Here is a 57,671-nt window from a genome sequence, read left to right as displayed (position 1 = left end):
TCCACAAGTACCGTTGCGGAACCAAACTGCAAACTAAAAATTGGATTATGGGCAACAGGATTGGATACGCGATCGCAAATTTCGGGTAGCCAAGCAGCTACTTTGTGATAACAGTCTTGTTGTGCTTCTGATTGAAAGTTCACGCCTGCAACTTACCATTTACTTAAAACCTCTAAGAGTTTACCGCATAATTACAGAGCTTTGCGCTTAAACCCAAACCAAGGAAATTTTTGAAAACGTTGCTTTGCAATGCTTTCAAAAATTTCCTTAAATCCAAGAATTGATGTTGCGGCGCTTCGTGCCGCAACATCAATTCTTAAAGACTTCTCTCTAAAGCTCTTTCCCCACCCCAAGCCTCAACGATCGCATCATCGTATTTATCAGCAGTCTGGAGAACTGAGGATACTGAGGTTTGTAATTCGTCGCGATCGCAGGTGGAGCCAACCAAGGTAGTATGAAAACGAATATCGCCATCGTCATCAATACTAAAAACACCAAATTGCAGCTCAGAATTTTTTTTAAGTAGAAATTTCATCAAATCTTGAGTGATTTCCGCTCCCGTAACTACATAAGACCAAGTAGAAATAATTGCTTCTGTATTTCCCCAAGGCAAGACTTCAACGGTAGCTGTGGCTGAGCCTAGAGGCAACACAAATACGGGCATATCGTAGGGAGGTGAATAAACATTTTCGTACAAATCATTTAACCAAGGTTGAATTTTTTCGTAACAAGCTTGCTGGATGGGTGTCTCAAATTTCATTTCCTACGATCCTATCTCTTACTTCTATCTATCCAATTTAGTGAAGACTGATTGCGCTTGAATTCAAAATTTTGGATTTATTTAATAATTGTGTTACTAAATATTAATTTTTTCCGTATTCTCTGTTACGCGATCTCAACTTGGATAGCTGTCGCTATTCTCCCAAAAGAAGAAGAAAGCGCGAAGCGCTTTCTTCTTCTTTTGGCATAATGAGAATTACAGCGATCAACTTTTTCTAAATTTGGGGTGAATAATTTTTATGAAATCTAATCCAGTTTGGACAATAGTTCTTGAGCCACTAAAAACGTCTTTTAGCAAGAGGTGAATCATCGAGATCGGGAATGATCACAGGAACTAGATTCGGATCTGAAGACTGGGTGAGTTGGAAGGATGGTAGCGAAGTTGTCGTTACAACAGGAGAGGTAATATCCGAGGCTGGGATACTAAGATTAAAGTTGCTAAATTCTCCAGTTACCGTATAAGGCTCAAAAGGAACATCAGCGACATAGTAGGAAGATTCACTGGGGTTGGTAACTCTAGCATTGGCTTGAAATGTGACAAGACGATTGTTGATATTTGCAGTACGTCCATCATTAAGCGCGATCGTGCCATTCACAACAACGCTAATATCTGCTGGGCTATCAACAGGCAAGAAAAGTCTGCATCCACATGAATCAGATTCAGGAACGGATGCAGGAAATGAAAAGGTCAGATTGGTAGTTCCTAGAGGTGTGATGACACTATTAAAGGTAATCACGGGAAATGCAGCTTGATTTTCAGGAATATTGAGAGTAAATGTTCCATTTGTAATCGGAATTACAAATTGTGGTGATGGCAATGCACTAAATGCAGACTGCGGCACATTGATCGAACCACTGCGGAAGTTTGCTGTAATCGTGGTAACTGTGCCAAAAGTTGGTTCGTCAGGGAAAAAAGGTTCATCTCCCCCAGTCACTTTAGCGATCGCTTGCAACTTTGCTGGACTATTGTTAAGTGTGGCATTTCTGCCGTCATTGAGCGAAACACTGCCATTAATGTTATCGATCTCGACACCGATCGGGGTATCAGTTACATCGATCACAATTCCAGGTTGCCAAAAAGGAAGACTAGGAGTGCCAGTTACCGCAATTGTGCCAACTGGAGTTACAAATGTGGGAATGTTACCATCAGTATAATTAGCTTTGAATCCTTCAGTAGTGTCATATCGAACCACAAAGCCACCGCCAGTGACTGGTACTGCTACAATCTGCGCTTCGGCAGAGGGCATTTGCATCACCGCCGCACCCGCCGCAACTGCGACAGCCGATATTTTGAGCATTAATGAGTTAGACATGATTTCCTCCATTAATAAATTAAAATTAGAACGAGAATGTAGTACGCAAAGTACCAACTGTAATCATGTCACTGCTACTGGTATTAACAGGGTTAAACAGAAACAAAACTCCAGGGGTGACACTGATATGATTGGAGACTCGGAAACGATAAAAAAGCTCCACATGAGTCGTACTAGCGGGTTGTGATCCAAATATGCCACCTGTACCTGAAATGGCGCTAGGCAAATTTAAAGCGGGGATACCATTTAAGCTGATGGTGCTACTGGTGATTTTGGGTGGTTGACCTACATAAATTCCCGCCAAATCACCTTCAGAAAGCAGGTTGGGCATATTTAAATATACCATCCAATTTGTGGTGTCAACCTTACCAGACAAGCCCGTACCCAGAACATTTGTCGTCGTGTAACCGCCCCAAGTTCCCAAAATCAAATTGCGACTCGCTCGCCAAGCAAGGTTAGCTCCAAAAGCATTGGTAGATAAGCGGGAGCCAAGGGAGCCAATAATATTATCCCCCACACCAGTCCCCAAAAGTGCATTGGTCGAGTAGGAATTGAGGTAATAAAGTGTAGTATCAAGGCGATCAACAGGAATCATCGCTAACTGTAAGCCGATTGTTGAGGGGCCAGCAAACAAGCCGCCACTGCCTGTAGGATTAGCAGCGCTGTCAAAGCCATTCCCTGCTGAGTAGACTGCTTGTAAGCTAGCGCGATCGCTAATCTGCCAGTCAATGCCAAGCCCCGCTTGCGTATTTCCTAACCCAAGAATGGGGTTACGTTGAGCAAAAGCCGAAATCGCTCCCTGACCAGCACTCTCATAGCGATTGGGGCCACGAAACACCGTAATCGGATTCACACCCTGAGCGCCCACAATCACTGCGAGTTTGTCACTCACCACCAATCGATAGGATAAATCGCTCAAAACGATCCGATTGCCAGTATCAGATTCATAACCTAAGCGAGTAAATGTATCGTTGAGAAAATAAGGAGGATTGCTAAACCCTGCACCCGTATTCAGATTACCTGACTGCAAGCCTGTAATTAAATAGCTGCGATCGCTAAGTTGGGTCAGCAGCGTTAGCTGTAAGTTATAACCATAGGTAAGTGTTGCCGCAGGATCGCGAGTATCTTTAACGCCATCACGAGGATTTAAATCGGCGGTGTTACCCAAGCGTCCCTGTAGACCAAAGATAGCTTGACCAAATAGCTTAGTCGTCGCCGAAAACTGCTGTACTTCAAGTTTTGTTGTCTTTGCATCTAAAGCATCAACGCGACCTCTGAGGGTGGCTAGCTCGGCAGCAAATTCTTCTTGGAGTTTTTTGAGGGCAGCAAGGTCTTCTTGGCTGACTTTATCGGCAAGTCCAGAGGAAATAATTTCATTAATTTTATCGAGACAAGCATTTACACCTGCGGCAAATTCATAACGCGCTATGTTGCGCTGTCCACGAAATGCGCGATCGGGATAGCCTGCAATGCAACCATACCGCTCAACGAGAGATTGCAAAGCGGTAAAAGCCCAATCAGTCGATCGCACATCAGATAGTTGTGAGATCGAGGTGACATTCTGCGCTGTCGTTGCATTGAGTGTTGTATTTTGCAGATCGCGAGAATAATTGAGTTTTTGTTGGTCAAGCTCATTTAGCAGTTGACTTGTTTCAGTTGGTTGAGGTTGTCGTGTAGATTTGGGAGTAGCCGAGGGTGAAGCGATCGGCTCAGCCATGACAGCACTTCCATAAATAATTGGTAAACCAAACAAAAACAAGTATAAAAAAGTTTTCATAAATTCTCCTCACATCAACGAAGCTAACTGCTTTTAAGCAATTGCACAACGCAGCATAGTACTCTCCTTATTCACAAGCGGCAAGGCTTTTTAGAGATTAATTTTTTAAGGAGATTGAAGCTTGGCTACGAACTTATCTTTTTCGATATTGTTCAAAATTATTAGGATCGTAAGTCCCACCATCAAAAAAAGTTTCTATTCCCCGTGAATTGGAGATGGGGATATTCGTATCGGGAACCCCGATCGCTTTAGCTGCATTTTTCCAAAGATCTTCACGATTTACAGCATCAATGATTTCTTTAGTCTCAAAATCAGTAGGCAAATTATTCCATCGACGATATTCAGTGAGAAACCAGAGATCGTGACTTTTATAAGGATAAGAAACGGAGATCCCATCATTTGACCAATATTTGATGGCATGAGGATTATCTATTTTCAGTCTTCTCATTTTTTGTTTAGGACTACTTTTGAAAAGCTGAGCAAACATCTTGATGGGTTGCGATATAAGATTGCGGCTATCCGTAGTAAAACTTAGGGCTAAAATCGTATCTAACTCTTGAGCATTGGCAGGATCATCACACCAGATCTGCGCTTCCATAATTGATTGGATCAGAGCTTGGGTAGCGATCGGATATTTATCGACCCAATCAGCCCGCATAGCCAGAATTTCCCCTGGATAATTTCGCCAGATTTCTCCGATCGCGATCGCAGGATCAACAAGATGTGCTTCAATTAATTTAAGACTGTTCCAACTATCTAAACATAGTAAGTCAGCTTTATTCTGTTTTACTTGTGGAATGATCTGATCAAAAGGAATCTCTAAAATATCAATATTTTTTTGAGGAATCACATCCATTGAGGATAGCCAATATCGGAGCCATAGGTCATAATTACTACCGAGTTCAGCGATCGCACCATGCATTGGCTGACCAAAGAACTTAGCGACATCCTGCCAAGGTGAGAAAGTGGTAGGTTTCAATTGAATGCCAAAGGGCTTAAGTCGTTTGGAAACAACAATATATCCACCATGAGTATGCAAGCGCATCAGCACATACATAGCGGTTTTTCGAGTATGGCGATTAATCAAGCCCTCGTTCAATAGTTCTGGCAAAGGACTATAAAAATGTCCGCCATCAATGCCATTATCGCTTGTGCCGAGTTCTGTTCCTATTTCCGTGCGATCGCAGATATTTTTCCACGATTGAAATGGAACTAGTTCCACATTAGTCATGCCATATTTAGCAAATAGTTTTTTGTTCTTAGCAACTAAAATGGGTGCAACTTCAATCGATGGAATAATACCAAGTCTTACCGATGGCACTTCAGGGCTATCCGACACCTTGGTATCAGTTTTAATCTGGAAGGGTTGGTTTGCTGATGGTTTAGCTGTACAGTTACTCAAAAATATTGTACTTGCTGCTACCCCAAAGGTTGTCAGGAGTTTGCGTCTAGAAATTTGCATAAAATTTGATCGGTTGCACGAATCTCCACCATTTTTACAGCAATTACCAATCTCTTATATAGCGATCCTAAATGAGTTGTAAGGTTTGGAGGGTTGTGAGAGTGCGCCCCGAAGGAGCGCACTCTCACAACCCATTTAGGATTGCTATAGTAGATTGAGAAGAAACTCAAAAAGCTGCGGCGCAGCTTTTTGAGTTTCTTCAGGGCAAATCGCTTAAAAATTCATGAACTATATCTAGGATACGCTGACTGGATTTGCCATCGCCAAAGGGATTAGCAATATTTGCCATTTGTTCATAGGCATGGCGATCACCTAGTAATTTAGAAGCCGCTGCCACAATATCCGCAGTTTTAGTCCCGACTAGTTTGCTTGTACCTGCGGCAACTGCCTCTGGACGCTCAGTGGTAGAGCGCAATACTAAAACAGGTTTACCAAGACTAGGCGCTTCTTCTTGCAAGCCACCTGAGTCACTCATGATCAAATAACAGCGCTGCATAGCCCCAACTAATTGTTCATAGTCCAGAGGCTCAACTAAGAAAATACGCGGATGATTGCCCAATTTTGCGATTAAAGGTTCTCTTACCACAGGATTGAGGTGCATCGGCAGCACCAGAGCCACATCTGGGAAATCTGCCAAGATCTGTAACCATGCTTGAATGATTTGCACCAAGGGTTCTCCCCAATTCTCCCGACGATGAACGGTTGCTAAGATAACGCGATGGGCATTCCAATCTAAGCCTTTAATCTCACAGTTTGGCGATCGCCCCGAAACATATAACAGCGCATCAATTACGGTATTGCCTGTATTGTGAATGCCCGATTTAACACCAGAAACTTTGAGATTCTCCACTGAGGCTGAAGTGGGGGCAAAATGAAGCTGAGCAATTTGCGACACTAAGCGACGATTTGCTTCTTCAGGAAATGGATTAAATAGGTTATCGGTGCGAAGTCCAGCTTCTACATGTCCAACAGGAATTTGCTGATAAAAAGCTGCCAAAGCTGCGGCAAAGGCTGTGGTCGTATCACCTTGGACTAAAACAATATTGGGCTGAATTTCTTTGTATAACTTCTCTAAACCGATCAAACTATTGCAAGTAATCTGGGTAAGCGTTTGCTTCGGTTGCATGATATCCAAATCATAATCTGCTTTGAGTTCAAATAACTGCATTACTTGTTCCACCATTTCCCGATGTTGTCCAGTTAAAATTACTGAAGTTTGAAACTGAGGATTATTTCTAAATAGATGAATGATCGGGGCAAGTTTAATTGCTTCTGGACGAGTTCCTAAAGTAATACAAACATGGAATTGAGTTGACACAATAATCCTTACTAAGCAAGCTTTCTGACTATGATTTTGGCATTTTATATAGATAAGTAAAAGCGGTACGAAGTGCCGCTTTTACTTATCTATTATCAATTGTGGTGAAATAGATGCAGATTTAGGAGCTTTGCTACTACCAAAGACTGCATGAATTCCTCTCAACGTGACGATAATAATCACACATACAACGACATACTGAGCAAGTTGCATCGCAAAAATTGGAGTTCTAATTAAAGCTTGCCAAGAAACTTTATTAGGGGAAAATTGCTCGTCAGAATGGAAATCGCTAATTTCTACAGGGTCAGGAATTACAGGGATATCAGAAAGAAATAGTAACTCTGAATCTTGGGCAGAAGATCTAGTATTATCTAAATCGGAATTGAGATAACTAGTTGGATTGATATTTGGTAAAGATTTAGGAGAACTGGTTTCTCCAAACATTTCATCTAGATCAGGACTAGATGCTACGGGATTTTTCTCGCTATTGCCGCGATCGCTGAAATCATTTTGCTCTGGCATAGATTTGGGCGGAAATACTGGTAAAGGAGGTATTCTAGGACTTTGTTTAGTCTCAGTGATTCCGCCATTTTCACTAATATTGCGATTTTCCTGCTCAACTAAGTAAATTTCCTCTGTCCATGCAGGTTCATCAAATCCTGTTTGTTGCCAAGATACGGTGATCCTAGAAACTGTTTTTACTTCAAGGGTGATAAACCATTTTTTGAGCATTCCCACTAGTACCTGCCGATTAGGAATTCGCACCTCATCGTCTAGTGATCGCAAATCAGACTCAATTAAAATTTCTAAGCGATCACCATCACGCTCAACGTTTGCCAACATTGCTTGAGATTTGAGCAACCGATTCATTAGCGAGGCGATCGCATTAACGTTGCCCTGTTTGGCTTGTTCAACTAGGGGATTTTGAGTCATGGCATCAACCTCAGATGCTGATTCTAAAAAATATTGTTCAGATTAAGCCAAATGTATCAGATTTTTGCAACTATATACTTGGATCCCAAACTCACATTATTTAAGTACTTGTACAAAACAAATTTAAACCCATAAAGTTACGCCCCACAGGAGCACAACTTTATGAGTTTAAATTTGTAATACATTGCGTCCATCTATATTAAATTTGCGATTTTTAGGAATTTTAATTAACAAACCCCGAAAATTGAGGGAGACACATGTGTCTCCCTCAATTTTCGGGGTTCATCTCATTTTTAGATTTTACAGGGGAAAATATTTTTAAATTTTAGGGAACCATAGAAATAGCCTAGTCGTCTTGGTTGAAATCAGTTCTTACATGGAACTACTTCCGAGCTATTTACGTCGAACTGAAGCTTTTGGTGAGCAAAGCCTTAGTTTCAGAGTTACTCAAGCACGCACAACAAATATTCAAGAAGGACAATAAAATGCTAACTCGGATCAAGCAATACACATTTAATTTGGGGGCGATCGCAATCACACTTAGTGCAACAGCGATCGCGGCATCTCCATCACTGGCTCAAACTACATCAGTACCAATTACTGGCGGTAGTTTTACAGTGAACGTGACTAATGCAGCCACAAACAACGTTAATAGCACAGCCGTAACTGTACTAACTCCAGTTGGAACTGCTCAAATTTCTGCACTTTCAGGAACTACTGCTGGAACTACAAATCTGACTGCTGGCAATAACTTTGACATTGTTGGTAAATCCACTGGCTCAGTAAATTTTGATACTGGGACAACAGCCAACTTTACAAATGCTGACACCACCATCAAAGGTAAAGTTGTTACTACAACTGCCCCTGGGAATGTCTCAGCTCTAGCAGCGCCAGCAACAGTAACAGGCTCCATCCAAAAAGACTCTTTTATCCAAGTTCCTACAGCCAACATCTCGGCGTTGCCAGCCAATACTGTCGTTATTCCTATTACTAGTGGGAAGTTTGATGTCACCCGCTTTAATGATGGCACAACAGTTGGTAACAGCATTCCTACGGTGCTTACTCCCTTTGGAACCGCTCAACTCACTCAGTTTACATTTAAGACTCTTGAGAATTTGAATGGATCATCATTATTTGCTGTTGATGATGAAGTGCGTACTACTGGTTTAGCATCTGGTTCTATCCCGACCAAAGTTAGTACATTCTCTAATGCCAAGACTGCCATGGTCGGTACTCTTACAACTGCCACAGACAACAGTAATGGCTCGTTTACTCTGAAAGGCGACATCACTAGTGGCAATCTGATTGTTCCATCTAGCGCAACCACTATACCAAACACTAGCACTGAGACCATTCTCATTCTTGTCAAAAATCCGAAGCTTTTGAAGCTAGTTGGACTGAGCCCAAGTCTCTTGGCTCCTGGTAAAAGCAAATTCCTACTTGTGCTGGTCAACAATCAGGCTTTACTGAGTTATTTGGAGTCCAAAGGCTCTACATTAGAATCTACTGATCCAGTAGTTCTTGGTGATAGTAATGGTGTAGATAAGCTTGTTTTCATCAATTTCCAGAAGAAGAATCTCTACTATTTTAGTGAGGTATCTTATCAAGCTTTGTTGACAGCGATCGCTAATTCTAGCAACACCTCTACCAATACTTCCACTAACACTTCCACTAACACTTCTACCAATACTTCTACCAACACTTCCATCAATACTTCTACCCAAGTTGTGAGAGTGGTTTTTGTTGGGTTACCTAGTCGCCTAATCCCTGGTTTTGGTACAATCGCCAAAATTGAACGCCGTGAACGTGGTGATGATGACTAAATCTCAACACGAGTCTTAGGACAATTCAAACTCTAAAAAAGATAGGCAGCACGGAGTGCTGCCTATCTTTTTTAGAGTTTACATATTTGGCGAGATCGCGAAAGTGCTACTTCTTCGACTTGCCAACCAAAGGCAAAATGACTAATAGAATTAACTGCAGGTATAGCCGCCCGAATGGCTTGCATTTGTACTTCTAAAGATGGACGATTTGTAAATGGGGCATTCCATTGACCAACTAAAATCGGCGCGATCATAGTCCCTCTAGGCGCATAGTTCGCAACCCTCCGAACTTGATCTACAATACAGTCGGGCTTGCCACAAACTGCATATGCCATCGGTTGCCACTCATAGGCACTACTGAACAAGTGCCAAGGCTGCATTCGCGAGTCAAAACCAGCGCCTACGGGTTGATTGCCATCGGAGAAAAAGGCAATGCTGGCGGGAATAGCTTGACGAAAAACAGGCTTGGAGACAACATCAAGGTAGTAGGTCACACCAATAAAAGCATGACCAACCGCCAATCGCCAGAGTTCACTTTGCCAATAGGTGATCGCAGGTTCTTTTTGATCAGATGGTTGGCGACCTTGCCAGAGAGGTTCTGTTTCTTGGGGGTAGAGTTTTTTGACAGCTTGCAGATCTGTGGGGGTGATATAACCCTGTTTGAGAAAGCGATTAATAATTTCTCGACCTTGAAAATTCTCGGCGCGATCACGAAAAGCTTGTAATGAAGCTTGTCCATAAATCCATAGATAGCGAACATTACTCACTACCGACGACGCACCCGCGCCACGTTTATAACGCACATAATCAAATACCACTCCGTCGGGTTTGCGCTTAACGACCTCATTCACTGCTAAATACAAATCACTCTGGGCTTGATAATTGTAGGGATCGATAAATAGCTGATCTTTAGTGGGAACCTCACTCTCAGGATTTTTGCCTAAGTTCTCAACTATGGAAATTGTACTATCACCATTAGCATTGCGAGCGATCGCATTTTGACGGGCTACGGTTAATTTCGATAGTCCATTGCGATCAAAGCCTCTACCATAGCCAGTTCCCACATTCATCGTAAATATCCAAGCATGAACCTTAATTCCCCGTTCTCGACCTTTAGCGATCGCCAGTTTTAATAAATCTGCATTTTTATGCTTCTCAGATTGCACAAGGGAATTCCAAGCCGTCGTATTCTCTGATTGTGGTAATAGAATCTTGCCATCAGAAAGAACTTCTATAAATACTTGGTTATAGCCCTTATTCACTATCCGATCCATCACTTCGTCCAGTTTGCCAGACTGCAAATCACAGGGATATAAACGCAGCCAGATCCCTTGGGTTTTGAGCCAAGATCTTTGACGACAAGTGTTGAGAGATTGACCATGCTCCTTCGTAATCGCTTGATATTCTTTAGTTGCTGCTAAATTTGCACTTTTAGTTGTGTTTTGAAATGCAGCAATACGCAAATTTTCTTTGGTAGCGATCGCCTCACTTGCAAATTGACAATATTCACCAACTTGAGCAAAGCCTGACTGAGAAATAGTCATCCCTAATAAATGAGTGGCTATGGCGATGGTGAAGACTTTAGTTTTGATCGGTGCTGACATAACAGTTTATAAATGATGCTGAAATTGCAGCAATGTTTTGGGGAAATATGGTATTAGATTTTTGACATAGCGCCAAGCACTGTAGCAGAAATTCAAGTACCATAGCTGACTTTAATCGCCATGACCGATGTTATCAATCCATCAACCGTTGAATCACCTGAGACTTATTTACAGTTTGGCGATCGCTATTACCAGTCTGGTAACATTCCTCTTGCACTAAAAAATTATCAACGTGCCTTAGCCATCAATCCAGAATTTGCCCCCTCCCATGAGCGGATTGGAAAAATCTATCAACAGCAAGGGGATTTGATGGATGCGATCGCCAGTTTTAGTCAAGCCGTGCAACTCGATCCGCAATTTTTAGAGGCGCAATTAGGATTAGGTAATGCTTACCAACAAATGGGATGGTCGGAGCTAGCGATTACACATTTTCAACAAGCACTGGAATTGCATCCCGATCGCTTTTTAGCAGAATACCATTGCAAACTGGGGGATAGCCTCAAGGAGAGGGGCAGAATTACAGAAGCATTAGCTAGCTATGAAAGAGCGATCTCCACAAATCCTGATGATGTTAATGGCTATCGAGCGATCGCTCAAACGTATTTTCAACAGAACGAGCCAGAATTAGTCAAAGCTATCTATGAAAGGGCGGAAGACCATAATTCAGAACTTCTACAAGCTAAGGACTACAACGCTCTAGGTGTGGCATATTTACAAAAAATCACGGTGATTGACTCGGATCAGCAATCTCTAAAAGAGGATTTAGAAAGTAACGCGATCGCCTGTTTTGAAAAAGCAATTCAAATCAATCCTACCTATGCTGATGCCCATTGCAATCTTGGTAGTACCTTCATTCGCAAAAATCAGCTTAAAGATGCGATTCTTGCCTATAAAGAAGCGATCGATATTGACCCTAATTTTGCCCAACCCTACTTCAATCTTGGCATTATCTTAAACAATATTGGCAAAACTGACGAAGCGATCGCCTGTTTCCAATCCGCAGTTGATCTTGTTCCCAATTGGGTAGAAGCAAAACAATATCTTGGCACACTGCTAGCGAGAGAAAGCTAATCAAAACGGAACAGGGATTTGCAAATGGATACACTCTTGCGATCGCGGATGGCTGAAAGTCAACTCGCGCGCATGGAGATGTAAGCGATCAGTTGCAGCAAGACAACCATAAAGGCGATCGCCTAAAATTGGTATTCCTAAACCTTGAGGATCAGCAGAGTGAACTCGCAATTGATGAGTTCTCCCTGTTAAAGGAATAAATTCTATACGTGAATAATTTTCGACCTGTCCTAGCAAGCGAAATTCGGTCACGCTGGGCTTCCCCCTTGGCAAATCTACCTGTTGATAGGGGCGATTTTCGGGGTTGCCCCATAGTGGCAAATCAATTATCCCCTGCTCACGCTCAATCTTGCCTGATAGTAATGCTTCATAAATTTTGTGGGTTTCTCGCTTTTGAAACTGTTCACTCAAACTGCGAAGAGATTCTAAATCACGGGCAAATAATAGAATTCCTGAAGTTTGGCGATCGAGGCGATGTACTGGATAAATGTGAACGTCTGCACCGAAAGATTGACGTAATCGGCTTAGCACACTGTCTTGAGTGTCTAGATAACGTCCAGGGATAGAGAGAAGTTCTGGAGGTTTAGCGATCGCAATTAGATGTTCGTCCTCATAAATAATTGGAAGAGATCCCCCTAAATCCCCCTTAAAAAGGGAGACTTGATTATCTTCTTTCCTAAAAAAAAGAAATAGTTCTTCTCCCCCCTTTTTAAGGGGGGCTGGGGGGGATCTTCTTCCCGACAATAGAAAGCCCATCAAAGGCTGACACCTTTCTACACAAGCTCCATAAAACTCACCCTGAATTTTATAACCATCGAGCGAAGGATTTCCCCACCAAAACTCTGCCATTGCTATAGGTGTCAAGTTATGGGTTGCGGCATAGTGCAGTAACTTCGGAGCGCAACAATCACCCATTCCCGTAGGCATCGCTCCTTCCGTAATTAACTCCCGCAGCGATCGCGTTTCTCCTGCGAAATTAGTTAACACATAAGTATTATGCAATTGCGCTTGCAAAGTGCGCGATAACTCTCGCCGTTGTTGTTTGAGAATTTGCATTTTGCTGTCAGCCAGCGTAATTATTTCTTTTAAGGGCAACAGAACCTGATCGCGATCGCATTTAAAATCACGTCTTACTATCTTTTCTTGTTGACTTTCCCTATCCAATTTTTTGAGTGCGATTTCCAACTCTTTTCCTGTTAAGGATGCTAATAATTGAGATCGCTTAGCATGTCTTTCTTGTTTAGAAACTTGATGGCGATCGCTTAAAGCTTGAAACTGAGATTCATATTCTTGAGATAGACTCTTATATTGCAGCCGCTCAGGAATCTCGCTTAACTCGATTAATTCCTGTTTAATGGTCGCTAATTTGCTTAATGTAATTGATTCCTCAATCGCCACTTTCTCTCGACCTGCAATTGGGGAAACCCATCCTTCGAGATCACTTTTACCATTTAATAATCCAGAAAAGGCTTTGAGAACTAATCTTTCTCCCGTTGATGATTCTGCAAGCAACACCCCGTACATTTTTCCTTCTGCATTATCAGGATAACTACGTTTAATTTCCTGCATCAGATTTTGAGCGATCGCCTCTACTTGCAAAGTTCGTGGCAACCTTAATAATTCACCACTGTAGGGACAAATCCCCTCATAAACATAGGTTACGACTTCTGAACCAAGTATCATGGCAGAAGCATCTAATATTTTGCCGCCTATTTCTTCGATATGAGTCACCCTAGCAACCCTTTCCTTAATCTCAACTACGAACCCGCGATCGAATCTCTAGCAGACTATCACGATGTCGTTACTGCTGCCGAATTTCCAATGCACAAGTTGCGGTGGCGTAATGATGATATTTTGCCCGTCCTTGGACTCAACCCATCACAGGTCAGCGACGATGACTTTATTGAAGCCTTTGGACATTTTCAAGCCGTGCACCCATTCCTAGCATTACGCTATCACGGCTATCAATTTGGCGAATATAACCCCCAACTCGGCGATGGACGAGGCTTTATTTATGGGCAAGTGCGTGGTATCGATGGTGAACTCTATGATTTCGGAACCAAAGGATCTGGTCGTACTCCCTATTCCCGCAGTGCGGATGGTCGGCTCACCCTCAAAGGTGGTGTGCGTGAAATCATTGCTTCAGAAGCATTGCATCGTATGGGGGTAAAAACTTCCCGTTGTCTCAGTCTTGTCGAAACAGGCGAAGACCTATGGCGTGGTGATGAACCATCGCCAACACGCTCATCGGTAATGGTGCGCTTTTCGCGATCTCATATTCGTTTTGGTAATTTCGAGCGTCTACGCTGGATTAGACGCGCTGATCTTACCCGCCAATTATTAGACCATGTTCTCCAAATTTACTATCCGCAATTCTGGGGGAAAGAGAATCAAGATGGCATTTTTTATTTGGAACTCGTACAAAGAGTAGCCACTCTCTGCGCTCAATGGATGGCAGCAGGCTTTTGTCATGCAGTTCTCAATACTGACAACATGTCAATTACTGGTGAAAGCTTTGATTACGGACCTTTTGCCTTTATTCCTAACTATGATCCTAGATTTACGGCGGCTTACTTCGATCATGCAGGACGCTATAGCTATGCCAATCAACCTGCCGCTTGCTATTGGAACTTAGAAAAGCTGCAAGATCCTCTGAGCATGGTGATGGACAAGGACGATATGCAAGCGTCATTGCTGAAGTTTAAAGACTTCTATCGGGTTGCCTATTGTGAAATGATGCTGAAGCGTTTGGGCTTTGCTACGCTTTCCGAGCCTGAAACTGAGGATTTAATCGGTGCAACTTTGGAATTATTGTCAGGTGTACAAGCGATCGGATATAACCAATTTTTCGTCAAGCTACGTCAATCTTTCCAAACTAATTGGCGCGAAGATGCGAGTAATATTTTTGCTAAGCACGATTGGGAAATCACCGATGAGCAATTACCCCTATTAGAAAAATGGCGCGTTGTTTATCATCAGTTACTGATCCGTCAACCGATCGCTGAATTAGAAAATATTGCTCAACAACTCCAGCAATCCAATCCCACGATCATTTTCTTGCGTCCCAAAATCGAAGAAATTTGGGAACGGATTACCGTTGATGATGATTGGCAACCTCTCTATGATGCGATCGCAAAATTAAAAGAATAAGCCCTCACCACTAGCCCCTCTCCCAGTGGGAGAGGGGAACAAGAATTAATAAGACAATCTCTGCTTGAGACTTTCCGCGATCTTTGTCCCCAAATATTCAGGGATCAAATTTTCGTTTGGGCCCAACAAATACAAAATCAACCTTGTACGCCCGCGCCAAACTAATAAATTGGCATTCACCACCAGCAAATCCTCCTGCCAAATCGCATTCATCACTTTATAAAATAATCCTGGTTGGCTATCTGCCTCAACTAACAACGCAGGCAAATGAAATACGCGATCAACATAAAAATTTGTCTCTACTTTCTTAAGTCCACTATCAAGGTTAAACTCCAACGCCAACATTTCCTCCACCTCAAAGCGCCCCAAGAGAGTCTCTTTGATCGCCTTTCGCACATTTTCCGCCGTTTTTTGAGGCAAAGATTTGCCACCCCGCGAAATCACCAGCTTAATGAACACCAACATCGGCGTATGGATCTGTCCATACAAACTGAGACTATGAATCGTTAAGCCATAGGCTGCTAATACCCCGAAAATATCATTTAGCAAGAAAGACTGATTGCGATAGGCAAAATACAGCACACTCTTGCTACTTTCAGACCTTAACTCAATTACCGCTTCCTTAGTTTGATAAAGCTGATAAGCCAAACGCAAATTTTGCAGTTGAATGTCACTACTCACAAACTGCTCGTAAAACTGAGGAAAGCTCATGTTAAAGCGTTTCAGTAATTCGATCGTTGAGGTTTTTAGCCCAAACGTCATTGCCAACCTCCCGATCGCTTACAATTGCATTTCATTGTCCAAGATATCGCCCTAAATTTAGCTCTAAATATTACAGTAGGTATTACAGTAGGTGCGATTACCAATGTTGAATACCTCGCTAATATTGGTGGCTTAGTTGAAGGCAGCAATGATGGCATAATTCTACCAATATAGAGTCAAGACTGGATAAAAGCATCTAGCATTTAAATAACAGCATTTTAGTATTTGCGATCGCTTGATTTCAACAAAAGCAGATACAATACAAAGGCGTTTAGAATATCTGTAACAAACAGGGCGATCGCTGCTATATACAAACTAGGCAAATGGGGTTCTGGAAAAGCTTATTTGGTTCTGACACCCTCGAACCGACAAAAAAAACAAAACTTCGCCAAGTGCCAAACCAAAGCGGACAGATTTTCTTTAGCACCGAAAAAGATCTTGATCTCTACGAACTAGAAGAATTATGTGACTCTGTGGGGTGGGCGAGGCGACCGATTCGTAAAGTTCGTATTGCTTTACAGCACAGTTTTGTCGTCCTCTCGATGTGGGAGCATCGCGGAGGCTTTAGGCGTTTAATTGGGTTTGCTCGCGCCACATCAGACTATGCCTTTAACGCGACATTGTGGGATGTGGTAATTCACCCTGATTTTCAGGGCAGGGGTTTAGGTAAAGCGATGATGGAAGAAATGATCCGCGAGTTACGCAAATCCGACATTAGCAATATCAGTCTCTTCGCCGATGCCCATGTGGTCGAGTTTTACAGTCAATTAGGCTTCAACGCCGATCCCGAAGGCATCAAAGGTATGTTTTGGTATCCATAAGAAACAAGATATAGAGCAAAGCTCTATATCTTGTTTTAGATTGCCTAATTCTGTGCTAGTCTAGAAAAGCTTAATTTTTGATTTTTTATAGCTAAGACTATGCCTAAAGCTGGAATTCACCCGAAGTGGTATCCCGAAGCAAAAGTAATTTGCAACGGTGAAGTGGTAGCAACTATTGGTTCTACCCATCCTGAGATTAATGTTGATGTATGGTCGGGCAATCACCCCTTCTACACAGGCACACAAAAGATTATCGATACCGAAGGTCGCGTAGAACGCTTCTTGCGTAAGTACGGCATGTTTGACGAAAATGCTGCTGTGGAAAATCAGGTATAGCCAACCTTGGATTAATTCAAGATTCAAGGTTTCTTTCTGGCTTACTAACTTTTCACTTTCTTTTGCGGTAACTCAAATTCCATGCCTGCTGCTTACTTAATCAAAAAGCTCGAATCTGTTGAACAAACCTTCAATGAACTGACTCGTCGGATGGGTGATCCTGACGTGGCGACCGATCACGGCGAGTTTCAGCGCATTGCTAAGGTACGTGCTTCGTTGGAAGAGACAGTTCTGACCTACGAAACTTTTCGGAAGGCGGAGCAAGATTATAAAGAGTCGCAAGAAATCCTGAAAGAGTCTAACGACCCTGAACTTAAGGAAATGGCGGCTCTAGAGGTCGAAGAATTATCGACAAAGCTTGAGGAGCTTGAAAAGAAGTTACAGGTTCTACTACTGCCCCAAGATCCTAATGATGATAAGAACATCATGTTGGAAATCCGTGCGGGTACGGGTGGCGATGAGGCTGGAATCTGGGCAGGAGACTTGGTGCGGCTATATACGCGCTATGCTGAGCGTCAAGGCTGGCGGGTGAAGATGGTCAGTGAGACTTTGGCGGAAATGGGTGGCTTTAAAGAAGCGATCATTGAAGTCCAAGGCGATCGCGTTTATAGCAAACTCAAATTTGAGTCGGGCGTGCATCGCGTACAGCGTGTGCCTGCTACCGAATCACAGGGACGAGTGCATACCTCAACGGCGACGGTGGCAATTATGCCTGAGGTCGATGAAGTAGAAATTCACATCGATCCCAAAGATATTGAAATGTCCACAGCAAGATCGGGTGGTGCTGGTGGTCAAAACGTCAACAAGGTAGAAACTGCCGCCGATTTGTTTCACAAACCGACGGGGATTAGAATTTTTTGTACTGAGGAGCGATCGCAGTTACAAAACAAAGAACGCGCGATGCAGATTTTGCGGGCAAAGCTCTATGAAATCAAGTTGCGTGAACAACAAGCCGAGATTACCTCAATGCGGCGATCGCAGGTCGGTACTGGTTCACGCTCTGAAAAAATCCGTACTTACAACTATAAAGATAGCCGTTTAACTGAGCATCGTTTGGGGCAGAACTTTACTTTGCCACCGATTTTGGAAGGGGATCTAGAGGAAGTGATCCAAAGCTGTATTTCTAAGGATCAACAAGAACGTTTACAGGAATTAGCGATCGCTACTGGTGACGATTTAGTTTCTTAAATTAAAGGGTCGCCTTGCGGCTCTTTTAATTTAAGAAACTCTTTTATTGTGGCTGAACGGCGTTGTATGGATAAAATATAATCATGCAAGTTCGTCAGAGTGTCACCTATAGCAGCATCGATTCTAAATCTCTGCACGATTGGATTGTTAAAGCGATCGCTCAAGCGCAGATCACAGGGTCACCGATTTTATTTAGTTACTCTCAAAATTGGGAGTGCATTAATCCTTTATTGTTGTTGGCAAGTAAGTCCGAAGCTCAGCAACAAAAATTTTATTGGGAACAGCCGAATGCCGATTTAGTATTAGCGGCGGCGGGTTCAGTTGCCGAGGTGTCAGTTCCCAACCATGACTTAAGCGATCGCTTTGATTGCGCCAAAAAATTTATCAAAAATCATTTAACTAATGCAATCATTGCCAAGATTGCTGATCTCGAATCGTCAGAATTTCAAATTCCTATACATTTTTTTGGGGCATTTTCGTTTTATCGCAATGGGAGTGATGCGAGTGACTATCTGGATTTAGCAGAACCTAACGATTATCAACCAGTGATCGAATTTCCGACTTTACTCTTTTTTATTCCCCGTTGGATGGTACGACTCAAAGGTAAAAGTTGTACCTTAACCCTAAATCATTACATCCAGCCTTGGGATAAGCCTGATGAAGTATTAGAGCGTATAGAGAATTTGCGATCACATTTACAAGAAAGCGCCCATTACGAAGCACCGACAGTCCATGAGGTGAGCAAAATCGTAGAAGTTCAAGGTCAACAAATCTGGACAGAGATCGTCGAACGCGCCTTGGCTTTGATTCATCAAGGACATTTTGAGAAAGTGGTATTGGCTAGAGCATTGGATGTGTTAGCCGATCGCAATTTTGATCCGTTTCAGGTACTGCATGTTTTACGGTGTGAATATCCTGAATGCATTTCCTTTTTGTTAGATTATGGCGTGGGCAAAACCTTTTTGGGTGCGACTCCTGAAGTGGTGTTGCAATTTAAAGCTCAAAGTGATCGCCTTTGGTTACGCAGTGATGCGGTGGCAGGTTCGATCGAGCGTGGCAAAACTGTCCAAGAAGATCAAATGATGGGCGATCGCTTGCTCAATAGCGAAAAAGATATGCGCGAACATCAGATTGTGATTCGTTCGATCTGCGATCGCTTGCAAAGTATGGGCGCAGCGATCGATCCACAAGCGGAGACTAGTTTGCTAAGACTTTCTAATGTGCAGCATTTATATACGCCGATTACTGCCCAAATTGATGATCCTGATTGGTTAATTGCCCTTGATATTTTGCAGCAGTTACATCCAACGGCGGCAGTTGGAGGTGAGCCGAGAGATCGTGCAGTTTGCTTTATGCAGCAATGGGAAGCCTGCGATCGCGGTTGGTATGCTGCACCAATTGGTTGGCTAAATGGTGATGGTGAAGGGACTTTTGGTGTGGGAATTAGGGCGGGATATATTCAAGGCGATCGGGCGCGGATTTTTGCTGGTGCAGGAATTGTGGCAAATTCGCAGGTGGAAAATGAGCAAAGTGAAACCACGATTAAGTTTGCGGCTTTGTTAAAGGCTTTGGGTGCAATCTAATTTACATTCTGAATTTATGAGAACCATCGAATCAATCCTTGCTGATATTGATCAACTCAAAGCAGAGCTAGATATTTTGCGTCAATCTTTAGATAATGCCACTATTAAAGAAGCGTTAGAAGTTGAGTTTTTGTATGAAAGTAATCGCATTGAAGGTAATACTTTAACGTTGCGGGAAACTCAGTTAGTCATCAATGAGGGAATGACGATTAGTGGCAAAAGTATGCGCGAGCATTTAGAAGCAATTAATCATAAAGAGGCTATTTTGTTTATTGATGATCTTGTTTCTCAAAAGGTAGATTTATCAGAATATATTCTTAAACAAATTCATGGAATTGTCCTGTATGGAATCGATCGCGAAAATGCAGGAGTTTATCGTAAGTTACCTGTAGCGATCGCGGGAAGTAAGCATTTATCGCCACAACCCTATTTACTACAGGATTTGATGGAGGAATATTTCCAATTTTATAATCAGGAAAAAGATAATCTTCATCCAGTAGTTTTAGCCGCCGAAATGCACGAAAGGTTAGTGACTATTCATCCTTTTATTGATGGCAATGGTAGAACGTCCCGCTTAATCATGAATTTAATTCTGTTGCAACATGGATTTCCGTTAGCAATTATTGGTGGTGATTATGATAGTCGGATGGCTTATTATGATGCTTTAGAAAAGGTACAGTCTGAGAATAATAAAGAAGATTTTATTCTGTTAATTGCTGAAAAGGTTTTATTTGCTTTGGAAAGATATATAAACATATTAAGTCCCCAAAGAATCAAACAATAACTCAAGAAAATTCAAAAGATTTTAATTTTTAGGAGCTAGTTCAGGACAGAGAAAATTGAGACTAACACCTTGATTATCTAGAGCTTCTTCGTAATTACGCCAATCAGAGTCAACGGCATTAGCGATCGCAGGTTTTGCGGGATGGGTTAAAGCCACAGCAACAAATTTGCGATCGGAGGGATCGAATTTTTGAAGAGATGGGGATTTTGGAAACTCAGCAAAATCATTCTCGGCAATTTGGGTGATAGGAACTTGCTCGCAACGATTAGTGGCTTGATGTGTGTGAACCCATTTAAGAAAGGCATCACCAACACCAGGTTGTCCCGTACTAGAGTTTTTGTTTTCGTATTCACGAATAATAAGCCGATTGCTATCAAGTACAAGAGTCCCAGACTCTTTCAGATTTTGGAGATATTTGATGCAAGTAAGGACACAGGTCAAAGATGCTTGAGGAGCTTTTTTACTAGCGACAAGTAGGACATTTGTATCAACAATATGATGCATTCTTAAGCTCCAGTCTTCATCTGGCGATTGATTGCTGCTTCGGTCATAGCGACTAGATCGCCCATTTCATCGCCAAAAAATCCTTCGGGATAGTTGCAAATATTTCCATAGTCATCAATATCGAGAGTAACTAACTCTGAATCCCCTTGATCGTTCATTTTGCAAAAATAAAGTGCAGCATCATCATTAGTAAATCCATCTTTTTCTTCAGCCATGCGTCTTTGTAAGCGTCTTAGTAAATGTTCGCTATGACTTTCGATAATAATTTGAATATTGCGGGTTTTGATAACTTCGATAAATATATCAGCGAGTCCTGCTTGGACTGAGGGATGTAAATGTATTTCTGGTTGTTCAAATATGAGGGTTGCGCCTTTGGGTACGTAGTAACATAACACTAATATTGGTAATACTTGCGAGACTCCAAAACCGACATCAGTTATTAATACTTCTGCCGAATTAGGCGACTTCTGAACTAATATTTCATAATCACCACGATTAGGTGTAATTCTGTGTACTCGAAAGTTGTGGATCAATTCCAATTGTCGTAAAGCTCTGGCTACTGACAATTCAACTTCTAAATCTTTTTTCTGTGAAGCAAGAAGCGCAGCAACTGTTAATTCTCCATATTTACCAACATCTTGAGGACTTTCACCAGACCAAAGGTAAGTTCTTTTTGGGTATTCTCTCAAAGGGGCAAGATAGTAAGTATTTACAAACATCCCTGTATAAGAAGACACTAAATTTCCTAGATTGGAAATTGCTGATGATGATGGCATTCGTGCGACTTGTTGAACACTATAGTTGTTAACAAGTTGATGAAAAACGTACATAAACTTTGAAAAATTAGAATATTCAAATGCCAACCAATTTTCAAGGAAACTACCATCTATAGACAATTTATAAATCGTCTCAATATCATTTTCTATCTGTGAATTAATTGCAATATGATTCCATTGATTATCACTTGCCTTAAAGGAATATTTGAAATATTCAAGATTAATTTGATCATTGTCAACATTAATTTCCGATTCAAACTTCAATGATGATGTATATTTATTAGGTGTAAATTCAATTTGTCCATTTTCTTTAAAATCAACTTCCATAATCATGTATACAATATGGTCAGGGGTATTTCTTGGTATCCATTCAAAAGAAAATTTTATCTTTTCAGGTAATTGATGTCTGTGGCTAATATCGTAAGTAGTTCCTAAATCAACATAGCTATATTGATCGCTGCCTAGATGCAAAATACGATTGCGATCGCTTGACTCGACAGTTTGCTTTAGCATTAACAAAAATTGCAAAATCGCCGTTTTACCAGAACTATTCGTTCCAAAAAAGCCAGTCAAAGGAGCCATCCGAAACTCCCCCGTATCTGCCCATGACTTAAAATTCTGGATGCGTAATTGTGTAAACATTGTGAGTCCTATGAGCTAAAGCTTTTTTGATTTTCTGGTTAGTGCGATCGCCGATTTGGCAAATTGACTTAAAACAACATGATAACCACAATCAAAAGCTTTAACATGTCAGTTCTGATCGCTTGAGCTTCATCAAAGCTGGTGGAAAACAACAGAAGAGATTTTATCAGAAGATTTTGTGAATTTAGTAGTACAAACCTTCAGCATTATTATTCAGTTAAATTGCTAAGTCCACAACCCTCCCCACAAGACATAAGAATTACTAAGAAAAAAACTTGCAAACTTGGCAAAGTCTGTTAATGTTTGTCTTGTAAAAATACCTCGGTATTGTTCGGTGAGGTTGTCCGTGAGTGATTTGAAACGCGAAGCAGCACTACGAGAAGTTTTGGTGAAAGCAGTACCCGTGAATGATGACGATGATCTTGATGCGCTCTTAGGTGGTGAAGTGCTAGAAGAAAAAACAATCATTGAAATCACGAATATGTTGCGAGATGATGTGGATCTATTTTCAGATGATTGGTCATTAGATGACGACAAAAGTAATGATGCCGAAAATTTCGGAAACACTGAGTTGATAGCCGATCGCGATCGCCTCCAGAAAGAGTTAGAAGATCTGCGATCACAACACCAATTTGAATGTGAATATGTCGATCAGCTAGAACAAGAAATTATTAGTGTTACCAATGATCGCGATCGCCAAGTCACGGAACTAACTACCCAACTCGAACAGTTACAAAAGCAAGTCACTAATTTGCAAACGCATCCACCCTCATCAGATGATCGAGATTTAAGCGATCGCCTAGCGATCCATGTTTTGCAACTAGAGGAAGAGTTTAAACATCGCTTAGCGATCGCCTTAGAAATTGAATCGCAGAAAATTACCCAGAAATATGTGCAGGAAATTAATGACAAAAATGAAGTGATTCATCAACTGCAATGTCAAAACACAGCCCTAGATATTTCTCAACAAACCTTGACTACGGAGCTAGAGGCAACTCAAGTTCTACTCAAAGACTCCACTAAAACCCTTGAAATTGCTCAAACTAAGCTATCAGAAGTCACATCTCAACGGGATCAGATGGAAGAAGAATTAATTCAACATCTTTCTAATCAGGCGAAACTACATCAATCCTTGCGTGGTCTTGAAAATGAATATGTTAGCGATCTCACCAGAGTCCAAGAATTAGAGCAGCAGATCGAAGAACTACAAAATCAAGTGCTGCATCAAGCCTCTAAAGCATCTGAATATGAAGCAGCGATCCAACATTGGAAGGAGCAATCAGTCCGCCATCAGCACCACGCCCTCCAACTGAGCGGCGCGTTAGATCGGTTGCTAGCTGACAAACCAGTTAGGCACTTAACTCCACCGTCTCACCATCCTAGTGAGTCTATGTATGAGCAAGAATATCGATCGCCTGAGTCTTTATCAGAATCAACGCCAGTGCGATCGCAGCGTCCAAATTCAAAGGTAGATTTGCCATCTTTTCTAGTCAGACATCGCTAATTATCCAAAAATAGTAGGGGTACAAAAGCGCCCCTACTATTTTTGGATGAACCTATTATTGGGTATTGAAAGTCTAAGTAAAGATAACGCAAAGATCACTAAGCGATCGCCATGAAATTTGTTATTGCCTTTTTGGTGCTATGGCTTTTATTTGGCACACTTGAATGGTTATACCCACTGAGAAAAGACCAAAAGCACTTTCGTCAAGGTTGGCTGACAGATGTTGCCCATTTTTTCTTTAATCACATTCTGGTAAATATAGGAACATATTTAGTTGCAGCTTTTTTATACATCTTTTTTAGAGGCACAATTTCACCCTCATTGCAAATAACAGTCAGAAGTCAACCTGCTTTATTTCAATTCGTTGAAGCATTTTTCATCGCCCAACTAACATTTTATACATTGCATCGCTTAGCGCATACAGTGCCTTGGCTGTGGCGATTTCATGTAATTCACCATAGTAGTGCTGAACTAGATTGGCTAGCATCTGCAAGATTACATCCCATTGAAATGATAGTTGTCAATATTGCAGTGGGAGTTCCACTCTTTTTATTAGGCTTCACGAAGGAAACTTTTGGTGCCTATCTGGTATTTAGCGCCATTTTACCGATTTTAAATCACTCAAACACAAAATTTGAGTTCCCAATTCTCAATCGCATTATTGCTACACCTAATTTTCATCACTGGCATCACAGCAATGATCTAGAAGCGCGTAATAAGAATTTCTCTGGATTTCCCATCATTGATCTAATGTTCGGCACATATTATTTACCCAAAACTCGAAGCCCTGAAACCTATGGAGTTGATGAGACAATTCCTCCAACCTATTGGCAACAGTTAATCTATCCTTTTCAACCCCAAAAACATTAAAGGCGACGCGAGGCATTACCTTTAATGTTTTTGAGTTTATGTCCCAAGCTAAACTTGCATTGCTATGAAAGCCCATAGAGAGTTCTCTATGGGCTTTCATAAGGCAACCTAACAGTAAAGCAACTACCTTCACCGACTTTACTTTCAACACTTACTTGCCCCCCATGAAGTTCAGCAAGTTTCTTGACCAAATTTAAACCTAGCCCAGTACCTGCATACTGCCGACTCAGACTACTATCAATCTGCATAAAAGGCTGAAATAGCTTATTGATATCATCTAGAGAAATACCAATACCAGTATCAGACACCACAAAATGAAGCTCAGTTTTAAAATGTTCTTGAAAAGGTTCTTTGGTATCTACGGCTGCGTCATCTATGGCAACATGGACTAACTTGGCTTCTAGGGTGACATTTCCATTTTTAGGTGTAAATTTTACGGCATTACTCAACAAGTTAATTAACAACTGTCGCATTCTACGTTCATCAATCTCGATCGCCTTTGGCACATTGGCATGAATTACCAGATTTAACTGAATATTCTTTTGTGTAGCTTGGTGTTTAACAAAACTAAGGCTACTGTCACAGAGATAGCGTAACGAAACTGATGTTAGTTCCAGTGTGAACATTCCTGATTCAATCTTGGCAACATCAAGAATATCGTTAATTAGTTCTAGAAGATGTTGACCACTTTTTTGAATTGTTTTTAATGAGTTTTGTTGACGCTGGTTAAGTTCACCAAAAACTTGCTCAAGTAAACCTTCAGAAATCCCTAAAATGGCATTGAGTGGAGTTCTTAGCTCATGACTCATCGTGGCAAGAAATTCATCCTTAAGACGTGTAACTCTTTCTAGTTCTTTATTTGTGGCGAGAAGTTTTTCATTACTCAACTGAAGTGCTTCTTCAGCATGTTTGCGATCGCTGATATTTCTTACCAATACTAAAACTTCATCCTCACCACAGGGACTGATCCGCACTTCCTCATAAACCCATTCGCCATACTTTTGCAGCTTATGTTCATAGATTTGCACCTCACCTGTGGCGATCGCTTTATTAAATACGGCAAGTTGTTCGGAAAGAACTGACGGCGATAGAACTTCAGCAATATTTTGATTGATTGGGACGAAAGCTTCCTTGTCAGGCACAATTGGCATCATACAATCTAGACAAGTTCCATCTCGTTTAAGGCGTAGTAACAAGTCAGGAATTGCATTGAGTATTTGTTGTTTGCGAGTTTCACTTTCGGCAAGATCGGCAGTTCTTTGTTCAATTCTAATTTCTAATTCTTGATTGAGTTTAGATAGTTCCTGCTGCGTAGTTTTCAGTTCATTGATATTTTGAATCAGGGCAATATCATACATGGGCTGATTTTGAGGATCTCGAACAATGGAAACACTCATTAAGCCCCAAATAAATTGTCCGTTTTTATGGCGAAACCGCTTCTCAATATGAAAACTATCAATTTCATTGCTAAGTAACTTCTGATAGTGATAGAGATCGATCTCCAGATCATCAGGATGGGTAATCTCCTGAAATGTCAACACTTGTAGCTCCGTCTCTGTATATCCCAACATTTGACATAGCGCTTGGTTGACAGCAATATGCTTGCCATCAGGTGCAGCTAAGGAAATTCCCACCGCAGCATTGTCAAATACGCTTCTAAATCGCATTTCTGATTCTCGTAAAGCTTCTTCGGCACGCTTGCGATCGCTAATATTCTGAATAATTGTTAGCACCTCTCGATCATTAACTTTGACGATCTGCACCTCTTCATATTGGATTTGTCCATTAATATTCCATTGCTGCTCAAAGGTCTGAATCTCGCCCGTAGCGATCGCTTGTCTGAGTAAGTGTAATTTGCGATCGGCTAAATCTGGGGGCAGAACATCGGAAAGATGCTTGTTGATCGGGTCAAAATCAGGTGGCAGTAAATCCGCAACATAATTACTAGAGAAGCATTCCAAATAAATACCATCAATACTCACCCGATAAATCAAGTCGGGAATTGCAGTCAAAACAGCTCGCTTTTGAGCCTCCACATTCGCTAAAGTATCTTCAGTTAGCTTATTTTTGGCAAAGAGAATACTTTCTTGAGTCGCCACTCCAATGATGTTGTCAGAGTCATCAATTACAGGCAGATGACGACCTCGATATTGCTGCAAGAGGTTGAGCATTGACTCCAAATCTTGAATTTGCGATCGCCTAATCACCATTGGGCGATCTGAAATTGCCTCAATTATCGATAATCCTTGCAAATCTACCTGATTCTGCACTAGGTGCAATACATCCCACTTAGAAAAAATTCCGATTAACCGATTTTCATCAACCACCACCACACAGCTTGCTCTAGCTTCGAGCAAACTATGATCACAGGGCTGCCCAAAATCTAATGCATCAAATGATTGATTCATGAGACTAATTGCTTCCAGTACAGATCTTTCGGGCGCAATCATGATTGGGCAGTGATCTATGGCTAGGTCAAGATAAATGCTGTTTTGTACTAGCATTGGTTTAGTCGTTAATTTATTTAAGAGCTTGTTTAGAATATCGGTCGATTATGACCTCGTTGTAATTGGTATGAGTGCTTATGCTCATAAATTAGTTAGCATTGCGGCTCAACGTAAAGCCAGAGTTGCGTGGGTATGGGATCAAGTAAATGACTATTATCTCAATATTGATCAGATTAATCATATTTTACAGTTATTAAAAACTAAGGTAGGCGATCGCCCCAAATCTGAACGTTTAAAACTTTTTGCAAAGCAGCTTTCTCCAATTCTCCATAATTTTTGTCAGGCGGAAATGCTAGACATACTGCAAAAAAATGGGGTTGATGTGATTGTTGGGGTATGTAAATTTCAGAGCAAAGAACAAAACTCGTATATTTTAGAAATTAGCGAAAAATCTCTTTCAGAACTATCGAGAGATTTTTCTCAGCGCAGCCTCAGTTCACGAGCCTATGCGATCGCCCATGACACCCCTACACCCCTACGGAAAGTCTTTGGACTTGCCGAACATAATTACTTAACCGCACATCAGCTATTAAATTTACAAGATTTACCCAACTCGATCGCTGTTTTAGGTGACGACCCAGATACTTGTGCGATCGCCCAATCCCTAAACTTTCTGGGTGTACATACAAGCTTGATCACCAATAGCAGCCATATTTTGCCAAATGTTGATGTGGCGATCGCGCGGACTTTACAAGCACAACTAGAAGCAGAAGGGATTGAAGTATATACATCAACACAAGTAACGGCGGTAAGCAAGATTGAGCAAAATCGTTCCAGAATCTGGCTCAATAACACAACTATAGATTGCGATCGCCTTTTAGTATCCGTAGCGCCAAAAGAGTTTGACTACCCTAGCGATCGCCATATTTATCAATGTCGTAATGATCAAGATATTGCCAAAATTATTCACCAAACCTTGCAAACTAGTCTGTGGCAATCCGCACCTAGCGCCAAAGTTCCCGAAATCACCTATGTATCCACAACGCCACCACTCGCTCAGATTGGCATGACCGAAGTATTGGCAAGACTAAAGTATAAGCAAGTTTACGTTTTGGATAGCGATGCTGAGAATGGTTTATGTAAGATCATTTGCGATCGCCAAGGACAAATTCTTGGCGCAAGTATGTTTGGCGATCGCGCTCAGTTAGTGATAGAAGCTATCGCGATCGCTATGCAAGGCAAAGTCAAAATTCAAGATATTGGCGTTTTACAAGAGTTACGGATTACTGAGCAATGGACTGAACTTCATCGCAATCATGCCCAACTAGCCAAACTCAAAGACTGGTTTACTTTTCGTCGTGATTGGAACATGTAATTCGGTGCAAAGCGAACCAGATTTTTGATGGCGCGGCTTTGCCGCGCCATCAAAAATCTTTAGGGAAAAGCCCTTACATGTTCTGTAATCTTTGCAGGATGGAGCCTTCAGGTACAGATTGAATAATCGCGGTGATGAGCGTTTTTGCACCAAGCTTTCCAGAAGCGCGACTCTGTTCAATATCGGTGATGAGGCTCTTAAATAGAAACAACAAACTTAAGCCTAAACCAATAATTTGAACATAGCGTGTAACTTCGCTATTGATTCCCAAACCTCCTGATACACAGGCGATCGCAACAGTCAACAATAACCATAAATACTTCTTCTGACTCGGATATCTACCAATCGCCCAAATCACAAATAAGCCCGTAATCCCACCACTAATCAAACCATCCACCCATCGCAAAGGCGATATTAATACCGCGATCGCCTCTGTAATAAATACTAGAGAGGTGATCGCTGTTGATGCTTGTAATCTTTGGACATATCTCTGGGTGACTGTGTTTTGAATTTCTAACAGCGATCGCAATACATTTACGGCTAGCAATTCTTTACCTTCTATATTCAGCAACTCCAGAATTCTCTCTTTTAAAGCTTGGACATCAGGTTTTGGCTGTTCCCAAATCTCTTGACTATCACGTCCATCACTATATTGGATGCGTACCCTAACAGGCTTTGGTTCTACCGATGTTAAGACAATCTCTTGTGGGGAAATCAGTTGACGCATTTCAACATTCTGCAATGCTTGATGAATCGTAAGGCGATCGCCATCAGGATAAAGGTCAGTTTTATTAAAAACTAATAGAATCGGCTTATAGGATTGTTGAAGCTCCGCGATCGCCTCCTGTTCTAGCCTCGTCATATCCCCCGCAATCACAAACAAGATTAAATCCGCTTGCTTAGCTGCTTCTAGGGCAATTGCTCCACGCACTTCGCCGCCAACCTCATCCAGTCCCTGAGTATCGATTAATTGCAGTTGAATTTTGCCACCAGCATTCCACTCATAGACAGTAATATTTCTAGTGATGCCATGAATCGCTCCTGTCTCACTCAACTTCTGTCCAAGCAAGGCATTAATTAAGGATGATTTCCCTCGTGATACCATTCCAAAAACAGCGATCGCGATCGTGCATTTATCTAGCTTCTCTTCAAGAAATGATATCTCTGCTTGCTCAGATTCCGTTAATTCTTGATTGAATAAATTGCGATAGTTGATGAGGCGATCGCGCACCTGTTGAAGATAATCTTGCATGAAAAAGCTAACCCAGAATATCACGCAAATTAATCTCAATTTCTGGAATTACGCCACTTTTAATCACCGCATCCCCAGTATAGATAGATTCGTCATAAAAGCCTTCAACCCAAGATAGCAGCGTAATCTGGCTAAGCACAGGATCAACAATCCAATACTCCGAAATTCCTCTCGCTGCATACTCGGAACGCTTAAAACGATAGTCCCTTGCTTCATTTTCATGTCCAGCCGATACAACCTCGATTACTACCAATGGGGGTGGCATATCATGGGTAATCGTTCCTCTTTTTGTAGTTTCTAGAGCCGCTCGACATTCTTCGCCCAAGATGATCAGATCAGGGATTCTGACTCTAGCTCGACGACCACTTACCTCAATCGAGACTTCCTTATAGGCTAGTAAGTGAGAGGGGATAAATTTACCTAAAGCAAAAAACAGTCTTCTTGATACATCAGAGTTAAAAATTGATTCGGGTGGTATCGCAACTAATTCTCCATCCTCTAGCTCATAGCAAATGTCGCTGCCGTCATCATAGGCATAGTATTCTTCATAGGATAGATACTTGACTTGGGGACTCGCGGCTTGAACCATAGATGTTATTCCATTCGCTCAATGTATTTTATACCAAAAAACAAAACGACTACGCCGTTTTGTTTTTTGGTATTACTGTAGATACTGTCTTAAGCATCAAAAAGCTGACCGCAAAGGGGGTTTAGCATTTGCCAACAGAGATAATCGCGAGATTTTGAAAACATTGCTGCAAATGCTAAACCCCTACCAGAACAACCTAAACGCAAATAAAAACACAACTCAGACATTGCACCAACATAGCTCAGGGCAACCATTTCAGCGATCGCACCTAACCTGTATTCCATCGAGTTAAACCAAAGCAATGAAAAACGCAAACACGACCGAACCAGCAACCATCGCTAACCCCAACCTCAATATCACTAACCTCATGATGCCTATCAGCTACTCTCTAGCTGCGGTAATCGTCCTTTCTGGTCTAGGTGCTTTCCTTCGTCAACTATTCAACCTTGGCAAAGAATAGCCATGAGTGCAGTTACGATTATTGGTTAAACGCATAGGCGATCGCACTCCAAATCATAGCGATCGCGAATGTTTCCGCCTTCTAGCACGCAGGAACAACTTACGTAATTCTTCCAAACCAATCAAAATAGGTGGACAGGCTAGCAACAGCAACCAATGCCAATTGGTTAGTGAAGCAGTTCCGAACACTTGTCTAAAGGGAGGGAAGTCGATAAAGGCAAAGAGAGCCACACATTCCACACTAATTCCTAACCAGAGCAAACTATTATTTGCTAAGGATTGACGGAAGATAGAACCCCAAGACGAACGGCAGGCGAATAAATTACCAACTTGACAAGCCACGATCGCCGCTAAAGTCATAGTTGTCGCTTGGCGATAGATGCCTGTCACCGTGGGATCGGCAGTATGATTGAGAATCATCGGGGTCACTTGTTGCAAATCTGCTAGCGAGTAGCCATAGCTCCACCAGACAATAAAGAATCCCAACATTGAGAGAACTGCCTCAATTACGCCCAGAAATAGATAGGCGCGAATTAATAAGGGAACATTGAGCAGAAATTCCTGTTTAGGACGGGGTGGACGATCCATAATTCCTGCTTCGGGAGTTTCCGCTCCCAGCGCAAGGGCTGGAACCATGTCAGTACCCAAATCTACGGCCAGAATTTGTAAAATCGTGAGCGCAGGCGGAATCTTGAAGGCGACCATTCCTAGAAACGGCACAATTTCTGGCACATTTGAGGCAAGGATATAGGTCATAAACTTGCGAATATTCTGATAAATTGCCCGACCCTGCTCGATCGCCACCACAATCGTCGCAAAGTTATCATCAGTTAACACAATATCCGCCGCTTCCCGCGCCACATCCGTACCATTTTGTCCCATCGCAATGCCGATATTCGCAGCTCGTAAGGCAGGGGCATCATTCACCCCATCACCTGTTACCGCTACTATTTCACCAATATCTTTATATGCTTGCACCAATCGCAATTTATGCTCAGGCGACATCCGCGCAAATACCAGTCCATAACGATATTTCACCACTTGCTTTAGTTGTGCGTCTGAGAGATGTCCCATGCCTTCACCCGTAACCACTCGCACTTTATCGCTGACTAGTCCGATCTGACGGGCGATCGCTTCGGCGGTCAGTCCATAATCACCAGTCACCATCGTCACTTTGATCCCCGCTTGATGACATTGGGCGATCGCCTTTGGTACTTCGTCACGCGGTGGATCGAACATGGCAACTAATCCGATAAAGATCAGATCCTGCTCTAACTCCTGAGCCTTGAGATCGAGCAGTTCCTGTCCGCCTTGTCGCGCGGCTAGCCCTAACACTCGAAATCCTTGCCTTGCCAAGTCATCATTAGCTCTGACAACTTCATCCCAATAGTCATGGGTCAATTCCTGAGATTTGCCATCGCGCAAAATCCAATGACAATGTTTGAGAACTTCTAATGGTGCACCCTTAGTGAAAGCAAGATTGGGAGATGGACTTGACCATAGTTCGGAATCTTGCCAATGCAAAACCACGGTCATCATTAGGCGGCGCGAATCAAAGGGAAGTTCGCGTAAGCGTGGATATTGCTTTTGTAACTCTTCTAAATTTAGTTCTGCTTTTCCTGCCGCCACTAGGAGCGCCGCCTCGGTGGGATCGCCAATTTCTTGCCAACGACTCGGCGCATTGAGATGTACCAGACGGGCATTAGAGCAAAGCGCCGAACCAATTAACAAAACCTTGGCTTTCCAGGCAGTTTCCGAATCGGGAGGAATATTCACCTTGCCACTGCTGGGATCGTAACCAGCACCTGTAACTTCAATTAGCCTGTTAGTGAGTACATCATTAACATCATCAGGCTTGGGATTTGGATGATCAGCTTGCGTTGGCTCTGTCGGTAGCCACAGATAGCGCACGGTCATTTCGTTTTTAGTTAATGTCCCAGTCTTGTCAGTGCAAATTACCGTAGTCGCACTCAGAGTCTCGACTGCGGAAAGTCTTCTGACAAGCGCATTACGTCGCGCCATTCTCTTTACACCAAGGGCTAGAGCAAGGGTTACCGTCGGCAATAAACCTTCAGGGACATTCGCGACGATAATCCCGATCGCAAAAATAAAGCTCTCAGTCACATCCATCCCAATCAGCAAGTAGCTCAGGGCAAATACAGTTGCGCCCATACCGAGGGCGATCGCGGTAATCAGCCTTACAATCCGCGCTACTTGGATTTCTAGCGTACTGGGTTCGCGCTTTACGACCGTAGTTAAATGCGCCACCTGTCCAAACTCAGTTTCGGAACCCGTCGCATAGACCACCGCTACAGCTCGACCTGCGGCTACGGTCGAACCTGCCAACACAAGATTAGCGATTTCTGAGGGATTTACTTTTTCTTGCATCGGTTGTTCGCCTTGACGCAGCATGGTTTTACCGCCACGAATGGAAACTGCTTCACGTAGTCTCACAGGGAAAGGACTTCGAGCCACAGGCAAGGATTCCCCTGTCATTACGGAGACATCCAGATATAAACTTTCGGCAGAGATTAACCGTGCATCTGCGGAAATGCGATCGCCTTCTTCCAATTGCATGACATCGCCACGCACCAATTCTCTTGCAGGAATTTGTTTTAATTCTCCGTCTCGATAAACTTTCACCTGCATCGGCAAGACTTTTTTCAATGCCGATAGTGCTTTCTCTGCTTGAAACTCTTGCCAAAAGCTGAATATCGCGTTAATCCAGATCACCGCCCAGACTGCCCAGCCCAGTTCAGGGGTACGCGAAATAAAGGCAAGAATTCCTGCTACCCATAGCAACAGAGCCATAAAATGCGTCAACTGATCGGCAAACCGCAGCCACAATGGACGATGGGCAGGTTCAGGTAATTCGTTTGCACCAAATTTTTCTAATCTCTGTTGAGCTTCATTTTGAGACAATCCATTGGCAGTAGTTCCTAAAGATTGATATACCTCTTCAAAGGACAAAGCCCATAGTGGTTGGTGAAGTGATGCCATGCTGGTCTACTCCTGTAATGAATAGGACTACACTTTTAGCCGTGCAACTAGTTGCCAATTAAAAGTTCAAGTCTTCCTGAAGATAAACCTAACACTAGACGCTTTAGCAAAATCTTAAGAACCTATTTACAGTAATTGCCGATTAAATGAACCATCAGAAATTTTTGAAAGTCTTGCTTCGCAAGACTTTCAAAAATTTCTTGGTTTGGGTTTGAGTGCAAAGCGCTGTATAATGCCAGTATGTTAGGCAAGCTACTCGATCGCCGCTATCGCATTGTCAAAGAACTCGCTGAAGGAGGTTTTTCGCAAACTTACCTTGCGGAAGATACGCGCTTGCCCAAAAATCCCCAATGCGTCGTCAAACATCTTAATCCCACCATTGACGATCCTGTTTTTACCCAAAAGGCTCTAGAACTATTTAAAGCTGAAGCTGAAACCTTGCAGGAATTGGGAAAGCATGATCTCATTCCCCAACTTTACGCATATTTCCAAGAGAATAAAGAATTCTATCTTGTTCAAGAATTTATTGCAGGACATCCACTCAGTAAGGAAATGTCCCCAGGTAGTCAAATGGCTGAGGCGCGGGTTGCCCAAATCGTCAAAGAAGTTTTAGAAATCCTACAATTTGTCCATAAATACAATGTCATTCATAGAGATATTAAACCTAGCAATTTGATCCGTCGTCATAGTGATGGCAAGCTAGTGTTAATTGACTTTGGTACTGTCAAACAAGTTCAACTGGAAGTTGCTAGCGCCCACCACAAAGCAAGGGTAACCTTGCCCATTGGCACACCTGGATATATGTCCTACGAACAAGAGCGTGGTCAATCGGTATCCTGCAGTGATATCTATTCTTTGGGAATGGTCGCTCTACAAGCTTTGACAGGCAAACATCCCAGTCAATTTCCAAGAGATCGCGATAATGAAATTAACTGGCGGAGCTATGCCAAGGTCAGCCGCGAATTTGCCGCAGTTTTAGATCGGATGACTCGATGCAATCCGCGCGATCGCTATCAGACAGTTGATGAAGTCTTAAGGGATATGGCAAAACTCCCGAAATTAAGTACAGATTCTCCTAGAATTACCGACGATAGAGATATTAAGCCAAATTCTTGGTTATTGCCATCAGCGATCGCTTTGCTAGCATTAGCTGGTGGAGCTTATTTGTTAACTACAGGATGGAATCCTTTCAAAAGCAACATTCTACCTAATAGCATTCCTAGTCTTTCTGTCACCACACCTACCTCCACTTCACCTTCACCTTCTGTTTTAGTTCAGCCTTCCGCCGCACCTGTTCCCGATCGCAAAACCAGCTATGAGCAACTGACCCTCTATCTCCAAGAAAAAAACTGGAAAGCTGCCGATCATGAAACTTATCTATTACTTCTCAAAGCAGCAGGAAGTCAATCTGATCGTGATGGGACATTTCATCCCGATGAATTTAATCGGATTAGTTGTGCAGATCTGGTTTTAATCGATCAACTATGGACACAGGCAAGTAATGGTAAGCAGGGATTAACTACCCAGAAAAAGATTTACGAAGATTTTGCTAAAGATATTCGTAAAACATACGAAAATATTGGTTGGCTGAGTCCAACGGGTGAACTTGAGATCGATACAGCCTACGATCGCCAAACTGCGCGTTGGGAATATATCGAAGGTCGTCAACCTAACTTTAAGTCACCACCCGTTGGTCATCTGCCATTTTTACTACGCGATCCAAATAAAAATTTAGAGCGCATGGTTACGTTCTATCGATGCTCGTCTTAGTTCAAAACATAAAATGACTACAAAACCCAAGAATTAGCGGCGCGAAGCGCCGCTAATTCTTGGGAAGAAAGTTTATTTTTTAGTTCATAAAAGTGTGAAGACACTTTTGTGAACTGGTGTAAACGCTAACAAAGGATAAAAACATGAGATTAAATTTGCGTAAACTATTTCTCCTGTTGATGATTGGTAGCTCTATTAGCTCTGTATTTTTGGCTCATCCAGCGATCGCCCAAGTTGCTGAAGTCCCTAACCCTAACCCTAATGGTGACTTTAGCTCCGCCTTTCAACGTGGTAATCGAGGTTTCTATATGATTAGTAAATGGCTAGTTGTGCAGTCAACAGGATCTGATCCACAAGACTATGCCTTAAATTGTCGCTATACACCGAATGGACAGATTAGGTCACAAATCCTCAGAGGAGCGATCATGACTGCGGTTTTTAAGGAACCGATCAATTTAGGTCGAGCAGAGCCACCTGATGCTGCTACTGATGCGATCGTTTTAGATAGCGAAGGTTCTCCTTGGTTGCGCGTTCAAGGGTCACAGAATGAATTAGCCTATCCCGTTAAGCCTACAAGTTTTGATCAATTAGGAGAATGCTATGTCAAAGCAAATTTGAAGTACATAGCTCCGATCAATCCCGATTCTGTGATTGCTTACAACAGAGAATCGCATACATACTGCAAGAATCAGCCTTTGTATTGCCAACCCAAGCTTTTAAGATGGCTATCATTGGGGCGCAGTTGAGCGTTAAAGTCCGAACCCAGAGATTTGCGCTGTATGCTATTGTGTTTGTGGGAATAGGCAGAAAATTTAACAAATCAAACAAATACGTTCTTAGAAGTAGTCTTTCGTGACTATTTTCTCAATGTAATGTTTTGCCCAAAAAAATATATATGCAAGGGAATATGCGTATCAGGTTTCACAACCAACTATTTGTGGATCGAACTTGGCGATCGCCTTATCTTTGCATATTTTAAAAATGCTTCATTATTCATGCTCCCCCATGAGAATGAAGCAGGTCGTAAGGCGCAGTTATCCGCCGCTACATATTGAGATACCTGTGCCTTGCTTTTGCTTTTGATATTACAGCGCTTTGCGCTCAAACCCAAACTAAGAAAATCTTTAAAAGCTTTGCTTCGCAAAGCTTTTAAAGATTTTCTTAGTTTGGGTAATTGCCGTAATAAAGAAGGTCAGCACTTAGCGCTGACCTTCTTTATGTAAAGAATCCAGACAAATCATAGAGACGACGCAGAATTGCCATAATTTTTTTGTCGTAATTAGTGTCTTCTGCCCATTGTCCTGAAAGCTGGCTCAGCAATGGCGCAGTACCACGTTTGACAAGACTAAACCTTGGGTCAACTAGCGGTTGTACTAAAGGTTTGGTGGTGGCATAGGCTTTGAGATGTTGGATCTGCGCCCTTACCCCAATGCGCCGATCGCTAAAGCTATCACCCCTAACACCATTACCGATCGCCCCAATCCCACCAAAATTATTTTGTTCGGGTTTAACATCCCCACCAAATTGGAGAAACCCAGTTTCTAAACACATCTGACAAAATGCGATGTCATAGTTAACGCCCTCGATCACCGCCTCTTCGCGATAGATCGCAGGTAAGTCACCATAGAGATTTAGAGGTGCTTTATTGAGCCTTAGGAGTCGTAAAAGTTGGACTTCGGAGGTAGTACCATCCCCCATAATCCGATCAATGCTGCCAGCGAGGACGCGAGAACATAATTTTTCACGACTAGATGCTTGGGCAAAGTCCAAAGAACCTTGAGCTTGAACAGAATTTTGACCAAGACGATCCAACGTAAACAGTGCGATCGCCCCAGCCCCAAATTGAAGAAACTGCTTTCTTCTCATAACTGTTCTGCTCTATCTGACTAATAGTTGACTCTGTTGTAATAAACGTTAAGTAAATTTTGTTGCTTTTGACAAGGGGGATTTGACGGATATTGAGTTCTAGGGTCACTGCAACTGCGGGGATCTTGAGAGTATGCAGATGCACTGGAAGCAAAGGGAATCAGCAAAGCGGAAGCAGAAAGAACAGATAGTAAAAATTTCATGTTTTTAACCTTGGTTATAAGTGAGTTAATTGGAATAGAATCTAAATATTTAAAGAAATTAACAAGCTCGTTGCTTGAGAAAATTCGGTATATCAAGCCCAGCTTGATGATTAATCACCCGCGAATTACCTGTGTAGAGAAGGCTTTCAGAAACCGCAGAGATTAGATCTGGGTCTTGAGTTGAGATTTTTGCTAAGTCAAGAAACAAGCTTTCGATCATTTGCATTGACTCAATGACGCGATGCTTGATCTTGATGCGATCAGTGGCTGACCAAAAGGATTGAGATTCCTCAATCGAGCAGTCAGTCATCAATAGCTCAATCTCATCTAGTAAATGATTTAGAGGGCGATCGCTGTCTTGCTGTTGATCGGCTTCATGCTGCTGCAACAACCGAGGCTGAAAATGATGGGCATAGATCGGTGGCGTGGGGAAGGCATCACTTTGCATATTTCCTCCATTACCGCTGTGTTACTAAGTGAGGATAAACATGCTGCGTGTGGCGATCGGCCCGTTCAGCCAAATGCTTGGATAGGTGCAGCTTGGGGTATGGCAAATCCGCTAGTACCTCTAAAATGCGGCAAAAATCTCGCTGTTGCCTTCTGCCATTGAGGAACTGCGGCATTTCTGATGAGTTAGAGTTTTTTTGCAAGTATTGGCGCAGATTGGTGATCGCATTCCAAAAGCTACACATTTCCTCATAGGTACAAGCCAGTAAAAATGCTTCGATTTCGTGCAGTAGCTGCGAAAAGCGATCGGCAATACTGGGACGCATCGCAAACTGCGATCTTAGGGGCGATCTTTGGCTTGGTTGATTCGGTATTAATTGAAGGTGACGTTGGGGCAAATGATGGGGGGCGCTCATGTTTCAATGCCTCTGTTTGTGAGGTTATATGAGGAAAAGTCGTTTTTTGTCGGAAAACATTATTTCCCTATTGCTATATGCACTTACCAGTGATACAAGAGTTAAATATTTCTTTATGTGAGGGTAAGTGAGTTTAGCGGTCACAAGTCGATTGAAGTTGTATAAATTAACTGCAATAGCCCTTGTTGACAAACACAATACAATTCAAATTTCAATTTGCACACCAGAAAAAATAGTATTTTTTGTCAGTAAATACATGAATAAAATCCAGAATACTAATTAGTAAGATGCTTAATTCTTTGTATTTGTCTAATACAAAAATAGTTCACTACTTATTGAGTGGTTTAGAGGTTTTAATTGTATTAGCCAGAAAATTATTTTCATTTGAAAGTCATTGATTAAGTCGCTAGTATGTTGCAAAAAATAAAACAAGATTTTTAAATTTTTTGTTTGCAAAAACAAGATTTTAAGATGAGTTTGTCTGCGAGTATGGATTAGCTAACACCTGAAAGCCTCTATTTATGTAGATATATCAGAAAAGACAAGAAAAAATTGGTACATATCCAAGCCAATGTCAGACTAAATCAGGATTTAGAAAAAAGCTGGATAAATGCATTGCAAATACAAAAATATATGTTATTTATCTAACGTGAAAAAACAAGAATATGTTGATTTAACTATCTGCAATTGCTGTAATTAGTCATTACAAAAATGTGACTCATTAAATTGTCGGATAAATTTAGATCGCATTAGATCGCCAGACAGATTCAAACAAATGCAAAACATTTATTTGAATTCTAAAATTTGAATCCTAAAGTTAATCCCAACTTTTGCATTACTAATCCGATACCGAGACATTAAATTGAGAGGAGTTACGACCATGACCACGATGACTATTGAAGATGCGATCGCAATTGTTGATGCAGCCCTACAGCACAAGCGTCTGAGTAATATTCAGGAGCAAGTATTTCGCCAAACATGGGATGGCAAGACTTATGCTGAGATTGCTGAGACTTGCGGATACGATTCTTCTTATATTCGTGACGTGGGTTATCGCCTATGGAAAATCTTGTCCGATGGCTTAGGAGAACGGGTGACTAAGCACAATCTCCAAGTCGTAGTGCGGACTCAAGCCAAGAATTTTCAGGTTACGGCTTTTCAACAGGAGTCAAATCAGACGATCGCTCACAACCCTCACAATCCTTTGAGTCTTGTCAATCCTCACAATCCTGAGGCGATTGCTACCGATCTAAATACCAAGCGCTGTGACTGGGGCAATGCGATCGATACTTCAATTTTTTATGGTCGTACGGAAGAACTAGCCACAGTTAAAAATTGGGTGATTAGCGATCGCTGCCGTCTTTTGGGTGTATTTGGTATGGGCGGTATCGGTAAAACCGCCTTTGCTACTAAGCTTGCTGAACAGGTGCAATCAGAATTTACGTTGATTGCTTGGAAATCCCTACGCAATGCGCCCACCGTAGAAACAATGCTTGCTGAACTGGTCAGCTTTTTGACCAACCAAGCGATCGCCACTTTGCCTCCAGATTTAAACAGTCTCTTGGGTATGTTCATTCCTGTCCTAAAACAATCACGCTGCTTGATCGTGTTGGACAATGTGGAATCAATCCTTCGCAGTGGTGAAACCACAGGACAATATAGTGAAGGCTATGAGGGCTATGGCGAACTGTTCCGTCAAGTTGGTGAAGTACGTCATCAAAGTTGCTTGATTTTGACCAGTCGCGAAAAACCCCATGATGTTTTGCCTCCCGATAGTAGCGATCGCATGGTACGTTCTCTGCAATTGGCTGGATTGAAGGAAGAAGCGCGGCAAATGTTTCAACCAGAATTGGCGATTGCCCCTGCAACTCGCAAGCTGATCGATTTCTACTGCGGAAATCCTCTCGCTCTGACAGTGGTATCACGTTCGATTAACAGCATGTTCGATGGTGATATTCAAGAGTTTCTCGATCAAGATGCAAATGTGTTCGGCGATATTCGTTATCTCCTCGATCAACAATATGGTCGCCTTTCGGAACGTGAGCAACAGGTCATGTATTGGTTAGCAATCGAGCGCGAACCGATCACCACCGACAATCTACGTCAAGACATCGTACCAATGGTTTCCAAGTCCCAAATTCTGGAATCAGTGATTTCTCTACGCTGGCGATCGCTAATTGAGAAGAATGCCAATAGCTTTACGCAGCAGCCCGTGGTAATGGAATATATGACCGATCGCTTGATCGATATGGCTTACAACTCGGCGATCGAGCGTAGTCTCGAATTCCTAATGAGCTATGCCCTCGTCCAACACCGTGCCGAAGACTATATTCGAGAAACCCAGATTCGCCACATCTTGCAACCTCTGACCAATCGACTCTTAGCTCACTATGGCAGTGTCGATACTTTGCAACGTGAATTGCACAGCTTATTGGAGACTTTACGCGATCACCAAACAGCGATCGGCTATGCCCAAGGCAATATCATGAATCTGTTGCGGGCTTCGCAAACCGATCTCACTAAAAGCTTTTGTCGTTTCCCTGAACGGGTGACAGAGCATTCTGATCTACAAATTTTAGAGAGACTTCTAGAAAGCGATCGCGCTGGTGGACTTGCCACATGGGATCACCGCATTCCTTGGGCAAATAATCCCCTCGCACAACAAACTTCCGAATCCAAAACTCAAATCCGCAGCAAAAACCTCTATTACCAATGGACAGAAGGTTCTCTCGAACAGTTGCAACAGGAACTGAAGCAACAACCTAAATTCCGCAAGAAATACCATGCGTGGTTAAATGAGACGGAATTTGCAGCGATCGATGCTGATTTTGAAGCCGTGAAAATTACCGACACGCTCAATCAACCCGTTGATGCCAGATTGGTTTTTATCAATGAAGTAAATATTGTTGAGCCTCCTGTCGGACTGCCAACACCTAGCGATCGCCGCGCCCAAGCCAGAAAACAAAAGCAAGATTTGCGAGCCAATCGCTCTAAGCGAATCGGCTAAATAAAAAAGCTTCCCTTTGGGAAGCTTTTTTATTTTATTTAACCTCGGCAAGCAAATTCGCTAGACGGGGATACTTAGAAACTAGACCAAAGGTTTCGGGAGAGACGACATCATAGGTAAAGTGGCGCTGGGCAATGCAAAAACGATCCCACTCAGCAACTTCAATGCGGAATAGTTTGATCACCGTATCCACTAGCCACGGAGTTAATTCAAACTGCCAACCCACCTTTAAATTCAAATGTTCGCAAAATTGTGAGATTAAATCCTGAACAGTTAAGCGTTGCATTCCTAAGACTAGACGGGCAGGAGATGACGGGACTGAAGGTGCAGTCAGCAAATGCGTAACGATTTGAGCGATATCGATCGCATGGACAAAATGGAAACTACCATCGGTTTTTAAAAATCTCGCATAGGGTACATATTTAAGAATGTCCTTGAGTCCCTTGGAAAGATGTGAGTATGGCTTATCCGCAGCACCACCAAAAACAAGAGTGGGGAATACAGTAATCAGGCGATCGCGAATAATTGAATTTTCTAAAGTCTCTAGACAAGAGTGCTTGGAAGCAATGTAAGCCGTGCCAATTTCCCCTGCTTCGCGAATAATCTGATTATGAGAATCAAGAATGCTAGCGGTGGAGAAATAGATTGCCCGTTCGCAAACCTGTGGATCGAGCATCGAAAACAACTCAATGGTTTTATCACGATTAACCACAAAGGCTTCTTCTCCGCCCCAACCTGCGGCAGTACTCACCACAAATTCCATTGTCCGCAGTAAGTCTTTATGATTGCCAATATTCTGCATGGAGTCTTCAATTACATGCACATTCGGGCGATCGCTGAGATTAATTTGCAATTTGCGGCGATCGCGAACCAGCAAATATAGCTCATAGTCAGTTTTTGCTAAAAGCTCCTCGATCAAATAATGACCGACACAACCACTCGCACCCGTAATAAAAACTTTTTTTGGCATTCTCTTAGTAACTATTTTAATAATGATTAATCAAAGCGGCGTATTGCGCCGCTTTGATTAATAGCGAGAAAGATCGATATATTCTTCAGGGCAAGTCGGATTAGAAGTTAATTTGAACTTGGGTGGCAATTGACGGGTTGGCTTTTGACTTTCACAAATAAGCGCAATAGGTATCACATCCTTAGAGTTGGGATCTGGTGCAGTATAAACTAAACCCGTATAGGATTTCAAATTGTCTGTTTTAGCTAGACCAATATGTTGGACTGCCTTCTTATTATCTAAGACTACAATTTGATATTTGTAATTTTCCGTTTCGGACTTGATTCCTATCTTTAAATCATCCAGCTTGTTAGTAAAGTATCCATTTTCTACAAAGAATGCTTGATGAGATCGATTTATAGATCCCACGTAAGTTTTAGCTTCAATTTGTCGGGCAAGACTAGCAGGAGAAACCGAACTAGGAAAATCGATATTTGCATCCAGTTTTGTGTCATTGGAAATGCGCGTCAGTCGAAACATATTCGGCATCAGTACAGAACCGACAATATTAGGCAAATTCCCTGTGTAGCTTGCATACTGCATCGCCGCAGGCATAAATAATTGCTGGAGAATTAGTTGCCCTTTCGAGTTGAACGAAAAAGTTGTTCGGGAACCAAAACTACCCTGAAAAACATCAAGATATGTCTCTCCATTCAAAGAATTAATTTGATATTCTGCTGTAACTCCGATGTTTCTGGTGGGATGAATCAGATAAAGCTTGCCGTCAGGTGTAAATACCATCGTGAATGGCTCTGACTCATTGTTAGGTGTTGTTAGTTGCCATGTGCCAACCAGTTTCTGGGCTTCAGCAGGTAATTCGACTGTCTCAGTAGCGATCGCCTGGCTGAGGGGCGCTAAACTATCGCGGGGCATGGCAAATAATGCAGTATTCACACCACTGGCGATCGCGAGGGTGATGGTTAATTTGGTAAGCCAGTGATGGGACGAGCTTTTAAAGAGAGGATATTGCATAAGTACTAAGTATATCTAAAGACCATTGCTTGCCAAATAATTTTACTCTTTTTGACGAAAGGACATCTCTATTTAGGTGCATCGGTTTTGCGTAATTAAGAATGTTTTACAAAGTTTATTAGAAAATTATGCGGAGCAGTTAGCGGATAGTTTTGTTGTGGTTACTGAGATACAGGTTAGATTTGCTAGGGCTTTGTCATGATTGAAAAAATGCTGATTGAATGGATCGATCACACTATTCATGAGATTTCCATAGAGGCACTGCCTTAGAGCGTGTTTGAGAAGTTTTTCGGGGTAAAAAAGTGCAAAAAAACTCCCAAAGGTATAGCCTGTCAATATACAAAAAACAAAGACAGCCCCATGGAAGCAACAAAACAAGCATACCCTACCGACTTAACCGATAGCCAGTGAGAACTGGTAAAAGACTTGATTCCAGATGCAGGAACAGGAGAGAAAAAGAACAGTAGATATTAGAGCCATACTCAATGGCATTTTCTATATCAACAGCGCAGGATGTGCGTGGCGAATGCTGCCCCATGACTTTCCCATTTGGCAAACTGTCTATTATTACTTTCGCCATTGGCGGATTACTAACACATGGCAAGATATAAACGCTAAATTGCAAAAATGGTATCGCGTCGGTGAAGGAAGAGAAGCCACGCCCAGTGCTGGATGTATTGACAGTCAGTCAACTAAAATCGCTAGTCGATTAGCATCGCCAGAAGAGGCTGGTATTGCAAACTAGTCAATGGTCGTAAACGGCATATTCTTGTTGATACATTGGGTTTGCTAATCATGGTGGTTGTCACGGCGGCAAATCTCAATGATCGCAAAGGTGCAACCAAGATTTTAGAAAAACTTAACCATGTTCGTGAGAGACTGTCAGTATGGAATTGATGCAGGAGACCATATTTTCTCTGGCAGAATGAAAAAGCTACTGCTACGAGCTTTTGTACTGTGAAGGCGATGGTCAGATTTAGCTGACTTTACCCATTACCAATACCGATGTCGATTGTATCGAGACCTCGACATTATTCTAACTCTGTTACCGACTCAGGAAGATGGACTCAGATTAAAAAAGCGATATCTATAGCAACGTAAGAGATAGCTAGGACAAATCAAAACCCAAAAGATGAGTGGCGGCGCGAAGCGCCGCCACTCATCTTTTGGGTTTTATGTCCTAAGCAAAACTTACATGGCTATAGAATTACGAGAAAACTTATTTCTGTTTTTGGATGACCACACCATCCCACCAACTAATAACTCCAGCGAACAGGCTTTACGTTGGAGTGTCATTTTTAGAAAAGTCACGAATGGTTTTCGCTCCGATTGGGAACGTGACTTATTTGCAGCTGTTCGTTCGATTGTCAATACTGTTAAAAGACAAGGCTTTTCTGCTTTTGAGTCGATTCTTATCGCTTTGAATCCTCTCGATTCTTTATTCTCTATGTGTTGTGCAATTACATCAAAACTTTGTCAGAGCAACTTTTGATAATCTTCAAGTAGATATTGTACTGACTCAAAATACACTCTTCAAATACATCGCCAAGAACTGTACAACCTCAAGGCAATCTCAAAGCAATTTGGCGATTGAACTGTGCGTTGTGTCACTGTTGAAGGGCTGATAATTCTCAGACTTTATGCACTGCCTTCTCTTTACCGACAAAATAAATTTGATCGCGCCAGCATATACGAAAATGACATTCTTTTGTTACTTCTCAAATATCCTACAGAATTAGAGCCAATTTGGAAGTTATTGCAAAAACATTTACTACCTAGCGATATTACTGAAATTCAAGAGATTACTGCCGATATCCTAAAACGCATTCAGCGTTTTCGAGCTAGATAAACCAAGCGATCGCAATTTACAAAAAATATACGATCGCAATTCGTGATGAGAATAGTAATTTTATAGAGAAACGGTTTTTTGATTGAGATAGCGATCGCACAATACTAGAGCCACCATCGCCTCCACCATTGGCACTGCGCGAGGCAATACACATGGATCATGACGACCGCGACCTGTGAGAGTGGTTTCTTCACCTGCGACGGAAACAGTTTTTTGTTCTAACAAAATCGTGGCAGTGGGCTTGAAAGCAACCCGCAGAATGATATTTTCACCATTGGAAATACCGCCTTGAATGCCGCCAGAATTATTAGTGCGGGTGCGAAGGCGATCGCCATCCATATAGAACTCATCGTTATGCTCACGACCAGTTAAGTGAACCCCATCAAATCCTGAACCAATCTCAAATCCTTTACTGGCTGGCAAAGACATCACCGCTTTAGCAAGATCCGCTTCCAATTTGTCAAACACAGGATCGCCCAAACCCACTGGCACATTTCGCGCTACACATTCGACAATACCGCCGACAGAATTACCATCGCGACGGATTTTGTCGATGAAGTCAATCATTTTTTCCGCCATGACTGGATCAGGACAGCGCAAAATATTACTTTCCACCTGTTCCATCGTGACTGTATTTGGATCAATATCAGGTGCAATCATGTCTTTAACTTGTCTGACATAGGCAATTATTTCCACACCTGCGGCTTGTTTGAGGATTTTTTTGGCGATCGCCCCTGCGGCAACCCGACCGATTGTTTCCCTTGCCGAAGATCTACCGCCGCCTTGCCAATTGCGAATGCCATATTTTGCTTGATAGGTGGCATCAGCATGGGAAGGACGGAATTTTTCGGCCATTTCCGAATAGTCTTGGCTACGAGCATCTTTGTTCTGCACCAAAATCATGATCGGTGTGCCAAGGGTTTTGCCTTCAAATACTCCTGACAAGATTTGAGCGCGATCGTCTTCGCGTCGAGGAGTAACGATTTTGCTCTGTCCCGGTTTACGGCGATCGAGATCAATTTGAATATCAGCTTCACTAAGCTCAAGTTGTGGTGGACATCCATCGACGATCGCGCCCACGCCTCCGCCGTGAGATTCCCCAAATGTTGTGACGCGAAACAATTGCCCGAATGTACTACCCATGTTTAAATATTGAATTCTAAAAAATATGTGACGACCAAGGTTTGATCATCCTTTATTTTATAGTACCGACTCTTATAAAACGGAAGCGGTCAGAAGCAGTACCCAGAGTTCTTGCTATTGTTTGCCAAAAAATATGTAGTAAACATATATTTTTTAGCTTTTGTTTAACAAATAGTAAAAATTGCTGATTAAAAAATTCTTTACGGCTGAGATACTCTATGGTAATTTAACCTTCAAACTGCCTTCAATAATCTTCCGACAATCTATTTATAGCTGTCTCCAGTCATGTTAAGACAAAATCAAAACCCAAAAGAGAGTTGCGACGCTTTGCGTCGCAACTCTCTTTTGGGTTTTATGTCCTGAGACATTTGGAGACAGCTATATTACTTTCAACAAGATTGCTGCACAAATATTTTATTTGGTGTTAGATGCTCTGAATAGATAGAATTAATTCTAATAGTTTTCGATTAAAGAATTTCTTAATAATTTTCAATTGCGAGAATTGTAAATAGTTCTCATTTCAATTTTCTAACAGTAGTTAAAATTAGCTTCAATCTGGTATGAGTTAAATGAAAAATAGATTTTGTCTAATTTTGTCAGCGATCGTATCTTTAAGTATCGCCCATGCAACTCAAGCTCAGATTGCAGTTGATGGCAGTACAGCGACTCAAGTAAATGGCAATGCGATCACCCCAACAGGAGCAGGTACTGTCAACGGAGGCAATCTCTATCATAGCTTTGGTGAATTTAACGTACCGCAGACAGGCGTAACCTTTAACACTGGCAACTCTGCGGTAAATGGGGCTGACGTTCGTAACATTATCAATCGCGTTACAGGTGACAATCCCTCTGCGGTTTTAGGTACAATTGAGAGCCGCCAAGCTTTCCCCAATGCAAATCTTTACTTAATGAATCCCAATGGGATCGTATTTGGACAGAATGCCCGTTTAGATATTGGTGGTTCATTTCATGCGACGACAGGTACAGGCTTAGGCTTTGATAGTGGAACCTTTAACGTTGACAAAAATTCTCTCAGCTTTCCTAGTGGCGATCCGAAAACAATTCGCTTTGCTGTCTCTCAACCTGCGGGGCTGATCAATCAAGGTAATTTAGCAGTAGATACTGGTAAAAGCATTACTTTCACTGGTGGCAGCATCATCAATACAGGCACATTAACGGCTCCAAGTGGAAATGTAGCCTTAACCGCTGTAGCAGGAAATAGCCAAGTTGAGTTGCGATCGCCTGATGCAGTTTTAGGATTGCAAGTGACAGGTAATGCTATTCCTACGAATTGGAATGGCAAGATTACAGAACTACCCCAACTTGCAGAATTACTTACAGGCAAAGTGCCTGAAGCAAATCAGGTGGTTGTTAAAGCCGATGGTTCGTTGTCTCTAGTTGCAAGTCCTGCGCCTACGGATGTTGCGGTGACCAATGGGATGGCGCTCATATCTGGGAGAGTTGATGTATCTTCTCCAGACTCAAAAGCTGGCAATATTGGTATTTTTGGCGAAAAAGTAGGATTGGTCAATGTTCAGATTGATGCATCGGGAGCGCTTGGTGGTGGGACAGTTTTAATTGGTGGAAATTTTCAGGGTAATGGCATAGCGCCAAATGCGTTGAGAACTTTTGTAGATCGTAAGTCTAAGATTGATGTTAGTGCGTTCTTGAGTGGAAGTGGTGGCACTGCGATCGTTTGGTCGAATCAAACCACAAGATTTCTAGGTTCAATTCTTGCAAAGGGTGGAACTTTGTCTGGTGATGGAGGCTTTGTGGAAGTATCAGGGAAACAGAACCTTGATTATAGAGGGTATGTAGACACCTTGGCGACCAATGGAAAAACAGGAACTCTACTACTTGACCCAACAGATATTAATATCATTGCTGGTAGTGGTACATTCTTTTCTTTGAATGAGGTAGATCAGTTCAGCGATCCTGATATTGGAGCAAACTCGATAGATGTAGCTCTTATTAACGCGGCAGTAACGAATGTCACCTTACAAGCAACAAATGATATAAATTTTAATACCCCATTGGCAATTATTGCGTCTGGGGTTGGGTTGACTGCTCAGGCTGGCAGAGATATCAACGTCAACAGTAATGTCTCTACAAATGCTGGAGCAATTAACTTTACAGCAGGTCGAGATATTGTCGGATTTAGAGGACTCAAGACAGTTCCGATTGTTGGCGACAGTGGCAATGTTAATCTCACAGCAGGTCGAGATGTCAGACTAAATAGCATTGATGCAGTCTCTACTACCAATGGGAATGGTGGCAATATCACGATCCAAGCAGGTGGAAATATTCAAATGACAGGAACCTTCACTGAGTTTGGCAACACCTACAGCATTGCAACAAACTCTGGTGGTCTAATTGGCAATGCTGGTAATATTTCCTTAACAAGTACGAGTGGAGCAATCGATGTTAGTTCTGGGCGAGTTCATGCTGTTGCTACCATCGGAAATAGCGGAAACATTACGTTTCAAGCAGCAGGAAATATTAAAACTGGGGCTGGCGTTGCGCCACTTGCAGCCGTTGGTTCCTTTATTGCTTTTGGTGGGAATGGGATTCCCGGCACGATCTCGTTCACTAGTTTAGGTGGTTCAATTGATACTAGTTTGGGCGAGATCGGTGCTGGAAATTCAAATATTGGCAATGGTGGCAATGTTTTCTTTCAAGCCTCAAATAATATTATTACAGCGACTATATCGGCTGGAACATTTGATGGCAATGGCAATGGGGGAATAATTAGTCTGGTTAGTCAATTAGGTTCTATTAACTCTACCGCAGGATTACTAAGTACGACTTCTTTGGGAAATGCAGGAAGTATATTCCTCCAAGCATTAGGGAACATCCTAACCAGTGATCTTGCGGCAGGTAGTACTTTTATTGGCAACGCAGGTAGAATTTCGGCTAATAGTACTAATGGAGTGATTGATACAACCTTGGGGACTGTTAGAGCAAGGATTAATGGAGGCAATGGTTTGGGTGGAACGGTTGATTTTCGGGCTTCTGGTAACGTTAATACTGGGGAAATTCTGGTAACAGGGAACTTAGGCGGCGGCACAATCAATCTGACTAGCACTAATGGAGCGATTAATACTATCATAGGCAATATTGATGCTAGTTCTATTAATGGGAATGGCGGCAATATTACTTTTGTGGCTCGTAACAGCATTACAACTACTAATCTCAATACCAGCAGCGATCTTGCTAGTGGCGGCAATATTATCCTTGACCCCATTGGCGATATTATTTTTAACTCGGCAAATACTTCGGGATCGATTCAGGGCGGGAATTTCCTCGCAGCCTCAACAGGCGGCAATATCAGAGTGCTGGGATTTGTTACTAGTCCCTTTGCATCTTGTATAGGAGCGAGTATTTGTTCCGCTAGTAACAGTGGTAACACAGGTGGTCAGATCTTTCTGCGCCATGGTGGACTTAATCCATTTGTGATTGGCAATTCTAGTACTAACGGAACCGCAGGTATTGTCACTACAGGCTCATCCACCTTAGCTCTTGGCAAAATTATTCCCATTGGCACAAGTCTTTTTACCCAAGGCAATATTCTGGTCGCGCCATCAGGTGATACTACATTCACACCGCCAAAAGTTGTGATCGATGTAAACAACGTTGACATAGAGACTCAAGATCTACTCGAAATCAAGGATGTCATGAAAAAGGAAGTTGATCGCTTCTTAAAAGAAGAAAACTTAGAAAAAGCATTTCAAGCGATCGAGAAAGCCTATGTTTCTGAGCTAGGAATTTTCTTAGGAGAAAGTCTTAATCCGCCCACATTAAGTATTAGTCAAGCGCAAGATCTGCTTAGCGATGTCTCAAAACGTTCAGGTAGTGCTTCTGTACTGATTTACCCAATCATGCTAAATGATCGCATTGAAATTCTGGTGATCCCACCCAAAGAACTGGGAAAGCCTTTTCATCGCTACACGAACTATGCCAACGAAGAGGAAATTATTACAGTTTTGACGGATTATCGCGCCAGTCTTCGGGATACAAGTTCACTGGACTATTTAGAGCAAGCCCAAAAACTCTATGACTGGGTGATGCGTCCAATTGATGCTCAATTACAGGCTCTCAAAATTGAAACAGTTGTTTTTGTGATGGACTCTGGTTTACGAGTGATTCCCCCCGCTGCCCTGCATGATGGTAAACAGTTCTTAGTAGAGCGCTATGCTTCAGCAAATATTCCTGCTCTACGGGTAACGAGACTTGAAGAACGCGATCGCCAAAACACCCGTGTTCTAGCCATGGGGCTAACTGAGGCAAGAGAAGGCTTAAGTGCATTGCCAGCAGTAGAAGTTGAAATTAGAACGATTGGTACGCAGGTATTAGCTGGAACTACATTTTTAGATCGCGACTTTACAGTTGCCAATTTGCAAGCGCAACGGGGTAAGGCAAAGTATGGAATTCTCCATTTAGGAACCCATGGTCAATTTTTAGAAGATCGCGCTAAGGATTCCTATATTCAATTCTGGGATGGTAAGCTGCGATCGCATCAAATTCCCAGACTAAGGTTTGACCAGCCTGTGATAGACATGTTGACTTTGAGTGCTTGTGAAACTGCCGTGGGCAACAATCTTGGTATTAGTGGATTAGCCGTAGAGTCAGGTGCTAGAAGCATTCTTGCCTCTCTGTGGGCAGTTTCCGATGTGGGGACAGCACCTTTGATGATTAGCTTTTATAAGTCTTTCCCCAATGCGCTTAGCAAGGCTACGGCTTTAAGACAAGCCCAACTTGATTTGTTAAAAGGTAAAGTCAAGATTGAGAACAGTCAAATTATTGGGGTTGATGGTTTTGCGGCGATCGCTTTGCCCAAGGGTACTGAAAATGCTGATATCAAACATCCTTTCTTTTGGTCATCTTTTATTTTGGTGGGCAATTGGTTGTAATTTAGGGCTTCGCAGAACTGTTTTTTGTGGTGTAGCTTTGCCCCAAAAAACAATTTTTTAACAAGATTTGTACAAATTGTCAATTTGAGGTGTGAAGGTGAATCAAAATTTAAAAGGTCTACTTAAATCTAGTAGCAAGGGGCTGATTGTCTCGATACCAAGTTTACTAATTAACCTAATTGGCTTACCTATCTACGCTCAAGCCCCCTCTATATCTTCGCCATTAACTCGTCCACCAGAATCTCTAGAGCCAAAGTTACCAACTAAACCGACGAGTCCAATTCTTGCGCCTTCTCAGTCATCACCTTCCACTAATCCACCAGAAGCGCCACTGCCAACACCTCAAAATGAAGTTCTGATTCCAGTTAAGCGGATTGAGATTGTGGGAGGATGGATTCTTACATCAGTAGAAATTGCCGCACTAATAGCACCATTACAAAACAAATCAGTTACTCTCGCTCAATTACAAGAAGTTGCTGATAAAATCACTCAAATCTATCAAGATCGTAACTACATTACTTCTCGTGCTGTCCTTGCACCACAAGATATTCAGGATGGTGTCGTCACAATTCAAGTACGAGAGGGTGCGTTAGAACGTGTTGATGTCAAACGGGCTGGGAATGTAGCAGGTAGATTAAATGATGACTACATCCGCGATCGCATCCAACTTGCAGGATCAACACCTCTCAACTTTGCTCATTTAGAAGATGCCCTGCAATTACTCAGATCTGATCCTTTAATCGGTGACATTAGAGCTAATTTGACTACTGGCAGTCAACCAAATCAAAGCATTTTGCAAATCACGCTTAGTGAGGCTAAATCTTTTAGTATCCGTCCATTTTTTGATAACTATGGCAATACTTCTACAGGAATCTATCGGATTGGAGTGAATCTGCAAGAGCTTAACACTACAGGTAATGGTGACTCAATTCTGGTTGGGTATACCCGTGCTGGTAGCTCCGATGTTTATCAACTTAATTATCAATATCCGATTAATCCTCAAGGCGGAACCCTAGGCTTTAACTTTTCCGCAGGTCAAAACCCGATCACTGAGCCACCTTTTAATAGCTTAAATATTCTCACAGATTCCCAAACCTATGAGCTAGCTTACCGTCAACCTTTAACGCGATCGCCCCGTGAAGAGTTTGCGCTTGGTGTTAGTTTAGCTTTTGAGAATAGTGGTTCCTATTTTGGCAATCGGTCATTTAATTTCCAGAATTTCAAGTTTGATGATGGGCGATCGCAGTCAAGAGTTTTGCGATTCAGCCAAGATTATCTCAGCCGCGATCCAGTTGGAGCTTGGGTATTACGTTCAACTTTTAATATGGGATTGAATGTTCTAGGTGCAACGATTCGCAATGATAATTCGCCAGATGGGAGATTCTTTTATTGGGTCGGTCAAGTTTTGAGAGTGCAACGACTAGGTGAAGATAAAGATACCTTGGCATTTTTGCGCCTAAATATGCAGTTTTCAGGAAATCAGTTACTCTCTCTTAATCGTTTTAGTATTGGTGGACCTCAGTCTATTCGTGGCTATCGCCAAGGTCAACTTACGGGCGATAGCGGAATGCAAGCTTCTATGGAGCTGCAATTTCCTGTAGTACGCGATGAGGAAGGTGTATCCATTATCAAGTTATTACCTTTTGTTGAAGGTGGCACAATTTGGAACGCGTCAGGCATCAACTCCACCACGCAGTCATTATTGGGAATTGGCTTAGGGGCGACCTATCAACCAATTCGCAACTTGTTACTACGTCTTGATTATGGAATTCCTTTGGTAAATGTCTCTAACGCTGGTAATAACTTACAAGATTCAGGCTTATATTTCTCTGTAAATGCAAGCTTCTAAAATAAAGGCAGCGCTTTGCCCTACCTTTATTGACTAAACTAAAAACAACCTCAGTTAGGGTTAATTTCAAACTGGCTCCTAGAGATGGTTCGCGGTGCGAACCATCTCTAGGAGCCAAAACAGTAGAAGCCTCGCAAAGCGAGGCTTCTACTGTTTTGGCTTTTTAAATATAGAAATTCTGGATAAGATTTTGCTTTCTCTTGATTGGATCTTTAAGGATCTTGCTTGGCTATTAAACCTATTTCTTGACCATAGGAGAGTTCTAGAGTGTGACCATCAGGATCTCGTAAAAAAGTCCAATAGCCAATCGGATATCCAGAATCTTTTGGCTCCTGTATTAATACACCTTCCTGTCGAGCAATTGCACAGAGAGCATCCATTGATTCTCGACTCCTACAGCCAACACCAAGATGGGCAAAGGGTAATAAAACAGGCTGTACAGATTTGGTTTGGATAAGTACGATCACAAAGGGACGAGTGCGATCGCTAAGCCAGACCACCTCAGCCCCAGACTCTTGATCAATGCGGCGATGGACAATTTGCATCTCTGCATAGGTGGCATAAAACTTGATACTGTTTTCAATATTCGCAACAGGAAGGGCTATGTGAGTCAGTCCAATATCAATCATTGCTACTTAATACCTCATAAATACCTTGTACCAATTCACAAAGGTATGACGACACTTTTGTGAATTAAAAACCAGACTCAGCAAGGGTTTTCAAAACATAAAACGTAGCCATTTTATGTTTTGGGATTAGAAATTTGCCATAAAATAAGCAACCGATTTTTGATCGTGCCGCAAAGCCGCGCCATCAAAAACATTATGAAAATATAGTAAGCGATCTTAGGGACAAATCAGATTGGTTTGATCCTGTGATCATGTCGCCAACTCTTGACTTTATGGTGTTTCATCCAAAAGAGAAGGGTGGCGCAAAGCGCCACCCTTCTCTTTTAGATTTAGTTATATTGAGAGGCAATTCAGCAATTCTCATTATAAAAATCGGTTTTTTGAAAGCCCGCTGTCGGCTGGCTTTCAAAAAACCGATTTTGGTGTTTCCAGTGCCGAAGGCGCTGGAAACACCAAAATCGGTTTCATAATGAGAATTGCTGGAGGCGATCGACCTATGGTTATTCTCGCAACTTCTAGCAATAGGCTACTATAGAAGATTAGATCAGCATTTCATCATAATTGCTACTCTAAATTACAAGTATATTTACTCAGGCAGACCTGCGTGCAAGCAATAGACCCACAAGAACTATATCCCTTTGAACTTGACCCGTTTCAATTACAGGCGATCGCCGCCTTGCAAGCAGGTAAGTCGGTCGTTGTTTGTGCACCAACGGGTTCAGGTAAAACCTTAATCGGGGAATACGCAATTCATGCTGCATTGGCAGACCATCGCCGCGTTTTTTATACCACACCACTCAAGGCTCTTTCTAATCAAAAGTTACGCGATTTTCGACAGCAGTTTGGTGATGATAATGTTGGCTTGCTCACAGGCGATACATCTGTAAATCGTGACGCGCCGATTTTAGTAATGACTACCGAAATTTTTCGGAATATGCTCTACGGCACACCGATTGGCGAAGTTGGGACATCCCTCACCGATGTGGAAGTGGTGGTACTAGATGAATGCCACTACATGAACGATCGCCAGAGGGGAACCGTATGGGAAGAGTCGATTGTTTACTGTCCTGCCGAAGTGCAGTTAGTCGCGCTTTCAGCAACCGTGGCAAATAGCCAACAACTAACCGACTGGATTCATAAAGTGCATGGTGATACGGAGTTAATCTATTCCGATTTTCGCCCTGTTCCCCTTGAGCATTCTTTCTGCAATAACAAAGGCTTTTTTCCCTTACTGGATAGTTCCAACCAAAAGATTAATCCTCGCCTAAAACCGCTTACCAATAAGCCGCCATCCAAAGAAGAAAGGCATAAAATTGTCCCGCCCATCGGAGCCGTAATTTCACATCTACGTCAGCGTGATATGCTGCCAGCGATTTACTTTATCTTCAGCCGTCGTGGATGCGACAAATCGGTTACAGATTTGGGCAATGTTTCCCTTGTTAATGCAGAAGAATCACTAAGACTGAAGCCACAAATTGATGCGTTTATCGCCGCTAATCCTGAGATTGGTAAGCCCGCTCATATTGATGCTCTCTATCGTGGTATTGCCGCTCACCACGCAGGAATTTTACCCGCATGGAAAGGATTTGTAGAGGAGTTATTTCAGCAAGGTTTGATTAAAGTTGTATTTGCTACGGAAACTCTAGCGGCGGGAATTAATATGCCTGCGAGAACCACCGTAATCTCTAGTATTTCCAAGCGCACCGATCGCGGACATCGGTTACTTAATGCCTCAGAGTTTCTGCAAATGGCAGGGAGAGCGGGACGACGTGGTATGGATAAGGTTGGCTATGTTGTTACCGTGCAGACTCCCTTTGAAGGCGCAAAGGAAGCTGCTCATCTTGCAACTTCTAGCGCTGATCCACTAGTTAGTCAATTTGCGCCAAGTTACGGAATGGTAATGAATCTGCTGCAAACCCACTCACTCGATCAAGCGAGAGATCTAGTTGAGCGCAGTTTTGGGCAATATCTTGCCGACCTAAATCTTGCGCCTCAAATCCAGAACCTAGAATCGGTAATGGAACAAATCGCTAAGCTAGAGCATGATCTGGCGAACATCGATTTAAAGCAGTTGGAAGTCTATGACAAATTGCGTGATCGCCTCCGTGAGGAAAAGCGACTCCTGAAAATGCTGGCTCAACAAGCAGAAGAGATGCGCTTAAATGATTTGGCATCCTATGCACCCTATTTGCTATCAGGTTCGCCACTCACGATTCGCACCAATAAAGGTTTGATTATTCATACCGTTCTCGCAGCCAAAGTTCAGGGTTCTGGACAATTCCCTTGGTTTGTTTGTCTCGGGCGTGATAATCGTTGGTATACGGTCGGTTACAAAGATATCGTCCAAGTTGGCAGTGATTTATTGTTGGATGGTGACATCGAATATCCCGCAAAGCTACCCTTAAGACCAGGACAGTCGATCGATGGTGATGAAGCTAGTTTCGCGATCGCCCAAAAAATTACCCCATTACCAGATCCAGAATTGGCACCTGAAGTAATTAAACAGCAATCGCGAGTGATGGCGATCGAGTCAGAAATGAATCAACATCCTGTCTCGAAAATGAATGATCGCGGTGCAGTTTTCAAAAAAGTAAATCGCCTTGAGCAATTGCAACGCCAAATTGAGTTTCAGCAAAAAGTGGTCAATGAACGCCGACAAAGACATTGGCAAGAATTTATGAGCCTCGTTAACATCTTGCAATTCTATGGCTGCCTTGAAGATACGCAACCCACCGACAAAGGTAAAGTTGTCGCAGCGCTGCGAGGTGAAAACGAACTGTGGCTAGCCATATGCCTAATATCTGGCGAACTAGATAACCTTGCCCCCCACCATCTTGCCACTGTCTGCGCGGCGATCGTCAGCGAAAATAGTCGCCCCGACAACTGGATCAAGTTTGGTCTATCTCCCACCGTTGAAGATGCCCTTGATGGGTTACGCGATCGCCGCCGTGAGTTGATGCCAGTCCAACGCCGCCATTTAGTCGATATTCCTGCATGGTTAGATTATGAACTGACAGGCTTAGTGGAGCAGTGGGCTTTGGGAATGGAATGGTTTGAACTATGCCAAAATACCAACCTTGATGAAGGCGATATCGTCCGTTTAATGCGGCGCACCATCGATTTACTGTATCAAATTCCCCATGTTCCCAATTTGCCCTCACAGATCTATCAAGCCGCTAAGCAAGCAGCACAAATGATTGATCGCTTCCCTGTAAATGAGGTAATTTAAGTTTCCCTTTCTCATTCATTCTTTGGAAGATGTCATTATGGGCGAGTGTAACGCTTGGGCACTGGTCAGTTAATTAGTGAGGCAATGAAAGCCCCTTGATGATAGTAATTCCAGTATATAGCAATCCTAAATGAGTTATGAGAAAAAGCCATAGGTAAAAAGCTTGGGAAAATTAAAGATTTGTCGATGAGTAATAAACTCAAAAAAGAACTTAACTGTCGCAAAAGATTTATATAGCAATCCTAAATG

At 42.3% G+C, this 57,671-nt stretch carries 49 protein-coding genes (1 of these 49 running past the window's edge); 24 read left to right on the top strand and 25 right to left on the bottom strand.

Features of this window, described 5'->3' with window-relative positions:
- From B9G53_RS24170 to B9G53_RS24140, 7 genes are all read right to left on the bottom strand, one after another.
- Positions 1 to 143, bottom strand: the beginning of a protein-coding gene (locus tag B9G53_RS24170; protein WP_094535994.1) for a YbjN domain-containing protein. 307 nt of this gene lie to the left of the window's left edge; 143 of the gene's 450 nt are visible here — the first part of the coding sequence; the start codon lies at positions 141 to 143; its stop codon lies off the left edge, out of view.
- Positions 144 to 316: 173 nt separating this feature from the next.
- Positions 317 to 760 carry a YbjN domain-containing protein gene (locus tag B9G53_RS24165; RefSeq protein ID WP_094535993.1) on the bottom strand — a complete coding sequence of 148 codons (444 nt, stop codon included), beginning with the start codon at positions 758 to 760 and terminating at the stop codon, positions 317 to 319.
- A 298-nt stretch (positions 761 to 1,058) separates the two neighbouring features.
- The gene (locus B9G53_RS24160) at positions 1,059 to 2,093 is read right to left on the bottom strand and encodes a hypothetical protein (protein WP_141211882.1); all 1,035 of its coding nucleotides are present in this window, start codon (positions 2,091 to 2,093) and stop codon (positions 1,059 to 1,061) included.
- 25 nt (positions 2,094 to 2,118) lie between these two features.
- Positions 2,119 to 3,870, bottom strand: a complete 1,752-nt coding sequence (locus B9G53_RS24155; RefSeq protein WP_094535991.1) for an iron uptake porin — start codon at positions 3,868 to 3,870, stop codon at positions 2,119 to 2,121.
- A 133-nt stretch (positions 3,871 to 4,003) separates the two neighbouring features.
- On the bottom strand, positions 4,004 to 5,332 hold the full coding sequence (locus B9G53_RS24150; protein WP_094535990.1) for a CmpA/NrtA family ABC transporter substrate-binding protein: 1,329 nt from the start codon (positions 5,330 to 5,332) through the stop codon (positions 4,004 to 4,006).
- A 199-nt stretch (positions 5,333 to 5,531) separates the two neighbouring features.
- A complete protein-coding gene (wecB, locus tag B9G53_RS24145) occupies positions 5,532 to 6,653 on the bottom strand; it encodes a non-hydrolyzing UDP-N-acetylglucosamine 2-epimerase (RefSeq protein WP_094535989.1) in 1,122 nt (373 codons plus the stop codon).
- Between the two features lie 78 nt (positions 6,654 to 6,731).
- Complete coding sequence (locus B9G53_RS24140; protein ID WP_094535988.1) at positions 6,732 to 7,583, bottom strand: hypothetical protein; 852 nt, start codon at positions 7,581 to 7,583, stop codon at positions 6,732 to 6,734.
- 485 nt (positions 7,584 to 8,068) lie between these two features.
- Between B9G53_RS24140 and B9G53_RS24135 the strand changes: the two genes are divergently transcribed.
- Positions 8,069 to 9,406 carry a hypothetical protein gene (locus B9G53_RS24135; RefSeq protein WP_094535987.1) on the top strand — a complete coding sequence of 446 codons (1,338 nt, stop codon included), beginning with the start codon at positions 8,069 to 8,071 and terminating at the stop codon, positions 9,404 to 9,406.
- A gap of 71 nt (positions 9,407 to 9,477) precedes the next feature.
- Here B9G53_RS24135 and B9G53_RS24130 read toward each other — a convergent pair whose 3' ends face one another.
- Positions 9,478 to 11,010, bottom strand: a complete 1,533-nt coding sequence (locus B9G53_RS24130) for a family 10 glycosylhydrolase (RefSeq protein ID WP_094535986.1) — start codon at positions 11,008 to 11,010, stop codon at positions 9,478 to 9,480.
- 120 nt (positions 11,011 to 11,130) lie between these two features.
- Here B9G53_RS24130 and B9G53_RS24125 point away from each other — a divergent pair, with 120 nt between their 5' ends.
- A complete protein-coding gene (locus tag B9G53_RS24125) occupies positions 11,131 to 12,081 on the top strand; it encodes a tetratricopeptide repeat protein (RefSeq protein WP_094535985.1) in 951 nt (316 codons plus the stop codon).
- On the opposite strand, the gene B9G53_RS24120 is transcribed toward B9G53_RS24125, so the two are convergent.
- Positions 12,082 to 13,812 (bottom strand): pseudouridine synthase, encoded by a 1,731-nt coding sequence (locus B9G53_RS24120; RefSeq protein WP_254923791.1) that lies wholly within the window; start codon positions 13,810 to 13,812, stop codon positions 12,082 to 12,084.
- On the opposite strand from B9G53_RS24120, the gene B9G53_RS24115 reads away from it, so the two are divergent.
- Entirely contained in the window at positions 13,804 to 15,231 is a 1,428-nt protein-coding gene (locus tag B9G53_RS24115; RefSeq protein ID WP_094535984.1) for a YdiU family protein, read from the top strand. The two genes, B9G53_RS24120 and B9G53_RS24115, sit on opposite strands and share 9 nt — an antisense overlap.
- A gap of 45 nt (positions 15,232 to 15,276) precedes the next feature.
- Here B9G53_RS24115 and B9G53_RS24110 read toward each other — a convergent pair whose 3' ends face one another.
- Positions 15,277 to 15,993 carry a hypothetical protein gene (locus B9G53_RS24110; protein WP_094535983.1) on the bottom strand — a complete coding sequence of 239 codons (717 nt, stop codon included), beginning with the start codon at positions 15,991 to 15,993 and terminating at the stop codon, positions 15,277 to 15,279.
- Between the two features lie 24 nt (positions 15,994 to 16,017).
- Here B9G53_RS24110 and B9G53_RS27695 point away from each other — a divergent pair, with 24 nt between their 5' ends.
- The 6 genes from B9G53_RS27695 (at position 16,018) to B9G53_RS24085 (ending at position 20,705) form a co-directional block, all read left to right on the top strand.
- Positions 16,018 to 16,167, top strand: coding sequence for a hypothetical protein (locus B9G53_RS27695; protein ID WP_176453342.1), 150 nt, complete (start codon positions 16,018 to 16,020; stop codon positions 16,165 to 16,167).
- A 149-nt stretch (positions 16,168 to 16,316) separates the two neighbouring features.
- Complete coding sequence (locus B9G53_RS24105; protein WP_094535982.1) at positions 16,317 to 16,814, top strand: GNAT family N-acetyltransferase; 498 nt, start codon at positions 16,317 to 16,319, stop codon at positions 16,812 to 16,814.
- Positions 16,815 to 16,913: 99 nt separating this feature from the next.
- On the top strand, positions 16,914 to 17,150 hold the full coding sequence (gene rpmE / locus B9G53_RS24100; RefSeq protein WP_094535981.1) for a 50S ribosomal protein L31: 237 nt from the start codon (positions 16,914 to 16,916) through the stop codon (positions 17,148 to 17,150).
- 81 nt (positions 17,151 to 17,231) lie between these two features.
- Positions 17,232 to 18,338, top strand: coding sequence for a peptide chain release factor 1 (gene prfA, locus B9G53_RS24095; protein WP_094535980.1), 1,107 nt, complete (start codon positions 17,232 to 17,234; stop codon positions 18,336 to 18,338).
- Between the two features lie 83 nt (positions 18,339 to 18,421).
- Positions 18,422 to 19,921: an isochorismate synthase MenF gene (locus B9G53_RS24090; RefSeq protein WP_094535979.1), complete on the top strand. Its 1,500-nt coding sequence runs from the start codon at positions 18,422 to 18,424 to the stop codon at positions 19,919 to 19,921.
- A 16-nt stretch (positions 19,922 to 19,937) separates the two neighbouring features.
- Positions 19,938 to 20,705 carry a Fic family protein gene (locus B9G53_RS24085; RefSeq protein ID WP_094535978.1) on the top strand — a complete coding sequence of 256 codons (768 nt, stop codon included), beginning with the start codon at positions 19,938 to 19,940 and terminating at the stop codon, positions 20,703 to 20,705.
- 21 nt (positions 20,706 to 20,726) lie between these two features.
- On the opposite strand, the gene B9G53_RS24080 is transcribed toward B9G53_RS24085, so the two are convergent.
- Both B9G53_RS24080 and B9G53_RS24075 read right to left on the bottom strand, forming a co-directional pair.
- Positions 20,727 to 21,209, bottom strand: coding sequence for a hypothetical protein (locus tag B9G53_RS24080; protein ID WP_094535977.1), 483 nt, complete (start codon positions 21,207 to 21,209; stop codon positions 20,727 to 20,729).
- 2 nt (positions 21,210 to 21,211) lie between these two features.
- Entirely contained in the window at positions 21,212 to 22,627 is a 1,416-nt protein-coding gene (locus B9G53_RS24075) for a DUF3696 domain-containing protein (protein WP_094535976.1), read from the bottom strand.
- A 346-nt stretch (positions 22,628 to 22,973) separates the two neighbouring features.
- Between B9G53_RS24075 and B9G53_RS24070 the strand changes: the two genes are divergently transcribed.
- A complete protein-coding gene (locus B9G53_RS24070; RefSeq protein ID WP_094535975.1) occupies positions 22,974 to 24,131 on the top strand; it encodes a hypothetical protein in 1,158 nt (385 codons plus the stop codon).
- 111 nt (positions 24,132 to 24,242) lie between these two features.
- A complete protein-coding gene (locus tag B9G53_RS24065) occupies positions 24,243 to 25,001 on the top strand; it encodes a sterol desaturase family protein (RefSeq protein ID WP_094535974.1) in 759 nt (252 codons plus the stop codon).
- Positions 25,002 to 25,087: 86 nt separating this feature from the next.
- On the opposite strand, the gene B9G53_RS24060 is transcribed toward B9G53_RS24065, so the two are convergent.
- On the bottom strand, positions 25,088 to 27,505 hold the full coding sequence (locus tag B9G53_RS24060; protein ID WP_094535973.1) for a PAS domain S-box protein: 2,418 nt from the start codon (positions 27,503 to 27,505) through the stop codon (positions 25,088 to 25,090).
- On the opposite strand from B9G53_RS24060, the gene B9G53_RS24055 reads away from it, so the two are divergent.
- On the top strand, positions 27,486 to 28,823 hold the full coding sequence (locus tag B9G53_RS24055) for an FAD-dependent oxidoreductase (RefSeq protein WP_094535972.1): 1,338 nt from the start codon (positions 27,486 to 27,488) through the stop codon (positions 28,821 to 28,823). The two genes, B9G53_RS24060 and B9G53_RS24055, sit on opposite strands and share 20 nt — an antisense overlap.
- A gap of 73 nt (positions 28,824 to 28,896) precedes the next feature.
- Here B9G53_RS24055 and B9G53_RS24050 read toward each other — a convergent pair whose 3' ends face one another.
- The 3 genes from B9G53_RS24050 to B9G53_RS24040 all read right to left on the bottom strand — a co-directional run bounded on the left by B9G53_RS24050 (position 28,897) and on the right by B9G53_RS24040 (position 30,948).
- Positions 28,897 to 30,075 carry an Era-like GTP-binding protein gene (locus tag B9G53_RS24050; RefSeq protein WP_094535971.1) on the bottom strand — a complete coding sequence of 393 codons (1,179 nt, stop codon included), beginning with the start codon at positions 30,073 to 30,075 and terminating at the stop codon, positions 28,897 to 28,899.
- 7 nt (positions 30,076 to 30,082) lie between these two features.
- Positions 30,083 to 30,664 carry a Uma2 family endonuclease gene (locus tag B9G53_RS24045; protein ID WP_094535970.1) on the bottom strand — a complete coding sequence of 194 codons (582 nt, stop codon included), beginning with the start codon at positions 30,662 to 30,664 and terminating at the stop codon, positions 30,083 to 30,085.
- A gap of 89 nt (positions 30,665 to 30,753) precedes the next feature.
- Positions 30,754 to 30,948 (bottom strand): hypothetical protein, encoded by a 195-nt coding sequence (locus B9G53_RS24040; RefSeq protein WP_094535969.1) that lies wholly within the window; start codon positions 30,946 to 30,948, stop codon positions 30,754 to 30,756.
- 17 nt (positions 30,949 to 30,965) lie between these two features.
- On the opposite strand from B9G53_RS24040, the gene B9G53_RS27690 reads away from it, so the two are divergent.
- Positions 30,966 to 31,124 carry a hypothetical protein gene (locus B9G53_RS27690; RefSeq protein ID WP_176453341.1) on the top strand — a complete coding sequence of 53 codons (159 nt, stop codon included), beginning with the start codon at positions 30,966 to 30,968 and terminating at the stop codon, positions 31,122 to 31,124.
- 53 nt (positions 31,125 to 31,177) lie between these two features.
- Here B9G53_RS27690 and B9G53_RS24035 read toward each other — a convergent pair whose 3' ends face one another.
- Complete coding sequence (locus B9G53_RS24035; RefSeq protein WP_094535968.1) at positions 31,178 to 34,123, bottom strand: cation-transporting P-type ATPase; 2,946 nt, start codon at positions 34,121 to 34,123, stop codon at positions 31,178 to 31,180.
- 240 nt (positions 34,124 to 34,363) lie between these two features.
- Between B9G53_RS24035 and B9G53_RS24030 the strand changes: the two genes are divergently transcribed.
- On the top strand, positions 34,364 to 35,893 hold the full coding sequence (locus B9G53_RS24030; RefSeq protein ID WP_094535967.1) for a GUN4 domain-containing protein: 1,530 nt from the start codon (positions 34,364 to 34,366) through the stop codon (positions 35,891 to 35,893).
- 143 nt (positions 35,894 to 36,036) lie between these two features.
- Complete coding sequence (locus B9G53_RS24025; RefSeq protein WP_094535966.1) at positions 36,037 to 36,639, top strand: hypothetical protein; 603 nt, start codon at positions 36,037 to 36,039, stop codon at positions 36,637 to 36,639.
- A gap of 469 nt (positions 36,640 to 37,108) precedes the next feature.
- Here the strand turns inward: B9G53_RS24025 and B9G53_RS24020 are convergent, their stop codons facing one another.
- From B9G53_RS24020 to B9G53_RS24010, 4 genes are read right to left on the bottom strand one after another with little or no spacing between them, the layout of a single operon-like run.
- Complete coding sequence (locus B9G53_RS24020) at positions 37,109 to 37,759, bottom strand: glucosaminidase domain-containing protein (RefSeq protein ID WP_141211881.1); 651 nt, start codon at positions 37,757 to 37,759, stop codon at positions 37,109 to 37,111.
- Between the two features lie 20 nt (positions 37,760 to 37,779).
- The gene (locus B9G53_RS26990) at positions 37,780 to 37,962 is read right to left on the bottom strand and encodes a hypothetical protein (protein ID WP_141211880.1); all 183 of its coding nucleotides are present in this window, start codon (positions 37,960 to 37,962) and stop codon (positions 37,780 to 37,782) included.
- Between the two features lie 58 nt (positions 37,963 to 38,020).
- Positions 38,021 to 38,410, bottom strand: a complete 390-nt coding sequence (locus tag B9G53_RS24015) for a hypothetical protein (protein WP_094535965.1) — start codon at positions 38,408 to 38,410, stop codon at positions 38,021 to 38,023.
- Positions 38,411 to 38,420: 10 nt separating this feature from the next.
- Complete coding sequence (locus B9G53_RS24010; RefSeq protein ID WP_094535964.1) at positions 38,421 to 38,825, bottom strand: hypothetical protein; 405 nt, start codon at positions 38,823 to 38,825, stop codon at positions 38,421 to 38,423.
- 880 nt (positions 38,826 to 39,705) lie between these two features.
- On the opposite strand from B9G53_RS24010, the gene B9G53_RS24005 reads away from it, so the two are divergent.
- Positions 39,706 to 41,832 (top strand): NB-ARC domain-containing protein, encoded by a 2,127-nt coding sequence (locus tag B9G53_RS24005; protein ID WP_094535963.1) that lies wholly within the window; start codon positions 39,706 to 39,708, stop codon positions 41,830 to 41,832.
- 34 nt (positions 41,833 to 41,866) lie between these two features.
- Here the strand turns inward: B9G53_RS24005 and B9G53_RS24000 are convergent, their stop codons facing one another.
- Together B9G53_RS24000 and B9G53_RS23995 are read right to left on the bottom strand one after the other, a co-directional pair.
- A complete protein-coding gene (locus tag B9G53_RS24000; RefSeq protein WP_094535962.1) occupies positions 41,867 to 42,802 on the bottom strand; it encodes an NAD(P)-dependent oxidoreductase in 936 nt (311 codons plus the stop codon).
- Positions 42,803 to 42,859: 57 nt separating this feature from the next.
- Positions 42,860 to 43,813 (bottom strand): type IV pilin-like G/H family protein, encoded by a 954-nt coding sequence (locus tag B9G53_RS23995; protein WP_094535961.1) that lies wholly within the window; start codon positions 43,811 to 43,813, stop codon positions 42,860 to 42,862.
- A gap of 436 nt (positions 43,814 to 44,249) precedes the next feature.
- On the opposite strand from B9G53_RS23995, the gene B9G53_RS23990 reads away from it, so the two are divergent.
- From B9G53_RS23990 to B9G53_RS23975, 4 genes are all read left to right on the top strand, one after another.
- Positions 44,250 to 44,558 (top strand): transposase, encoded by a 309-nt coding sequence (locus tag B9G53_RS23990; RefSeq protein ID WP_094535960.1) that lies wholly within the window; start codon positions 44,250 to 44,252, stop codon positions 44,556 to 44,558.
- 50 nt (positions 44,559 to 44,608) lie between these two features.
- Entirely contained in the window at positions 44,609 to 44,710 is a 102-nt protein-coding gene (locus B9G53_RS28770) for a hypothetical protein (protein ID WP_254923790.1), read from the top strand.
- A gap of 298 nt (positions 44,711 to 45,008) precedes the next feature.
- On the top strand, positions 45,009 to 45,305 hold the full coding sequence (locus B9G53_RS23980; protein ID WP_254923789.1) for a transposase: 297 nt from the start codon (positions 45,009 to 45,011) through the stop codon (positions 45,303 to 45,305).
- Positions 45,306 to 45,410: 105 nt separating this feature from the next.
- Positions 45,411 to 45,662 carry a hypothetical protein gene (locus B9G53_RS23975; protein WP_094535958.1) on the top strand — a complete coding sequence of 84 codons (252 nt, stop codon included), beginning with the start codon at positions 45,411 to 45,413 and terminating at the stop codon, positions 45,660 to 45,662.
- Positions 45,663 to 45,722: 60 nt separating this feature from the next.
- On the opposite strand, the gene aroC is transcribed toward B9G53_RS23975, so the two are convergent.
- A complete protein-coding gene (gene aroC / locus B9G53_RS23970; protein WP_094535957.1) occupies positions 45,723 to 46,805 on the bottom strand; it encodes a chorismate synthase in 1,083 nt (360 codons plus the stop codon).
- Between the two features lie 569 nt (positions 46,806 to 47,374).
- On the opposite strand from aroC, the gene B9G53_RS23965 reads away from it, so the two are divergent.
- Positions 47,375 to 51,715: a CHAT domain-containing protein gene (locus tag B9G53_RS23965; RefSeq protein WP_094535956.1), complete on the top strand. Its 4,341-nt coding sequence runs from the start codon at positions 47,375 to 47,377 to the stop codon at positions 51,713 to 51,715.
- Between the two features lie 97 nt (positions 51,716 to 51,812).
- Entirely contained in the window at positions 51,813 to 53,564 is a 1,752-nt protein-coding gene (locus B9G53_RS23960) for a ShlB/FhaC/HecB family hemolysin secretion/activation protein (RefSeq protein ID WP_254923788.1), read from the top strand.
- 212 nt (positions 53,565 to 53,776) lie between these two features.
- Here B9G53_RS23960 and B9G53_RS23955 read toward each other — a convergent pair whose 3' ends face one another.
- The gene (locus B9G53_RS23955; protein WP_094535954.1) at positions 53,777 to 54,193 is read right to left on the bottom strand and encodes a VOC family protein; all 417 of its coding nucleotides are present in this window, start codon (positions 54,191 to 54,193) and stop codon (positions 53,777 to 53,779) included.
- Between the two features lie 245 nt (positions 54,194 to 54,438).
- Between B9G53_RS23955 and B9G53_RS23950 the strand changes: the two genes are divergently transcribed.
- A complete protein-coding gene (locus B9G53_RS23950) occupies positions 54,439 to 54,663 on the top strand; it encodes a hypothetical protein (protein ID WP_141211879.1) in 225 nt (74 codons plus the stop codon).
- Between the two features lie 134 nt (positions 54,664 to 54,797).
- Positions 54,798 to 57,422, top strand: a complete 2,625-nt coding sequence (locus B9G53_RS23945) for an RNA helicase (RefSeq protein ID WP_094535952.1) — start codon at positions 54,798 to 54,800, stop codon at positions 57,420 to 57,422.
- Positions 57,423 to 57,671: the final 249 nt, after the last annotated feature.

Origin of the sequence: Pseudanabaena sp. SR411 (assembly GCF_002251945.1) — a bacterium.
Lineage (GTDB): Bacteria > Cyanobacteriota > Cyanobacteriia > Pseudanabaenales > Pseudanabaenaceae > Pseudanabaena.
The sequence above is the reverse complement of the archived record's forward strand: the minus strand, read 5'-3'. Positions and strand labels throughout refer to the sequence as shown.

What these genes read in the sequence shown, in the direction of transcription:
- B9G53_RS24165 (WP_094535993.1), bottom strand. Translation starts at nt 760, where the DNA reads ATGAAATTTGAGACACCCATCCAGCAAGCTTGTTACGAAAAAATTCAA.
- B9G53_RS24160 (WP_141211882.1), bottom strand. Translation starts at nt 2,093, where the DNA reads ATGTCTAACTCATTAATGCTCAAAATATCGGCTGTCGCAGTTGCGGCG.
- B9G53_RS24155 (WP_094535991.1), bottom strand. Translation starts at nt 3,870, where the DNA reads ATGAAAACTTTTTTATACTTGTTTTTGTTTGGTTTACCAATTATTTAT.
- B9G53_RS24150 (WP_094535990.1), bottom strand. Translation starts at nt 5,332, where the DNA reads ATGCAAATTTCTAGACGCAAACTCCTGACAACCTTTGGGGTAGCAGCA.
- B9G53_RS24140 (WP_094535988.1), bottom strand. Translation starts at nt 7,583, where the DNA reads ATGACTCAAAATCCCCTAGTTGAACAAGCCAAACAGGGCAACGTTAAT.
- B9G53_RS24135 (WP_094535987.1), top strand. Translation starts at nt 8,069, where the DNA reads ATGCTAACTCGGATCAAGCAATACACATTTAATTTGGGGGCGATCGCA.
- B9G53_RS24130 (WP_094535986.1), bottom strand. Translation starts at nt 11,010, where the DNA reads ATGTCAGCACCGATCAAAACTAAAGTCTTCACCATCGCCATAGCCACT.
- B9G53_RS24125 (WP_094535985.1), top strand. Translation starts at nt 11,131, where the DNA reads ATGACCGATGTTATCAATCCATCAACCGTTGAATCACCTGAGACTTAT.
- B9G53_RS24115 (WP_094535984.1), top strand. Translation starts at nt 13,804, where the DNA reads ATGAGTCACCCTAGCAACCCTTTCCTTAATCTCAACTACGAACCCGCG.
- B9G53_RS24110 (WP_094535983.1), bottom strand. Translation starts at nt 15,993, where the DNA reads ATGACGTTTGGGCTAAAAACCTCAACGATCGAATTACTGAAACGCTTT.
- B9G53_RS24105 (WP_094535982.1), top strand. Translation starts at nt 16,317, where the DNA reads ATGGGGTTCTGGAAAAGCTTATTTGGTTCTGACACCCTCGAACCGACA.
- rpmE (WP_094535981.1), top strand. Translation starts at nt 16,914, where the DNA reads ATGCCTAAAGCTGGAATTCACCCGAAGTGGTATCCCGAAGCAAAAGTA.
- prfA (WP_094535980.1), top strand. Translation starts at nt 17,232, where the DNA reads ATGCCTGCTGCTTACTTAATCAAAAAGCTCGAATCTGTTGAACAAACC.
- B9G53_RS24090 (WP_094535979.1), top strand. Translation starts at nt 18,422, where the DNA reads ATGCAAGTTCGTCAGAGTGTCACCTATAGCAGCATCGATTCTAAATCT.
- B9G53_RS24085 (WP_094535978.1), top strand. Translation starts at nt 19,938, where the DNA reads ATGAGAACCATCGAATCAATCCTTGCTGATATTGATCAACTCAAAGCA.
- B9G53_RS24080 (WP_094535977.1), bottom strand. Translation starts at nt 21,209, where the DNA reads ATGCATCATATTGTTGATACAAATGTCCTACTTGTCGCTAGTAAAAAA.
- B9G53_RS24075 (WP_094535976.1), bottom strand. Translation starts at nt 22,627, where the DNA reads ATGTTTACACAATTACGCATCCAGAATTTTAAGTCATGGGCAGATACG.
- B9G53_RS24065 (WP_094535974.1), top strand. Translation starts at nt 24,243, where the DNA reads ATGAAATTTGTTATTGCCTTTTTGGTGCTATGGCTTTTATTTGGCACA.
- B9G53_RS24055 (WP_094535972.1), top strand. Translation starts at nt 27,486, where the DNA reads ATGCTGTTTTGTACTAGCATTGGTTTAGTCGTTAATTTATTTAAGAGC.
- B9G53_RS24060 (WP_094535973.1), bottom strand. Translation starts at nt 27,505, where the DNA reads ATGCTAGTACAAAACAGCATTTATCTTGACCTAGCCATAGATCACTGC.
- B9G53_RS24050 (WP_094535971.1), bottom strand. Translation starts at nt 30,075, where the DNA reads ATGCAAGATTATCTTCAACAGGTGCGCGATCGCCTCATCAACTATCGC.
- B9G53_RS24045 (WP_094535970.1), bottom strand. Translation starts at nt 30,664, where the DNA reads ATGGTTCAAGCCGCGAGTCCCCAAGTCAAGTATCTATCCTATGAAGAA.
- B9G53_RS24040 (WP_094535969.1), bottom strand. Translation starts at nt 30,948, where the DNA reads ATGGAATACAGGTTAGGTGCGATCGCTGAAATGGTTGCCCTGAGCTAT.
- B9G53_RS27690 (WP_176453341.1), top strand. Translation starts at nt 30,966, where the DNA reads ATGAAAAACGCAAACACGACCGAACCAGCAACCATCGCTAACCCCAAC.
- B9G53_RS24035 (WP_094535968.1), bottom strand. Translation starts at nt 34,123, where the DNA reads ATGGCATCACTTCACCAACCACTATGGGCTTTGTCCTTTGAAGAGGTA.
- B9G53_RS24030 (WP_094535967.1), top strand. Translation starts at nt 34,364, where the DNA reads ATGTTAGGCAAGCTACTCGATCGCCGCTATCGCATTGTCAAAGAACTC.
- B9G53_RS24025 (WP_094535966.1), top strand. Translation starts at nt 36,037, where the DNA reads ATGAGATTAAATTTGCGTAAACTATTTCTCCTGTTGATGATTGGTAGC.
- B9G53_RS24020 (WP_141211881.1), bottom strand. Translation starts at nt 37,759, where the DNA reads ATGAGAAGAAAGCAGTTTCTTCAATTTGGGGCTGGGGCGATCGCACTG.
- B9G53_RS26990 (WP_141211880.1), bottom strand. Translation starts at nt 37,962, where the DNA reads ATGAAATTTTTACTATCTGTTCTTTCTGCTTCCGCTTTGCTGATTCCC.
- B9G53_RS24015 (WP_094535965.1), bottom strand. Translation starts at nt 38,410, where the DNA reads ATGCAAAGTGATGCCTTCCCCACGCCACCGATCTATGCCCATCATTTT.
- B9G53_RS24010 (WP_094535964.1), bottom strand. Translation starts at nt 38,825, where the DNA reads ATGAGCGCCCCCCATCATTTGCCCCAACGTCACCTTCAATTAATACCG.
- B9G53_RS24005 (WP_094535963.1), top strand. Translation starts at nt 39,706, where the DNA reads ATGACCACGATGACTATTGAAGATGCGATCGCAATTGTTGATGCAGCC.
- B9G53_RS24000 (WP_094535962.1), bottom strand. Translation starts at nt 42,802, where the DNA reads ATGCCAAAAAAAGTTTTTATTACGGGTGCGAGTGGTTGTGTCGGTCAT.
- B9G53_RS23995 (WP_094535961.1), bottom strand. Translation starts at nt 43,813, where the DNA reads ATGCAATATCCTCTCTTTAAAAGCTCGTCCCATCACTGGCTTACCAAA.
- B9G53_RS23990 (WP_094535960.1), top strand. Translation starts at nt 44,250, where the DNA reads ATGCAGGAACAGGAGAGAAAAAGAACAGTAGATATTAGAGCCATACTC.
- B9G53_RS28770 (WP_254923790.1), top strand. Translation starts at nt 44,609, where the DNA reads ATGGTGGTTGTCACGGCGGCAAATCTCAATGATCGCAAAGGTGCAACC.
- B9G53_RS23980 (WP_254923789.1), top strand. Translation starts at nt 45,009, where the DNA reads ATGGCTATAGAATTACGAGAAAACTTATTTCTGTTTTTGGATGACCAC.
- aroC (WP_094535957.1), bottom strand. Translation starts at nt 46,805, where the DNA reads ATGGGTAGTACATTCGGGCAATTGTTTCGCGTCACAACATTTGGGGAA.
- B9G53_RS23965 (WP_094535956.1), top strand. Translation starts at nt 47,375, where the DNA reads ATGAAAAATAGATTTTGTCTAATTTTGTCAGCGATCGTATCTTTAAGT.
- B9G53_RS23955 (WP_094535954.1), bottom strand. Translation starts at nt 54,193, where the DNA reads ATGATTGATATTGGACTGACTCACATAGCCCTTCCTGTTGCGAATATT.